Genomic DNA, 56,275 nt, shown 5'->3' with positions numbered 1-56,275 from the left:
AATGTCACCGGCTTCTCCGGCTGGTACAAGAATTTCATTGAACAGGCGATGGTGTCCGGCAATTTCACCGCCGCCAACCCGGCGACCTATCAATATGTCAATCTGGCGCGGGTGGAGATCAAGGGGCTGGAAGCCAAGGGCCAGATGGCGCTCACCGATGAATTCGGCCTGATCGCCGCCGCCTCCTACACCAAGGGGGACGAGAAGGAAGGCGGCGTGAAGACCCCGTTGGACAGCGTGGACCCGTTCAAGCTGGTGGCCGGGCTGACCTGGCAGGATCAAGATGACCGGTTCGGCGGGGAACTGTCAGCGACCTACAGCGCCAGTAAATCCCGAGGCCGGATGAGCGATGCCAGCCTCTACGCGCCGGACAGTTTCGTTATTCTGGACCTGATGGCCCATTGGAATGTCAGCGAAGATGTCACGCTGCGGGCTGGCATCTTCAACCTGTTCGACAAGAAATATTGGTGGTGGAGCGATGTGCGCGGTGTCGCCGCTACGTCCAAGGTGCTGGACAGCTACACCCAGCCGGGCCGCAATGCCAGCGTCTCGCTGACCGTCAAACTGTGAGCGGGGGAGGAAAGATCATGCTGAACCGCCGTACCCTGTTCGCCGCCACGCTCGCCACCAGCACCCTGCTGGCTCTGGCGTCCGGCCCGGCCCTGGCGCAGGACAGCGCCGCCTGTGGCAAGCCGGATTGCACCGCCTTCAACCGCGACCGCGCCGCCATTCTGGCCATGGCCGGCACCTATCGCGTCACCTTCAATTTCCAGGAAACCGCCGCCTTCGTCCCCGGCTATGAGCCGCTGGAGGCCAAGCGGTCCGGTGGGTTCGAGGCGGTGCGGGTGATTGAGGATACCGGCCGCATCATCCGCCTGCAGCACCTGCTGGTGGTCAAGGATGAGGAAGACAAGCCCTATATCGTCAAGCACTGGCGCCAGGACTGGACCTATGAGCCGGAAACCGTGCTGGTCTATGGCGGGCCCGACCAATGGGTGGTGAAGCCGGTCGATGCCGCCAGCCGGAATGGCGCCTGGTCACAAACCGTCTGGCAAACCGACGATTCGCCGCGTTATGGCGGGGTGGGCCGCTGGGCCTATGACCGGGGGGAAACCCGCTGGGTCAGCGATGAGACGGCCCGCCCGCTGGCCCGCCGCGATGCCGTGCGCAAGCCGCCCTATGACCATTATATCGGCATCAACCGCCATGCCCTGACGCCTGCCGGTTGGGTGCATGAGCAAGACAATGCCAAGGTCGGCACCCGCGACGGCAAACCGGCCACCTTCGTGCATGAGGTGGTGCTGAACAGCTACCGCCCCTCCACCGATTTCGATATCGCCGCCGCCGACAGCTATATGGCCAAAACGGCCACCTATTGGGCGGCCGTGCGCAAGAGCTGGGAAGCGGTGATGGCGGCCCAGGGCGGCATTCATCTGGTGCAGGAGGCCGAGAATGGCTCTGCCACCGGAAAGGCTTTGATGGAATTGGCCGACGCCGTGAAGGACGGCAAGACGGCCAGCAGTGACGCCGTGGCACAGGCACGCGCCTTGATTGCCAATGCCACGGCAAAGGGACCGGCCAAGGCCGGCGCGTCGCGGGGGTGACGCGGGACCGGGTGGGGGTGGAACCTGAAGCCCCCAGCCCCACCCGGTCCGTCTATGATCCAAAGCCCAATCCCGGGCCTTGGACAATCTCTTGCCTCTCTCAACCTGGAAAATCTTCACCCCGGTGGCCGCCGCCACCGGGGTGTTCTTTGTTCAGTTCCACTCTTTTTGATAGTCGTGACGTTGGTTGCAAAAAATTTCGCGCCCGATGAATAGAACCCTTGAACTTTGCCCTCCGCTTTTCTATCTTGAAGATAGCGACGCGGCAGGAAAATATCGCCCGCCATAAGCAAATGCATTATCAGCTAAACCCCAAGCAAATCCGGGCTGCTGGTACTTTGAGGTAAATGCACCTCAATCCCAAAATCGGAACCTTAGCTGCGGTTTTCAGCTTTAATAGCCGAAAGCGCCAAAGGAGCTTGGAATGGACAAGAAATTTCTTGTTCAGCTGAAGCGTTGCATTCGGCTGCTTATTAACTACGTCATCCCACTGATCTTCCAGATGCTTAAGCTATACGATATAGCGAAACATCTATGGATGTGAAACCAAGACTGGGATGGTGCGTGATCTACAAACCATCCCAGTCACACTGTTATCCGGAAAGTTAACCTACTTTTCGAAACCTTGCCCTTTCTCCACCATCATTCCTGCGAAGACGGGGAATCCAAAACCCGCACTGCTGTATGGATTCTTGCCTTCGCGGGAAGGACGGTTAAAGGGTTGGAAAAGAAGCGGATGTTCTTGAACGGACTCTCAGTAGACAACCTGTACGCTATGTAACTGATCCCACCCACCGGCGAGAAAAGCAGTGAAGCGGCTTTCAAAAATCTCCCCTTAAACGTGCAGCACCCGCACCGGCTTCAGTTCCGCCCCGTCCAGGCGGACCAGGGCCACCGGGCGGCCGGCTTCGGTGGCCAGGGCGGCCCCTTCGGCCGCCCCTTCCCGCACCGCTTCCAGCCGCTCCAGATCGCCCCGGCGCAGCAGCAGCACGCCCTGGCCATGGCGCAGGCGCTGCGCCTCCGTGGCGGAAAGGTCGATGGCGGGCAGCTGGTCCAAGGCTGTTTCGATGGGCAGCAGCAGATCGTCCGGGTCACGTTCCCCAGCGGCGACGATCTGCTCCAGCTCCTCCAGCGTCACCGCATTTTCCAGGGTGAAACGCCCCACCGACAGGCGGCGCAGCACGGTGATATGGCCGACCGTGCCCAGCGCCACGGCCAGATCGCGCGCCAGGCTGCGCATATAGGTGCCCTTGCCGCAGGCGACCTCAAATTCCACCTCATCGGCAGACGGGCGGCCGATCAACTGATAGCGATCCACCCGCACGGTGCGGGAAGCCAGCTCCACCACCTCCCCTTCGCGCGCCAGATCATAGGCGCGTTCGCCATCCACCTTGATGGCGGAATATTGCGGGGGCACTTGGGCGATCAGCCCGGTGAAGCGGGGCAGTACCGCCTCAATCTCCGCATCCGTGGGGCGGCCGGGGGCGGTGGCGATGACCGTGCCGGCACGGTCATCGGTATCCGTTGCCTCCCCGAATTTCATCACGAATCGGTAGGTCTTGTGCCCGTCCATGGCATATTGAACGGTCTTCGTCGCCTCCCCAAAGGCGATGGGCAGGATGCCGGTGGCGATCGGGTCCAGCGTGCCGCCATGGCCCGCCTTTTCCGCCTTCAGCAGCCAGCGCACCTTGGCCATAGCCTGGGTGGAGGTCATGGTGCCGGGCTTGTCCAGCACCAGCCAGCCATGGCGGGGAACGCCCTTGCGCTTACGCGCCATGGTTCTTCTGCCCGCTCACATCCTGGGCGTCGGAGCCGGCGGCAACATCCTCGTCGCCTTCCTCCTCCAGCAACTCTTCCACTGCCTCATCCATCGGCACGCCCTCGCCATCCAGGTGGCGGACGATATCCTGTGCCACGTGCGGATCATGCAGCAGACGGTCGATCTTGCTGGCATATTCAAAGGAACTGTCGGCCTGGAAGGACAGGCGCGGCACATGCTGCAACCGCACCTCCCCGGCGATCTGGCCGCGCAGGAACAGGGCGGCCCGGTTCAGCGCCGGGATCAGGTCCGGGTGACCACCGCCCAGCGGAATGACAAACGCGGTGGCGTTCTTCAGGTCGGGGCTGATCCGCACCTCGGTGACCGTGACATTTATATCCAGCAGCGCGGGATCGCGGAAATCCGCCCGGCGCAGAATGTCGGCCAGCACATGGCGCAGTTCTTCGCCCACGCGCAGCTGGCGCTGGGTGGGGCCCTTGGCGGCGCTGCCGCCTTCACGTTTCCTGCTCATCTTTCAAAAACCTCTCTTCCCGGCGGGGGGATCGGACCCCGGCGCCGGGTTAAAACACCGTCGAACCGTTCGAGGGTGCGCTGGGTAGCATATAGTCATCAAGCCGTAACCTGCTAGTTTGGCAAGGCCACGGCCGCGAAACGGCACCCTGGCGAACAGGGCGCAAAAAATCTGTTTCTATACCGTTGCACCGGCAGATGAATTTGACTATGGTGCGCGCCGCCCGGTAACGGGCCCTGATGCTGGGGCGTCGCCAAGCGGTAAGGCAGCGGTTTTTGGTACCGCCATTCCCAGGTTCGAATCCTGGCGCCCCAGCCATCCCTCCCTGCCGATATACGGCCAGAAATCCAATCATAAACCATACGGAAGATCGGTTGCGCGCCGTTGCCGATCTGCGATGATCGCATTGCAGATCGAATTTCGTTGTATTGGATAAAGCTAAAATTTTGTATAGTTCACTGCTAACGGCAATTTAACCGTATGATACGCGGATATGCCGGGGCGACAGGGAAGTGCCGGTCATGGTGGCCGGTGCGGGCGGCCTGAAAAGGGCGTAAGGCGGTTTTATGAATCGGCAGCCGAATGCACCGAAACGCGACTGGGTCAGGGTAAAGCCTGGCGAGCGTTCGTCTGCGAACGCGATGCCGGACCGGCCCGAATATGATGACCAGAAGCTGCTGACCCTGCTGCAATCGGCCAAGCGGGAAGTACAAGGCCTGCGCCTGATCCATCTGCACATGTCGCTGCTGAAGGATAAGAGCCAGCTTGACATCATCTCCATCAAACGGGCGATGCAGGAAACGGCCGACCAGTCGGCCTATCTGCAGGTGTTCAGCCTGTCGAATGATGATGTCATTGTGCTGTACAAGGGCATCAAATTCTCCCTGATCTCCGACGTCTGTTCGAAGATCGAAAAGCTGATGCTCTCGCGCACCAGCATGATGAAGCGCAATCCTTATGGGGAGGACAGCCTCTACTCCATCATGGAGTTGTCGCTGAACTTCGTGAATGTGATCCGCTTCATTGAAGGGCTGGCGCGGGAGAATGACCCCGCCACCGCGCAGACGGAAACCAAGCCGCCGATCACGCTGGAGGAACTGGGCAAGATCGAACGCGCCGTCCAGATGTTCGATCTTTCACCTTTCATGCTGAACCAGCCGGTGGTGAATATCCAGGCCACAGACAGCAATCATTACGAATATTTTGAGCTGTATATCGCCATCAAGGCGCTGGAAGAGCGCCTGTCGCCGCAATATGACATCACCGCCAATAAATGGCTGTTCAGCTATTTCACGGCCAATCTGGACAATTCGGTCCTGAAGGCCCTGAATTACGGGGTGGATTTCCTGCGCGGCCGCCGCATCGGCCTCAATCTCAATCTCTCCACCATCATGTCGGCGCCTTTCGTGAAGTTCGACGAAAAGCTGACGGCCGACCTGCGCGGCAATGTCGTGCTGGAAATCAACAAGGCCGATCTGGTGGAGAATATCGACACCTATAAGGAGGTGGTGGATTTCGCCACCGCCAAGGGCTACCAGATCTGTATCGACGGGCTGAATGATTTCTGGGTCACCCATATGGACCTGGAATATATGGCCTGTGACTATGCCAAAATCTTCTGGACCGACGAAATGGAAGCGATGTCGGACCATGAATATGAAGTGTTCGCCGACAAGATCCGGGGGCAAAGCAATTGCCGCTTTATCCTGGCCCGCTGCGGCAGCGTTTCGGGCCTGATGTTTGCGGAAAAGGCCGGCATTGATCTGGTGCAGGGCCGGATTGTCGATAATATCCTGCGCAAAGGCGTGCTGATCCGCGACGCGATCAAGAGCGCCAAAATGATGAATGATTGAGGCGGGGCTGACCGCCGCCATCCATCACCCCATGATAATTGCAGTCATCTGATCCGGGGCCACAGGCTGTGCCTTGGGGTTTCTCCTTGGCACCCAGGAATATTGCCCCCTATCGGGACGGTTCATCCTTAAGGACATAAAGGACTACTGCGAACCCGGTGCTGCTTCTGCTATGGTGCCATTGTTGCCAAGCAGTAGGGACCGGGGAAATCCGGCAATGGTCAGTGTCTGAACGGGAATTGGCGGCCACAGGAAGGGCAACAGGGGGAGCTGGGGAGGAGCCGAGCACCAGTACCCATTTCCTGTTTCAAAGCAAGGTCTTCTCCCTTCCCGGCGGCTATTTCTCCCTGCATGAACATAGCGAGCCGGTGTTCGCTGTGCATCTGGGCGACGTCTGGGGCAAGATCCCATTTCGCACATTGCGCGAATCCTTCTATATCGACGACCGGAGCGAGGATGCGCGCCTGTTGGGCGTGGTCGAGAAGGGGCTGAAATATGTCAAAGAGATCCGGCCCGGCGACAGCATCCCCCGTGAACTGCTGGATGGCACCGCGTCATGGCGGGTGGAAGAACGCCATCTGACCATTGCCCGCGGCCGGTTGACTTTGCAGCTCGTCTCCTGGATCAGCGGCAAGGAGGAGATGGTCAACGATCCTTACGAGCTGGAAAAGATCGTTGAAGACCCCCAGACCAAGGTCCGCGTGCAGGAAGCCTTCAGCAAGCTGGCCAAACAGTTCGGCATTCCTGAGGAGCGCAAGCAGGAAATCGTCGACAAGGTGGATAACCTGGCCCGCGAAATGTCCTATATCGAGGCATTGCGCGAACGTTACGGCCATATCCAGAAAATGATGGTCAAGCTGGCCCAGTCGAAGCGGATTTTCCGCAGCGACCAGCAACTGGCCAATGACATTGCTCGCATGGTCGCCCTGGCCAAACAGCCGCTGGGGCATTTTGACGATCTGTTCAATCAGGTGGACGGCCAGACCGCCGAGGTGATGGCCATGCTCAGCACCTTTGATGCCCAGGTCACCTTCATCCGCCACATGCGCGACGATCTGCACACCCTGCTGATGCTGTGGGATGAGATGATCGACATGTGGAACGGTCATGATCCGGAACGGGATGCCGAAACCGAAAACCGCCTGAAGCGTACCTATCAGTTCCTGGCTAAGAATTTCCTGATCAGCAAGGTCTGGCAGCGCGGCGGCTGACCGCCCCATCGCGGCAATATTTCACACTCATCCCATCGTAGTTCGTGTCATCATACCGCCGGGTATCGATGACGGATGTGCTTTGGCTGGCCGATGGCAGCGGCGGCACGCTCTGGCATCGGGGCGGAAAACTGTCATTCCCACATTTAACATTTTTTATGTGTTTAAATTTTTTATTGACAGCAAAATTTGCTCGGTACAATCTCCATATCACCGGTAGGAAATACCAACCGGCCGCGGCAATTTGATCGGGCAGCTTGCGCCGCGCACCAAACGCTAAAGCGCCACGAATAACCTTCGTGGGCCCGCCACCCGCCGGCATCGCCGGCCAAGGAATCGAAGGAACTGGCCACCATGAAATGGTTCAAGCGCGTCGCCATCGCCACTGCCGCCCTGGCAACGCTGGCGGTCAGCCCTGTCTGGGGCAACAGCCAGCTGCTGAACGTCTCCTATGATCCGACCCGTGAATTCTACAAGGAATTCAACGACGCTTTTGCAAAGCACTGGAAGGATCAGACGGGCGAGGCGGTGGAGATCAAGGCCTCCCATGGCGGGTCGGGCAAGCAGGCGCGCTCGGTCATTGATGGGCTGGATGCCGATGTGGTGACCCTGGCGCTGGCCTATGACATTGATGCACTGGTGGAAAACGGCAATCTGCTGTCCAAGGAATGGCAGGCCAAGCTGCCCTATAATTCCTCCCCCTATACCTCGACCATCGTCTTCCTGGTGCGCAAGGGCAACCCCAAGGGCATCAAGGATTGGGATGATCTGATCAAGCCGGGCATCCAGGTCATCACCCCCAACCCGAAGACGTCGGGCGGGGCGCGCTGGAACTATCTGGCCGCCTGGGGCTACGCCGAGGGCAAGGCCAGCGGCAGCCAGGATGCCGCCAAGGATTTCGTCTCCAAGCTCTATAAGAATGTGCCGGTGCTGGATACCGGGGCGCGCGGCGCCACCACCACCTTCGTGCAGCGCGGTATTGGTGACGTGCTGCTGGCCTGGGAGAATGAGGCCTTCCTGGCCATCAATGAACTGGGGCCGGACAAGCTGGAAATCGTCGTTCCCTCCGTCTCCATCCTGGCGGAACCGCCGGTGGCCGTGGTGGACAAGAATGTCGACCGCAAGGGCACCCGCAAGGTGGCTGAGGCCTATCTGACCTATCTTTACACCCCGGAAGGCCAGGAACTGGCCGCCAAGCATTATTACCGGCCGCGCCTGCCGCAGCTGGCCCAGAAATATGCCGACCGTTTCCCCACGCTGACGCTGTTCGACATCACCAAGTTCGGCGGCTGGCAGCAGGCGCAGAAGACCCATTTCGCCGATGGCGGCGTCTTCGACCAGATTTACAAGCCCGGCCAGTAAGCGGGGCCTTGGCAAGCAACAGCGACCCATCCTGAACAAACCCGTCCCCGGCCAACAACCGGGGGCGGGCGTTTCTGTGTCGCCTTTACAACCGGGGCCGAAAGCCACAAAGTTGGCCCCAACGAACAGGGAAGTGCCAGCGTGACGTTTGAAAGGTTTGGCCAGTGACGGGACGTTCCTTCTTCTCCGTCTTTCCCCGGCGGGACCGGTCGATCATTCCCGGTTTCGGGCTGACGCTGGGCATCACCCTTTTCTATCTCACCATCATCGTGCTGATCCCACTGGCAGCATTGGCCCTGCGGCCGATGGATCTGGGCTTTTCCGGCTTCGTCGCGGCGGTGACGCAGCCGCGCGTGCTGGCGGCGCTGAAGCTCAGCTTCACCACCGCCTTCTTTGCCGCTGCCATCAATGCCGTGTTCGGCCTGGCCGTGGCCTGGATGCTGGTGCGCTATGAATTTCCCGGCAAAAAGGTGGTGGATGCCATTGTCGATCTGCCCTTCGCCCTGCCCACCGCCGTGGCCGGCATCGCGCTGACGGCGCTCTATGCCCCCAATGGCTGGATCGGCCAATATCTGGACCCGCTGGGCATCAAGGTGGCCTTCACGCCGCTGGGCATCGTGGTAGCGCTGACCTTCATCGGCCTGCCCTTCGTGGTGCGCACGGTGCAGCCAGTGTTGGAAGAACTGGATACAGAGTTGGAGGAGGCCGCCGCTTGCCTGGGTGCAACGCGGCTGGAAACCTTCATCCGCGTCATCTTCCCCGTGATCATGCCGGCCTTGATGACCGGCTTTGCCATGGCCCTGGCGCGGGCCGTGGGCGAATATGGCTCGGTCATTTTCATTGCCGGCAATATGCCGATGGTGTCGGAGATCACGCCCCTGCTGATCGTCATCAAGCTGGAACAGTTTGATTATGCCGGGGCGGCGGCCATTGGTGTGGCCATGTTGTTGATTTCCTTCATCATGCTGCTTGTGATCAACCTGCTCCAGCGCTGGAGCCGTCGCTGGGCGGGGATGTAAGATGAGTGGACCTGTGACACAGAATCGGGCGGGCCGTCCCGCCCTGGCCGAACCCTTGTGGGTGAAGGCGCTGGTGATGCTGCTGGCCCTGGGCTTCCTGGGCTTCTTCATCCTGCTGCCGCTGGCCGGTGTATTCACTGAGGCGCTACGCCGTGGCCTTTCCACCTATTGGGAAGCCTTGGTAGAACCCGATGCCTTTGCCGCTATCAAGCTGACCTTGCTGGTGGCTGTCATCGCCGTGCCCGCCAACATGGTGTTCGGCATTGCCGCCGCCTGGGCCATCACCAAGCATAAATTCCCCGGCAAATCGCTGCTGCTGACCCTGATCGATCTGCCCTTCTCCGTCAGCCCGGTGATTTCCGGTCTGGTCTATGTGCTGCTGTTCGGCGCGCATGGGCTGGCCGGCCCCTGGCTGCGCGACCATGGCATTCAGATCGTCTTTGCCGTGCCGGGGCTGGTGCTGGCCACCATGTTCGTCACTTTCCCCTTCGTGGCCCGCGAACTGATCCCGCTGATGCAGGCGCAGGGAAGTGATGAGGAAGAGGCGGCAATCACCCTGGGGGCGTCCGGCTGGCAGACCTTCCGCCGCGTCACCCTGCCCAACATCCGCTGGGGTCTGCTCTATGGCGTGTTGCTGTGCAACGCCCGCGCCATGGGGGAATTCGGGGCCGTCAGCGTGGTTTCCGGCCATATAAGGGGGGAGACCAACACCATGCCCCTGCATGTGGAGATTCTCTATAACGAGTATAATTTCGTGGCCGCCTTCGCCGTGGCCTCGATGCTGGCCATCCTGGCGCTGGTGACCTTGCTCGCCAAGTCGCTGCTGGAATGGCGCCATGGCGCCGAACTGGCCGCCACCACCCGCCGCCATTGACCGGAAACGCATCATCATGAGCATTTCAATCAAGAGCCTGACCAAGCGTTTCGGTGGTTTTGCCGCCGTGGACGGCATCGATCTGGATATTGCCAATGGGGAGCTGATGGCCCTGCTGGGCCCCAGCGGATCGGGCAAGACCACCTTGCTGCGCATGATCGGCGGGCTGGATTTCGCCGATGAGGGCACCCTGCTGATCGAAGGCGAGGAAGCCACGGTGACGGCACCGCACGCGCGGCGCGTCGGCTTTGTCTTCCAGCATTATGCCCTGTTCCGCCACATGACCGTGTTCGAGAATGTGGCCTTCGGCCTGCGGGTGGCCCGGCGCAAGCCCAAACTGGCTGAGGCCGCCATCAAGCAGAAGGTGATGGACCTGCTGGAACTGGTGCAGCTGGCCCCCCTGGCCGGGCGTTATCCCAACCAGCTATCCGGCGGCCAGCGCCAGCGCGTGGCGCTGGCCCGCGCGCTGGCCACCGAACCGCGTGTACTGCTGCTGGATGAGCCGTTCGGCGCGCTGGATGCGAAGGTGCGCAAGGAGCTGCGCCGCTGGCTGCGCGACATTCATAAGGGCATGGGGGTGACGACGGTTTTCGTCACCCATGACCAGGAAGAAGCGCTGGAACTGGCCGACCGCGTCGCCATCCTGAACAAGGGTCGGATTGAGCAGGTCGGCACCCCGGCAGAGGTCTATGACCGTCCGGCATCCGCCTTCGTCTGTGACTTCCTGGGCGGCGGCACGCGGCTGGACTGCCAGGTGGAGGGCGGGGCCGCCCTGATCGGCAATGCCCGCGTGCCGATTGTCAACGCCGCCCCGGCGGGCGGCAAGGCCATCGCCTATATCCGCGCCCACGATATCGAACTGGCCGATGGCGGCCCGGATATCCTGCAGGCCCGGGTCCGGCTGGTACAGCCGGTAGGCCCACAGCTGCGCCTGGACCTGGATTTCAACGGCCAGGTGGTGGAAGCCGTACTGGACCGCGACAGCACCCAGACCGCCCCGGTGCCGGGCCAGCTGGTGGGGCTGCGGCTGCGGCAAGCGAATGTTTATGCAGGATGATTGGCGGGGCGGCGGACAGTTTTCAGCCGCCCCTCATTCCCCATAGCCATCAACAATCACCGGCTCCCCACCCAAGCCCCGCAGCATGGCCGCCACCTGAGCGGCAGTATGGGCCAACAGGTCGGGGTCGGTGGCGCGCAACACCAGGGCGGTGGAAATCTTGCCCCCGCCGAAGCTGGGATAAGAACCGATATCCACCCCTGCCCCCACCTGTTCCTGCAGGGCGCGCAGTGCATCGGCAAAACTGCCTTCGGGGATGGCGCTGATCACCGATTTGGTGCGAACCACCGGCCCACCGACCAGCCGGTCGCGCAGGCCTGTCAGCATGGCCTGCATGATCTTGGGCACGCCGGCCATCACGAAGACATTGCCGATCTGGAAGCCCGGTGCCGTGCTGACCGGGTTGTCGATCAGAATCCCCCCCTCCGGCACATTGGCCATGCGCAACCGCGCCTCATTCAGCAGGCCGGTGCCGGCATAATGCGCCTCCAGCCGGCGCACCGCCTCCGGGTGGCGCAGCAGGGGCACGCCGAAGGCCTTGGCGATGCATTCGGCGGTGATGTCATCATGCGTCGGCCCGATGCCGCCGGTGGTGAAAACATAGGTGTAGCGGGCGCGCAGGGCATTGATGGCCGCCACAATCTCCGCCTCCACATCCGGCACCACCCGCGCTTCCCGAAACCGGATGCCCAGATCGCCCAGATATCTGGCGATGAAAGACAGGTTGGCATCCTGGGTGCGGCCGGACAGGATTTCATTGCCGATGATCAGCAGGGCGGCTGTGGGGGCATTATCCGTCATGATCGGTCCGGGATCGGTGGTCATTCTTATGATTATAGGCTGTTCCCGGACTTATCCCAGCACCAGATCGTCACGGTGGATGATCTCATCCCGCCCGCGATAGCCCAGCACGGTCTCAATCTCTGCGCTGCGCCTTCCGGCAATGGCGCGCGCATCGTCGGCGCCATAGGCGCAGAGCCCGCGCCCCACGGTACGGCCATCGGGCCCCTGCACCAGCACCAGATCGCCGCGTTCGAAATCCCCCGTCACCCCGCGCACCCCAGCGGGCAGCAGCGAACCGCCCTTCAGCAGCGCGCCAACGGCCCCGTCATCAACGGTCAAGGTGCCCAGCGGCTTCAGCGATCCGGCGATCCAGCGCTTGCGGGCGGTGCGCGGCTCCGCCCCCGGCACGAACCACGTGGCCAGCGCCCCGCCCTGCGCCACCGGCTTCAACAGGGCGGCCAGCGGGTTCGTCCGCTTGCCCATCGCAATGGCCATGCGGCAACCGGCGGACAGCGCGATTCGCCCAGCAACAATCTTGGTTACCATGCCGCCGCTGCTGTAGCCCGGCGGCGGTTCGCCGGCCATGCCGATGATTTCCGGCGTGATCTCCCGCACCAGGGGGATATGTTTGGCGTCAGGATCCTTGCGCGGATCGGCCGTGTAGAGCCCGTCAATATCCGACAAAAGCACCAGCGTGTCGGCGCTGATCATCTGCGCCACGCGGGCGGCCAGCCGGTCATTGTCGCCGAAGCGGATTTCCGCCGTGGCCACCGTGTCATTCTCGTTGATCACCGGCACGGCCCCCAGCTTCAGCAGGGTTTCAATGGTGGCGCGGCCATTCAGGTGGCGGCGGCGATCCTCTGTATCATCCAGGGTCAGCAGCACCTGAGCCACGGTAATGCCGTGGCGGGCCAGCGTTTCTTGATAGGCATGGGCCAGCCTGATCTGCCCCGTGGCAGCGGCCGCCTGCTTTTCCTCCAGCCGCAGCGCGCGGCCCACCAGCCCCAGATGTTCGCGCCCGCAGGCAACAGCACCGGAGGTGACGATCACCACCTCCACCCCCTGTGCCCGCAGGGAAGCCACATCATCGGCCACCGAATCGAGCCATTCATGGCGGATACGGTGGGTGGCGGCATCGACCATCAGGGCCGACCCGATCTTGATGATCAGCCGCCGTGCCGAACCCAAATCCTGCGCAACCGCACCCACATCACTCATGGCATCCATCCTGGCAAAATACCCCTGCCTTATGCTTTTCGGAAAGCTGGATGGTCAATGCACGAAGCAATATTGCCGCCATGCCGCGATGGCGGGACGAATGGCAGAACGGGCTGGCTTCATTCAGTCGGCCATCGCACAACGGGGTTCATACCAAGTTGCGATGAGCGCGACGCAGCCGGATTTAGTATTATCCCAGCAGCGCCGCCAGCACGGCGTTAAGCCGTTCCCGCCCGTCGGTGGTGGCGCGCAGCACGGCGCCGGCCCCCTGCCCCAGCTGTTCCAGCATCCCGATCCGCTGCAGGCGGGGCAAGGCGTCGGGGGCCAGCCAATCCGCCAAAGGCTTGCCGGTTTCCACCTCCACGCGGGCCAGCGGCACGCCTTCGGACAGGCGCAGGCCCATCATCAGCATTTCCGTCAACCGGTCCTGTGCGGCCACCGGTTCGAACGGTTTGGCACCGGTGCCGGTGGCAAGCGTGCGTTCCAGCCACACCTCCGGCGCGCGGTGAGTGCGGGTGGCCCGCTTCTCCCCGTCCAGCGTCAACCGGCCATGGGCACCGGGCCCGATGCCGACATAATCGCCATAGCGCCAATAGGTCAGGTTATGGCGGCTTTCCTGCCCCGGACGCGCATGGTTGGAAACCTCATAGGCCGGCAGGCCGGCCGCATTCAGCACCTCCTGCGTCATGGTGTAGAGGTCGCCCTGCACCTCTTCCGCCGGCAGCACCAGATCGCCGCGGGCGTGCAACGTGTGGAACTGCGTCCCCTCCTCAATGGTCAGCTGATAGAGCGAGAGATGGCCGACCGCATGGTCCAGCGCCCGGTGCAGTTCCTCCCGCCACGCCGCCACTGTCTGGCCGGGGCGGGCATAGATCAGATCAAAGCTGTAGCGCGGGAACAGGTCACGCGCCAGGGCGATGGCCGCCAGCGCATCCTCGGCCGAATGCCGCCGGCCCAGCGCCTTCAGGTCCGCCTCGTTCAAGGCCTGAATACCCAGGCTGACACGGTTGACCCCAGCGGCGCGGAAGCCCCGGAACTTCGCCGCCTCCACACTGGTCGGGTTTGCCTCCAGCGTCACCTCGGTCCCGGCCGGCAGGCCCCAGCGCTCATCCGCCCGGCGCAGGATGGCGGCCACCGTTTCCGGCCGCATCAGCGATGGCGTACCCCCGCCAAAGAAAACGGAGGTCAGCCGCCGCCCCGGCGTCAGGTCGGCGAAATAGTCCAGTTCCCGCACCAGCCCTTCGGCCCAGCTTTCATGATCCACGCTTTCGCGCACATGGGAATTGAAGTCGCAATAGGGGCATTTGCTGGCACAGAAGGGCCAATGCACATAAAGCGCGAAACCCGGATCAGGGAAGGCCCCCGCCGCGTCCACACCCTGAAGCTGCCCCGTCTGCGCCACCATCACATCATTCCCCGTCCCAAGCGAAGCGCTGGATATGGCGGAGCGTCCCCGCCCTGGCAAGCCATGGGCAGACATGGCAGGGCGGTGAACCGCCCCACCACCAGACCAAAACGGTTACAGCGGCCCGGTCATCAGGAAAGCATTCAGCTTATTGCCGTCCAGATCGCGGAAATAGGCGGCATAGAAATTGTCACCACGCGGGCCCGGCGGGCCTTCACAGGTGCCGCCATGGGCAATGGCGATATCATACAGGCGGTGGACCTGCTCCTTGTCCTTCGCCTCAAACGCCACCATCACGCCATTGCCCACTGTGGCGGCATTGCCGTCATAAGGCTTCATCAGGGCCACACCGGCAGCGCCATCGGGCTTGCCCCAGGCAATGCAGGTGGGAAACTCCATCATCCGGCCCACGCCCAGTTCCGCTGCGATGGCATCATAGAAAGGCGCGCCCCGCGCCAGATCATTGGTGCCCAGCGTTACATAGCCGATCATCTGTTCCCCCCATGTTCCGCATCAGTATCGATGCGATGCAGAACAATACAGGAACAAACTCTCGCTAGCGAGTCATTTCGCGCCGAAACACAAAATCTTCAACTTCTGGAAGGCATCGGCGCGGTGGCTGATGGCCTGCTTCTCTGCCGGATCCATTTCCCCGCAGGTGATGGAATAGCCATCGGGGATGAAGATGGGGTCGTAACCGAAGCCGCGTCCCCCCCGTGGCGGGAAGGTCAGGGTGCCGTCCAGCCGGCCCTCCACCGCCTCCACATGCCCATCGGGCCAGGCCAGGGCCAGGGCGCAGATGAAGGCGGCGCGGTCGCCCTTGCGGTCGGTGACGGCCTCCAACTCCCTTTGCACCCTTTCCATGGCCAGGGTGAAATCCTTGCTCGGCCCAGCCCAGCGGGCAGAATAGATGCCCGGCGCCCCGTCCAGCCCCGCCACCGACACCCCGCTGTCATCGGCCAGGGCCGGCAGGCCCGACGCCATGGCGGCCGCCCGCGCCTTCAAGGCCGCATTGCCGATATAGGTGCTCTCGGTCTCCTCCGGCTCCGCCAGCCCCAGTTCCCCGGCGGACGGAAACTTCGCCACATAATCTTTCAGCAAGGCAGCGATCTCCGGCACCTTGCCCTTGTTATGGGTGGCGATGACCAGCGTATCGCCGGTGAACTGACGGGGGGCGGACATGGGGGAAGCTCCAAGACTGATGACACAGTTATTTATGTGACGATCATATCAAAACGAGAAAAGATTCATTTTTAAGCGAAACCAGAAATCACCCATCACAGGATGATGAGATTTTAGTATCATCCAAATCAAAAATACGCACCTCCATTTTTTCATAATTTTTTTCAGGAAGATTAAAATTTATTTTTGTACAATCATGAAAAATAGTATGAATCCCAAATGCTTCACGATGCTGATTTTTTAAAACATTCCAATTTGACGCAGATACATAAACTTTTTTATTTTTACTAATCCAAGACCTCTTGGCATTAAGTGTTCCATCATTACGCATTCTGTCGTGAGTTGGGTTTACAATGACATCTAATTCTTCAAACCAATTATCGACCATTTCCGTCTGTGCTATAACATTAGCGCGACCTTTCAGTGCGTTAATTTCTCCACATATCAAAGCACCAAAGCGTCGCCCACGAAACTCCACAACTCTCTGCTTGAGATTTTTTTCAAAATCATTTTCGCCTTTAAAAGTTGATTCGGCATCCTTCATAGTTGCAAAATACTGTGATCCCAACTCTCTCCAACCATAGTCACGGACCCAAGCAAATAGGCAATGATTAAAATCAGACTTTTGATTATAAAAATCTTTAACCTCAACAAAAATAATCCCATTCCAATTTAAATATTGAAGCGCATCCCCTAATTTTTTCAGATGCTTCTGGTTTTTTATCGAACACCCAGCCGCAACAACAACGTCCGGCGCATGGCACATTAATACATCTATTATATTATCAACATCTAAAAAACCGTCCCCTGTCTTCGTCGATTTACCATTATATTCCGAAGACAGGGTAACGATACGCATTTACAATACTCTTTATTTGAGCATGAATTTATAATTCACTTATCCAGTGAGCCACTCGGTGCCTGCCCTCACATCCCCAGCACGGCCCGCTGCATCGCCGTCAGTTCGGCAATGCCCTTGCGGGCCAGCGACAGCAGCGTCAGGAACTCGGCCTCCTGGAACGGCTTGTCCTCTGCCGTGCCCTGGATTTCCACGATGCCGCCACGGCCGGTCAGCACGAAATTGGCGTCGGCCCCGGCATTGCTGTCTTCCGGGTAATCCAGGTCCAGCACCGGCACGCCGTTATAGATGCCGCAGGAAATGGCGGCTACCTGATCGATCAGCGGGATTTCCTTCAGCACGCCGATGCGCTGCAGGTGCTGAAAGGCCATATGCAGGGCGACATAGGCGCCGGTGATCGATGCCGTGCGGGTGCCGCCATCGGCCTGGATCACATCGCAATCCACCTTCACCTGTATCTCGCCCATCGCCTTCACATCGGTGACGGCGCGCAAGGAACGGCCGATCAGGCGCTGGATTTCCTGGGTGCGGCCCGACTGCTTGCCCTTGGCGGCCTCACGGTCGGTGCGGGTATGGGTGGACCGGGGCAACATGCCATATTCCGCCGTCACCCAGCCTTCCCCCTTGCCGCGCAGGAAGGGCGGCACCTTCTCTTCCACGCTGGCCGTGCACAGCACATGGGTGTCGCCGAACTTCACGAAACACGACCCTTCGGCGTGGCGGGAGAAGTGGGTTTCCAGGCTGACGGTGCGGAGCTGGTCGGCAAGGCGGCCGGAGGGGCGGGTCATGGGGATGGTCCATTTCAGGTCTGATTGAATCTCTGTATCCTCATACCAACGCCAGCCTATCGAAGTCCACTTGCCTGCCGGGCATGACCGTCCGTTGATTTGCGCCGCGCCTGCGCCTAAGCTCCTTCTTTGTACATGTGGCAGATAAACTGCGAAGGGCATGATCAGCGAACTGAACCAGCGCTCGCGTGAGGTGTTCCGCGAAATCGTGGAAGCCTATGTCCAGACGGGGGAACCAGTGGGTTCCCGCACCCTGTCGCGCCGGCTGACCACCTCGCTGTCGCCGGCCACCATCCGCAATGTCATGGCGGACCTGGAGGATCTGGGCCTGCTGATGGCCCCGCATACCTCGGCGGGCCGGGTACCCACTGATGCGGGCCTGCGCCTGTTCGTCAATGGCATCCTGGAAATCGGCGCCCTGTCGGAGAAGGAGCGCACCGATATTGAGGCGCGCTGTGTGGCCGGCGGACGGTCCATGCCGGAAATGCTGGAGGAGGCGACGAACCTGCTGTCAGGCCTTTCCTCCTGCGCCGGGCTGGTGCTGGCGCCCAAGACCGACCGGCCGCTGAAACATATCGAATTCATCAACCTGTCACCCGGCCGCGCGCTGGTGGTGCTGGTGACCGAAGATGGGCTGGTGGAAAACCGGGTGGTGGAGGTGGCCGTGGGCCTGCCGCCCTCGGCCCTGCAGATGGCCAGCAATTACCTGAATGCCCGCGTGGTCGGCCGCACCCTGGCAGAGGCGCGCACCTTCATTCAAAAAGAAATGGAAGATCAGAAAAGCCAGCTGGACGCGCTGACGGCCAAGGTGGTGGAAACCGGACTGGCCACCTGGGCCGGCACGCGCGACAGCCAGGGTTACCTGATCGTGCGCGGCCAGGCCCGGCTGCTGGAGGATGTGACGGCCCTGTCGGACCTGGAGCGCATCCGCAACCTGTTCGAGGCGTTGGAAACCCGCGAACAGATGATGCGGATGCTGGACGCCACCGGCAAGGCCGAAGGGGTGCAGATTTTCATCGGGGCGGAGAGCGAGCTGTTCAGCCATGCCGGCTGTTCCATGATCGTCAGCCCCTATATGAACACCAAGGAACAGATTGTCGGGGCCATCGGCGTGATTGGCCCCGCCCGCATCAATTATGCCCGCATCATTCCCATGGTGGATTATACCGCCAAGGTGATCGGGCGGCTGATGGGATAGGGGATGCCCGCAAAGCCCCCCTTGCAATCGACCCGTGTGAAACACCATCTCCAACCCGCCTATCATCTCGACAGGCGGGTCAATCCCCCCTAAACCTCTGTCACCGGCAGCCTGCCGGATGACGTTTCGTAAAAAGCCCGAGGCTTGGAACCGCGATGAGTGAGACGACCAACACCAACGAAACCGAAACCGCCACCGGTGCCGAACAGGCCGAGGCGGTCGCACCCGCCGCCGATGCCGGCCGCGTTGCCGCGTTGGAGGCGGAGGTCGCCCAACTGAAGGACCAGCTGCTGCGCTCCCTGGCGGAGGCGGAGAATATCCGCCGCCGGGCCGAGCGGGAGCGCGAGGACACCGCCAAATACGCCGTGGCCAAGTTCGCCAAGGATCTGCTGGCCGTGGCCGACAATCTGCGCCGCGCCGTGGAAGCCGTGTCGCCGGAAACCCGCGCCGAAAATGCCGGCGTCAGCAACCTGCTGACCGGGGTGGAAGCGACGGAGCGCCAGCTGGAGGCCGCCTTCGACCGCGCCGGCATCGCCCGCATGGAAGCCCTGGGCCAGCCGGCCGACCCGAATTTCCATCAGATCATGATGGAGATGGAAGGCACCGACAAGGCGCCCGGCACGGTGGTGCAGGTGCTGCAGGCGGGCTACACCATCCATGGCCGCCTGCTGCGCGAAGCCATTGTCGGCGTGGCCAAGGGCGGCGATGCCGGCCATGTGAAGACCAGCGCGTAAAGCTTTTTAACGCGGCTGCATGGTGATCAGGGGGTGCTCGTAAAAGCGGGCGCCCCTTTTTGCATTCCGCTTGACCACGATCGGAAAGATGCCCACCATAAACAAATACAACTTTCCGAATCGGGAGGGTGGAATGGGGACCATGTCGGCAAGCGTTGCAGAAAAAGATCCGGGCATGATCAGCCTGTTTGGCTTCAGCTTCCTGCTGGCCCCGATCAGCCTCTTTGCCGGGGGTATCGGTCTGGCGCTGGGGGCCGGGCTGGGGTTGGGGCGCTCCTGGTGGATGCTGTCGGCCAATCTCACGGTGTTGTTTCTGGCTCTGCCGCTATGGTTCTACCTGCTGCACCTGTACATGCGCCCACGCGCCAGCGACTGAAACTCGGTAGAACAGCCGGTAAAAAGGGCGCTTCCCGGCCAGGAAGCGCCTCTTTGCTGTACGGATAAGACTCACCGGGCCGGGCTTTGCACCAGCATCCCGACAATGCGCCGCACCAGTGGCAACACCAGCAGCAGGGTGGGAAAGGCGATCAGCCAGGACAGGCCCCAGGCCTGCAGCCAGTGGCCGGCCACCCCCTCGGTCAGGCCGATATTGCGTAGGGTGGCGACGGCCGAGACCACACAGGTCATCAGGATGGACAGGATCAGCGGCATGACAAACGCGGCCGCCGATGCCGGCAGCTTGCGGAAACCGGCGCGCCGGGCCTGACGACCGGGTGACGCGAAACGGGCATTGAGATCAGACATGGAAGGCACCATGAAAAGGGCCCCAGAAGCGGGTCCAACGGCATAACACACCGTCAGCCGCCATTCCGGGGCTGTTGGTGCGTTGATTGACGTTGAACGCTTACGGCGATCATCCAGTGACGCGCCCGTTTTTATAGGCACAGACGTGCCGATGCGGCAAGCGCAAAGAAAAAGGGCGCTCCCCTGCCGGGAAGCGCCCTTTCTCCACTTACCGTTCTCTGACGGGATCAGTGCACATCCGCCCAGACGCGGCGCTTGGCGGCATACATGATGCCGGCAAACACCACCAGGAAGGTGATGGCCATGATGCCGACGCGGCGGCGTTCTTCCAGCTTGGGCTCAGCCGCCCAGGCCAGGAAGGTCACCACGTCATGCGCCATCTGCGGCACGGTGGCCTTGGTGCCATCGGCATAGGTCACGCCGTTTTCGAACAGCGGCATGGGCATGGCGATGGCATGGCCGGGGAAGTACTTGTTGTAATTCGCCCCCGGCGGCAGATGGGAATCGGCCGGAGCCTCTTCATAGCCGGTCAGGATGGCGTAGACATAATCCTCGAAATGCGACCGGGCCTTGACCATCAGCGACAGGTCGGGCGGGGCCTTGCCGCCATTGGCGGCAGCGGCGGCCTGCACGTTCGGAAACGGGCTCTTGAACTTGTCAGCGGGCACGCCCGGCCGGGTGAACATCTCACCCTGGTCGTTCGGGCCGTCGGTCACTTCCACCGAGGCTGCGATCGCCTTCACCTCTTCTTCCGTAAACCCAACATCCGTCAGGTTACGGTAATGCAGAAGGTGCATGGAATGGCAGGCGGCGCAGACTTCCTTATAGACCTGGAAGCCGCGCTGCACGGCGGCATAGTCATAGCCCTTGAAGAAGGACAGAAAGCTGTTGACGCCACCATGGGCCCATTCCTGGGCCGGCGGAACAACCGCGTCACCAGCGGCCTGTGCACCAGCGGTGAGACCGGCAACAGAGAGGACGCCTGCGGCGATCAGATTACGAAGACGACGCATCAGGCCTTCTCCATCACTTGGGCGGTAGCGCCGGTGGCGACCGAACCGCCGCCCAGAACGGGCTTGGCGATGGAGGCCGGCAGCGGCAGCGGCTTCTCGATCCGGCCGATGATCGGCAGGGCCAGGAAGAACACGAAATACATCACGGTGGCGATCTGGCCCAGCAGCACATAGGGCTGTTCAGCCGGCTTGCCGCCGACATAGCCCAGCACCAGGAAGGCCGGCACCAGCCACAGCAGCACCCACCACTTGAAGATCGGGCGGAAGCGCGACGACCGAACCGGGGAGGTATCCAGCCAGGGCAGGACGAACAGGATGGCGATGGAACCGAACATGCCGATCACACCACCCAGCTTGGCCGGGATCAGCACCACATCCGTAAAGGGCAGGGTGATGGAGAAGGTGATGGAACGCAGGATCGCGTAGAAGGGCAGGAAATACCATTCAGGCACGATATGGGCCGGGGTCACCAGCGGATCGGCCGGAATGTAATTGTCCGGGTGGCCCAGATAGTTGGGCGCAAAGAAGACGAAAGCCGCGAAGAAGATCAGGAACAGCACAACGCCGAACAGATCCTTCGTGGTGTAATAGGGGTGGAACGGCAGCGTATCCTGCGGGCCCTTCGGCTCCACACCCAGCGGGTTGTTGGAACCGGTAATGTGCAAGGCGGCGACGTGCAGGAACACGACGGCGATCAGCACAAACGGCAGCAGGAAGTGCAGCGCGAAGAAGCGGTTCAGGGTCGGGTTATCGACCGAGAAGCCACCCCACAGCAGGGTCACGATATGCTCACCCACCACCGGAATGGCCGAGAACAGGTTGGTGATCACCGTGGCGCCCCAGAAGGACATCTGGCCCCAGGGCAGCACATAGCCCATGAAGGCGGTGCCCATCATCAGCAGCAGGATGATGACGCCGAAGATCCAGATCAGTTCACGCGGGGCCTTGTAGGAGCCGTAATAAACGCCGCGGAAAATATGGATATAGACGGCGATGAAGAACATCGAGGCGCCGTTGGCGTGGATGTAACGGATCATCCAGCCCCAGTTCACATCGCGCATGATGCGTTCCACGCTGTCAAAAGCCAGCGCGGTGTTGTTGGTATAGTGCATCGCCAGCACCACACCCGACACGATCATGGTTGCCAGCACCACCATGGCGATGGCGCCGAAATTCCACAGGGAATTGAAATTACGCGGAGTCGGGAACGACCCGTACTCCTTGTTCATCATGGTAATAATCGGCAGGCGCTGGTCGATCCAGTTCACCACCGGGTTACTGAAATTGGACTTCGGGGCGTGGGCCATCTGGCACTCCCTCTACCTGGCTGGATCTGTTCTTAGCCGATCTTGACGCGGGTATCGCTGATGAAAGCGTATTCCGGCACGTGCAGGTTCAGCGGCGCGGGGCCCTTGCGGATACGGCCTGCCGTATCATAGTGCGAGCCGTGGCAGGGGCAGAACCACCCGCCATAATCACCGCGCGGCTCGCCCGAGGAGGTGCCGAGCGGAATGCAGCCCAGATGGGTGCAGACACCCACCAGAACCAGCCAGTTTTCCTTGCCCGCCTTCACGCGGTCCTGGTCGGTCTGCGGGTCGATCAGCTCGCTCATCGGCACCTTGCGGGCCGATTCGATCTCTTCCGGGGTGCGGTTACGGATGAAAACCGGCTTACCGCGCCACATGGCCTTGATGGCCTGACCGGCAGCGATGGGGGCCAGATCGACCTCGATCGAGGCCAGCGCCAGCGTATCGGCGGCCGGGTTCAGGCTGTGGATGAAGGGCCACAAGGCAGAAGCGGCACCAACGCCACCCATGGCGGCGGCAGCCAGATAAATGAAATCACGGCGGGTCTGGCCGTCGCCCGCTTGCATGGTGTCCGCCATACCTCTCGTCTCCTCGGCGATATGGATGCGCGCCCCGCCGGGCGCTTTGCGTCCTGAAAACTGAAAACTGGTGTCCCGTTCCGGGAACCGGAACGGTACCGGGTATTGTCCAGCGGCCACCCCATCCCCACCTGTTGCCCCGTCTCCACCGGAACCGCCCTCGGGGGAGGGCGCGGGGATGCGGGTTGTAAGCCACAGGCAAAGCGAACGGAGCGGCCGGAGTACCCCCCGGTCGCGGATGATCGATATACATGTCACAGGGCGGGTTGGGAAGCGGGCGCTGCCGGACAATCTGTCGCGCGTGGACGTAATTCCCGGCAGAAACGGTCATTGACGGGGGCAACGCCCCCTTGCCATGCGCCCACCGCATAATATCACGCCGATATGGGGAATGGGGTGGCTTGCATCCGGGGCCGAATGCGAATATCTAAATTTCACAGTTGATGCGACGTTCTTTTACACCCAAAGAGCCGCATCATTCACAGGGGCGGCGGATGACCACCTTCCCCTCCCTTTCCGGCGGGCAGGTTTTTGTGACGGAACAGAACCCCATCCAGGCGGAACGTGCGGCCCTTGCCGGCAAGCGTATCCTGCTGATCGTGGCGGGCGGCATCGCCGCCTTCAAGACGCCCGATCTGGTGCGCCGGCTGCGGGAGCGGGGGGCGGCGGTGCGCGTGGTGCTGACCGATGGCGGCGCGCAGTTCGTCACCCCGCTGACATTGCAAGCTGTGTCAGAGGATAAGGTTTACCGCGACCTCTGGTCGCTGACCGACGAATCGGAGATGGGGCATATCCAGCTCTCCCGCGCGGCCGACATTATTCTGGTGGCCCCGGCCACCGCCAATATTCTGGCCCGCATGGCGCATGGGCTGGCCGATGATCTGGCCACCACCGTGCTGCTGGCCACCGACAAGCCGGTGCTGGTGGCCCCTGCGATGAATGTGCGCATGTATGAACATGCCGCCACCCAGGCCAATCTGGCCCTGCTGGCGGCGCGCGGCGTCGGCATCATCGGCCCGGATGAAGGGGCCATGGCCTGCGGGGAGTTCGGTCCCGGCCGGATGAGCGAGCCGCTTTCCATCGTGGCGCATCTGGCCCAATGGTTCCGCGACCAGCAGGGGCCGAAGCCGCTGGCCGGTCGCCATGCCATCGTCACCAGCGGCCCGACGCATGAGCCGATTGACCCCGTGCGCTACATTGCCAACCGGTCCAGCGGCAAGCAGGGCCATGCCCTGGCCGCCGCCCTGGCGGCCCTGGGCGCCCGCGTCACCCTGGTCAGCGGGCCGGTGCGCCTGCCTGACCCGGCGGGTGTAAATGTGGTGGCGGTGGAAACGGCACGGCAGATGCTGGATGCCTGTCAGGCCGCCCTGCCCGCCGATATCTTCGTCGCCGCCGCCGCCGTGGCCGACTGGCATATCGCCGGGGCGGGGGAGAAGAAGCTGAAGAAGCAGGAAGGCGGGGCGCCGCCCGCCCTGATTCTGGCGGAAAACCCGGACATCCTGGCCACCCTGTCCGCCGCCGGGCCACAGCGCCCGGCATTGGTGGTTGGTTTCGCAGCCGAAACGAATAACGTACTTTCCTATGCCCAGGCCAAGCTGGCCCGCAAGGGCTGTGACTGGATTGTCGCCAATGATGTCTCCCCCGGTACCGGCACCTTTGGCGGCGACCGCAACAGCGTCCATCTGATCCGCCGGGAACAGCCGGCGGAGGATTGGCCCGACCTGCCCAAGACCGAAGTGGCGGCCCGGTTGGCCGCCCGCATCGCTGATCATTTCGAAAACGGAAAGAAATAATATGTCCAGCATCTCCATCGCCGTCCGCCGCCTGCCCCATGGCGCTGATCTGGCCCTGCCCGCCTATGCCACCGAACATTCCGCCGGCATGGATCTGCTGGCCGCCGTGGCCGAACCGGTGGTGCTGGGGCCGGGCGAACGCAAGCTGATCCCCACCGGCATCGCCATCGCCCTGCCGGAAGGTTTTGAGGCCCAGGTGCGCCCCCGCTCCGGTCTGGCGCTGAAGAATGGCATCACCCTGCTGAACAGCCCCGGCACCATCGATGCCGATTACCGGGGCGAGGTGGGGGTGATCCTGGCCAACCTGTCCAACCAGAGCTTCACCGTGGAACGCGGGATGCGCATCGCCCAGATGGTGATCGCCCGCTATGCCCGCGCCGCCTGGAACGAGGTGGACAATCTGGATGAAACCGCACGCGGGGCCGGCGGCTTTGGCTCAACCGGTACCAAGGGATAAGGACAAAGGCGGATGCTGCGCATTTCCAAGAAGCTGATGTTCGCCATCGAGACGGTGCTGGACATTGCCTACAATGCCGGGTCGGCACCCGTGCAATCGGCGGAGATCACCCAGCGCCAGGGCATCCCCAAGCGCTATCTGGAGCAGGTGTTGCAGGCGCTGGTGCGCGCCGGCGTGCTGGCGGGGGTGCGCGGCCCCAAGGGCGGCTACCGGCTGGCCAAGGAACGCCGCCGCATCAGCGTGGCGGAAATCGTCCGCGTCGTCCGCGCCCTGGAACAGGGCACCGACCCGATTGAAGAGGAAGTCGGCGCCGATCTGGGCCGGCTGGTCGTCCGCCCGCTCTGGGGTGAATTGCAGGACGAAGTGATGGCGCGGCTGGAACAGACCAGCATCGAGGATCTGTGTGTGCGGGCACACCAGGCCAACATTCCGTCTGAGGCCGCTTCCAAGCTGGATTTCAGCATCTGAAGCGATTATATACAGAATCGAACCGGTATTTCACATAAATACCACACGGGAGATGTAAAATGTCCACCAGTGGCGAATTCCGCGGCCGCATCTATGACAGCATCCTGGACACCGTCGGCGCCACGCCGCTGGTGCGCCTGAACCGCCTAAGCGCCAAGCATGGCGTGGTGGCCGATGTCGTCGCCAAGTGCGAGTTCTTCAACCCGCTGTCCAGCGTGAAGGACCGTATCGGCAAGGCCATGATCGAGGCGGCGGAGGCCGAGGGCAAGATTTCGCCCGACCGCACCGTGCTGGTGGAACCCACCTCTGGCAATACCGGCATCGCGCTGGCCTTCGTGGCCGCGGCCAAGGGCTATCGCCTGATCCTGACCATGCCGGAAAGCATGTCGATCGAGCGGCGCAAGATGCTGAAGCTGCTGGGTGCCGAACTGGTGCTGACCCCCGCCCCGCAGGGCATGAAGGGCGCCATCGCCAAGGCCGAGGAACTGGTGGCCAGCACGCCCGGTGCCTATATCCTGCAACAGTTCAAGAACCCGGCCAACCCGGCCATCCACCGCGCCACCACGGCCGAGGAAATCTGGAACGACACGGCCGGCAAGGCCGACGTTCTGGTGGCTGGCGTGGGCACCGGCGGCACGCTGACCGGCGTGGCCGAGGTGCTGAAGGCCCGCAAGCCCGGCTTCCAGGTGGTGGCGGTGGAGCCGGAGGACAGCCCGGTCCTATCCGGCGGCCTGCCCGGCCCGCACAAGATCCAGGGGATCGGTGCCGGCTTCGTGCCCGACATCCTGGACAAAAACCTGATCGACGAGGTACTGCGGATCTCCAACGTCCGCGCGTTTGAGCTGGCGCGCGACGCCGCCCGCACCGAGGGCATCACCGTCGGCATCTCGTCCGGTGCCGCCCTGGCGGCGGCGTTCGAGGTGGGGGCGCGTGCGGAGATGAAGGGTAAGCTGATCGTCGTCGTGCTGCCCAGCTTCGCCGAACGCTACCTCTCCACCGCCCTGTTCGAGGGGCTGGAATAATACCAATCTCCCTTGATCGTGACCGATCCAGGGAGATTTTTTGTTCCCTCAGACGCCGGGCGCTGCCATCCGGCAGCTTGGCTTACGCGCCACGTGGCGCGGGCCGGCAGTCGCCGGCCTCCAATCCGCCAAGGGTCAAACCCTCGGCGGATTGGTATAAGCAGCACCCGCGTTCAGGCGGATTGCAGCAACCCCGGTGTCAAACAGCACCGGGGTTTTTCATGCGCAAAAACTTAGGTATATGACTAACTGTTTATTGCCACTCCCGTATCTGCATGATACTTAGGCAAATGACTAACCAACAGACGAACCCAACCGCCCTGGACCGCATGTTCCACGCCCTGGCCGATCCGTCGCGCCGGGCGGTGGTGGAACGACTGGTGCAGGGCCCGGCAACGGTGGGCGAACTGGCCAAGCCGCTGGACATGGCCATGCCCACCGTTCTGCAGCATCTGCGCGTGCTGGAAAGCAGCGGCCTGATCCGCACGGAGAAGGCTGGCCGCGTGCGCACCTGCCGGCTGGAACCCCAGGCCCTGGCCAGCGCCCAGGGCTGGATCGACCGGCTGCGGGCGGAGTGGGAGGCGCGGCTGGATCGTCTGGATGCCTATCTTCAAACCTTGCAGGAGAGCGACCATGGCCCCCAGTGACACCCCTGAAAGCGAAGCAGAACGGACGCTGGAGGTGGCGCGCGTGCTGTCGGCACCGCGTGCCCTGGTCTGGCGGGTGCTGACCGACCGGCGCCATGTTTCTTTCTTCTGGGGGCCGGACGGGTTCAGCACCACCACCACGGAAATGGATGTGCGGCCCGGCGGCGACTGGCGCTTCACCATGCATGGGCCGGACGGCACCGATTATATCAACCATGTCCGCTATGAGGTGGTGCAGGAACCTTCATTCCTGGCCTGGGACCATTACGGTGCCGACCCAGATGTGCTGCATCACCAGGGCCGAATCGAACTGACAGAGGAAGCGCCGGACAAGACCCGCGTCACCCTGCGCATCATCTGCGAGAGCAAGGCACGGCTGGCGGAGGTGAAGAAATTCGGGGCGGAGGCCGGCGGCCACCAAACACTGGCGCGACTGGACCAGCGGATCAGCGACGCCGCCACCGATATGGGGCTGAGCCGGATCGTCAAGGCCCCGCGCGCCCTGGTCTGGCGCGCCTGGACCGATCCGGCCCTGTTGCGGCAATGGTGGTGCCCCCGCCCCTGGCGGGTGACGGATTGCCGGCTGGACCCGCAGGCCGGTGGGGAGCTTTACACCCTGATGCAGGGGCCGGACGGAGAGGAGGCGGCGGTCAATGGCTGTTTCCTGGAGGTATGCGATCAGGAAAAGCTGGTCTGGACAGAGTTGATGACCGCCGGCTTCCGCCCTGTGCCGACCCCGCCCTTCGGCTTTGTCGCTGTACTGACGCTGGAGGATTGGGGCAGCCGCACCCGTTACAGCATACGCGCCATGCACACCAGCCCGCAAAGCCGACAGCAGCATGAGGAGATGGGGTTCTACAACGGCTGGGCCACGGCGTTGGAGCAGTTGGTTGATCTGGTGGAGGCCGGACAGGAGGCCTGATTTTCCATCCCGGATAAGGGATTGCATTTCCCAATGGAGAAGCCAGTATGGGTGTTTAACTGTTTAATTTCTCCATTGGGATTCCCCTCCATGCGGTATTATCTGGCCCTGCCCCTGCTGTTCCTCGCCAGTCTTATGGCGATCCATCCCGCCCGCGCGGCGGAAGAGGAAGAAGAGGAAAAGCCGCAAAAGCGGATCATCTGCGACCGCAAAGGCAATTATCCCACGGCCTTGGTCGACGATTCCCGCGAAGGCTGGGTTGATCTCCGTTTCACCATGAAGGCCGATGGCAGTTTTACCGATGTCGAGGTCATTTCCGCCTTCGGCGAACCCTACTTCGCCGAAACTGCCCAGAAGGCGATGAGCACGTGCCGCTATGAACACCCGGAACTGATTGCCCCGGCAGGGCAAGAGGCACGCAACCTGCGCACCCGCTATTATTTCCGCCTGGAGCCACCGAGCAAAGGCAGTACGGAAACTGTTTACGTCCGGCTGAAAGAGGCGCAGAGACTGTTGAAAGACGGTCAGGTCGATGCCGCCGAGGCCGCCCTGCTGAGGGTGGAGAAGAATAGCCGTAACCTGTATGAATTCAGCCATTTGATGATCATGCGGGCAGCCGTGGCGGTGGCCCGCGGCAACAGCAGTCTGGCCTTGTCCTATCTTGACGGGATCAGCGAGAATAAACGTTTTATTGAAAAAAGGGAGTTCAGCCAGCTATTGCGGATGCGCCTGTCCCTGGAACTGCAGGAAGGCCATTATGTCGATGCCCAGCGCACGGCAGATGAGATGGCAGAAAAATCACCCCGTGATGGGGATGAGAAGCTGCTGGCGGGACTGGCTAACCTGAAAAAGCTGGTGACATCCGGGAGCCCATTTAGCGTCAGCGGGCAGATACCGGTCAATTGCCATCCCGCCTTCTGCGAACCCGATAAGCCGGAATGGTCCTATGCACCCTATAATCGCACAGTTTCCCTGGCCGATATTCAGGGGCAACTGGATACGGTTTTTCTCCGTTGTAACAAGAAGACAATGACGGCCAAGGCCGAAGCCGGCATTACCTGGACCATCCCCAAAAGCTGGGGACAATGCGAAGTGCATGTGTTGGGAAAGCCGGGGACGAAATTCACGCTGATTGATGAGACGCTTTGAACCTGGGCAATCGGGGCAACCAACAATTATCGCAGCCAAGGATCCGTAATGCGCACGCCCCTTCTGTTCAATGCATTATTGGTGCTGTTCCTGCTGTCATCCCCAACCGTACAGGCACAGACAGCGCCAACCCGCAATCACGACCGGATTGATCTGGGCAAACTGAACTGCAAAGCGGGGCTTTTTCCGAAGGAAGAAGAGAAGACAGGCGGAGAGGGCTGGGTCAATCTGCGCCTCACTGTGCAACCGGATGGCAGCCTGACAGACCTTGAAAATATCAGCAATGCCGGTCGTGACAGTTTCATAGCGGGTACTTTGCGTAACTTCGCCAAATGCCGATTCAGCCAGCCATGGCAGGAAAACGGCCAGCCCGTTGCCTTAACCAACATCTACATGCGTATCAGTTATGCTCAATCCCCCAATCGCGCCGGCGAAGGCGTGAAAGAAAAGACGCAGACCATCCAGCAATTGTTGTCGCAGGGAAGGCTTGACGAAGCCGCCACCAGCCTTGATGAGGCCGAGAAGGCCGTCAATCGTTTGACGGAGTTGAACGATATTATCCTGCTCCGCTCCATCCTGATGAGCAAGCGCGGACTGAACGATATCGCCCTGCTCTATCTCCAGGAGATTCCCGCCGGGGAACCGCAATCCTCAGATGATGCGAATATAGCCAAGGTGTTACGCATAAGGCTGGGCCTGGAACTGAAATTGGGATTGCTGGCCAGCGCAGAGGTGACGGGCCGAAAACTGAAACAGGCCAAGCCCCAACCCGAAGATGCCGCCCTATGGAGCAACCTGGAAAAGCTGCGCCAGCTTGGCGCCTCTGGCCAGCCGTTGGCCGTTGCGGGCCGGGTGCCGGCGGAATGCCGCCCCATGATCTGCGACCCCGCAAAACCATCCTGGGAATATGTCCCGGTTCATCGCACCGTTTCCCTGGCCGATGCCAAGGGCAGGCTGGATCAGGTGATTCTGCGCTGCACGCGCAAAACCGTCACCATTCCTGCCGCGACCGGCCAGACCTGGACGATCCCGGCCAAGCTGGGCCAATGCGCGGTGGAGGTGACGGGCGAACCGGGGGCGACATTCACCCTGATCGACGAAACCCTTTGAGCATGTCCAGAAATGGCAAATGCTAATTGTCGGAACCAAGGAACTGCAATGCGTACGCCCTTTCTTTTCAAGGCGATATTGGCAATACTCCTATTTTCACCTGTGGCAGCCGATGCCCAAATAGCCCCGACTGCAAGCCATGAACATATAGATCTCGGCAAAAAGGTCTGTAAAGACTCCCAATTTCCACAAAAGGAGCGTGGAAAGACCGGTGAAGGCTGGGTTAGTTTTCGGACAAAATTACAAGAGGATGGAAAATTAACTGATTTTAAAGTCATAGCAAATGCAGGAAATAAAGTTTTTGTAGAAACTGCGTTAAAAAATTTTTCAAAATGCGCCTTCATTCCTCCCGTCGATGAAAATGGAAAAAAGATTTTTATAGAAAACATTTATTTTAATTATGTATTTTTGCAACCAGACTTACAAAAAAATAAAGAAGTAAATGGGAAGCTGGAGGCAATTCGTCAGTTAGTAAAAGAAGGAAAAATTGAAGAGGCTAATTCCAGTCTAGAAGCTGTTGAGCAGGATGCCAATCGATTCGTCGATCTGATAGATATCGCTCTTCTGCATGCAACCTTGATGAAAAGCAAGGGCAGGGACGACATTGCATTGCGGTATCTCCAGATGGTTCCAGTTCTAGACGAGCCGATTGAAAGCGATCCGAATGCAGCCAAGGTCTTGTCCCGACGGTTGGACCTGGAGTTGAAAATGGGTTTGCTTGCCAGTGCAGAGGTCACAAGCAGCAGACTCGCGAAGGCAAAACCTCTACCGGAGAATGCCACATTACTGGCAGAGCTGGAAAAATTGCGCCAGCTTGGCGCCTCTGGCCAGCCGTTGGCCATTGCAGGCCGGGTGCCGGCGGAATGCCGCCCCATGATCTGTGACCCTGCGATACCATCCTGGGAATACGTGCCCGTTCATCGCACCATTTCCCTGGCCGATGCCAAGGGGCGGCTGGATCAGGTGATTCTGCGCTGCACGCGCAGAACCGTCACCATACCCGCCACAACTGGCAATACCTGGACCCTTCCGGCCAAGCTGGGCCAATGCGCGGTGGAGGTAACGGGCGAACCGGGGGCAACATTCACCCTGATCGACGAAACGCTGCCCGGCTGAGGCAAAGCCGCCCGATGAGCCCCGATGCTTTCCGCCAGCTGGCACTGTCCAACCCCATCAACGCCGTCCTGCTGCAACGGCTGCCGGCGCTGGGGTTGGCGGATGTCTGGTTGGTGGCGGGCTGCCTTTATCAGGCGGTGTGGAACCAGCGGGCGGGCCTGCCCGCGGATTGGGGCGTGAAGGATTACGACATCTTTTATGTCGATCCGGACACAAGTTGGGAGGCAGAAGATCAGGCCATCCGCCGGGCCGTCACGCTGTTCGCCGATCTGGGGGTGATGGTGGAACTGCGCAATCAGGCGCGTGTGCATCTTTGGTATCCACAGCGGTTCGGCCGCTCCATCGCCCCCATCCCCAGCGGGCGGGCGGGGATTGACGGGTTTCTGGTGGAATGCACCTGCGTCGGCCTGTCACCCGATGGCGGGTTTTATGCGCCCTATGGGCTGGATGATCTGGCCGCCGGCATCCTGCGCCCCAACCCGCGCACGCCCGACCCGGTGCAATATGCGCTGAAGACCGCCAGCTATCGCGCCCGCTGGCCCTTTCTGCGCGAAGGGGGTAGCGCGTCAGAGGCATTGGAACCGCCGCCACCGGCGCCCCGTTCCTAGTCACGTCCAGCCGGCCAGCGGGCCGGCCACAACGATGACAGGAAAAGATCATGGCTCACCGTTCCAAGAAGGCCGTTCTGGCTGCCGGCGCCCTGCTGCTGGCCATGTCCGCGCTGACCGCCTGCAACACGGTGGAAGGGGCCGGCAAGGATATCAAATCCGGCGGCAAGGCGATTGAAAACACGGCGCAGGACGCCAAGAACTAAACCATCCCGGCTTCCCCTGACTATACAAGGCGGCACCTTGCAGTGCCGCCTTGTTGGCGTCATGGTAGGGGCATGAGCGACGACAGCCCCGCCCCCACCAAAGGCCCCCGCATCCGCACCATCCCGCCCGGTGAAGACCGGGAACGGCTGGTCTGTCCGGAATGCAACTATATCGCCTATGAAAACCCAAAGATCGTCGTCGGCGCCGTGGTAACGGATGCTGCCGGGCGCATCCTGCTGTGCCGCCGCGCCATTGAACCGCGCCGGGGCTATTGGACCCTGCCCGCCGGCTATATGGAGCTGGGGGAGACGACCGAGCAGGGGGCAGCACGGGAAGCGTTTGAGGAAGCGGGCGCCCGCATCGCCATTGATGCGTTGCTGGCCGTCTACAACATCCCGCGCATTTCCCAGGTGCAGCTGATCTATCGCGCCACCCTGGCCGACCCCGCCATTGCCGCCGGGCCGGAAAGCCTGGAGGTGGCGATGTTCGATTGGGCTGATATCCCCTGGCACGATCTGGCCTTTCCGTCGGTGCCCTGGGCGCTGGAACAATATCGCGCCCGCATCGGCCAGCTGGCTTTTCCGCCCGCGACCAACCCGCCACCCCCGGTGGAAGGCTTGTAATCGGCCACCCGTCCGGCGCAGAATTGGGCCAACGCCCTTTCACCCGCCAGACAGGACCAAGGCCCCATCATGCGCAAATCCCCCGCCGCCCCGCGTGGAACCCTGCACCGGCTGATGCTGGACAGCCGTGTGCTGCGCGGCAACCGCCAGGGCGACCCGACAGAGCGGGAGGTGCATGTCTATGTGCCGGCGGGCCATGATGGGCACGATCTGCCGCTGCTGTTCGATATTGTCGGCTATACGGCGGGCGGCCCCGCCCATACCAACTGGAAAAATTTCGGGGAGAATCTGCCCGAACGGCTGGACCGGCTGATCGACAGCGGCGCCCTGCCCCCGGTGGTGGTGGCCTTCCCCGACTGTTTCACCAGGCTAGGCGGCAACCAATATATCAATTCCAGTGCCCTTGGCCCCTGGATGGATTTCCTGTGTGATGAGGCCGTGCCCTTTGTGGAGGAACGGTTCGGCTGCGGCGGCACCGGCCGGCGCGGCATTTTCGGCAAAAGCAGCGGCGGTTACGGCGCGCTGGCCCATGCGCTGCTGCGGCCGGATATCTGGGCGGCGGCGGCCAGCCATTCCGGCGATGTCGGGTTTGAACTCTGCTATCTGCCGGATATGCCCGGCGTGCTGCGCGCCCTGTCACGGCATGGCGGCAGCATCGAACGCTTCATGAATGCGTTTGAGACGGCCCGCAAGACCGACGGCAAGGATACCCATGTGCTGATGATCCTGTGCATGGCGGCAACCTATGACCCCGACCCCAGCCAATATCTGGGCATCCGCCTGCCGGTGACGGATGATACGTGCGAACTGATCCCGGAACGCTGGGCCAACTGGCTGGCCTGGGACCCGGTACAGATGGTGGAACGCCATGGCGACGCCCTGCGCGGGCTGAAGGCGCTCTATATCGATTGCGGCGACCGCGACCAGTATAATCTGGTCTATGGGGCCCGCCGCCTGCACCGCCGGCTGGATCAGTTGGGCATCGCCCACCGGTATGAGGAATTTCCCGACGACCATTCCTCGGTCGATTACCGCATGGATGACAGCCTGCCCTATCTGGTGCGGGCCCTGCTGGCATGAGCGGGGGGGACGATATCACCCTGGCCGATCCCGGCGATGCCGCCGATATGGCCAAGGGGCGGCTGCGGCTGGATAAATGGCTGTGGTACGCCCGTTTCCTGAAAACCCGCAGTCAGGCCGCCAAGCTGGCATCATCCGGTTCTGTGCGCCTGGGCGGGGCACCGGTGGCCAAGGCCAGCCATATGGTGAAGGTGGGCGATGTGCTGACCTTCCCGCTGGGGCCTTACGTGCGGGTGATCAAGATCAAGGCCCTTGCCGCCCGGCGCGGCCCGGCCCCGGAGGCGCAGGCACTGTACGACGATCTGGACCCGCCCAGCCCGGAAGGGAAGATGGCGAGGGGGTGATGGTACGTCCGGTAAACATCAACCGCGTGAAGGCCATTATCGCCAAGCGCGTCCCCTTCGTCCGCGTCTACAGCTATCAGGATGAGGCAGTCCTGGAACGGCTGAAGACGCAGGGCTTCATCAATGGCAACCATCCCCATGGCTTTATGACAGGCCCATACCGCTGGATGCGCAACCAGATGGCCGAGCGGTTGCCAGACTTCTCTGGCGATCTGCCCATCTGGGCATGGCTGCGGCGGTGGGACCGCTATAAAATCAAGAGGAATACAGAAAAACTGGTGCGGATAACCGCAACCGTGCCGGTGCAGCGGGTATTGCTCAGCAATTTCGATAGTTGGCATATCGTGCTGAACCTTGGCTACATCGCCGAGACTGAAGCAGAGGATGATGCTTTCGACGCAGCACAGCACGCACCGGCAGATAAAATCCGTCTCTGCCAGGAAAGCTGGAAGCGGGTCTTTGATCCTGACCTGCGCTATTGCGACAGCCGCTCCTGGCAAGTCTGCGTGGATCGCATTTATGCCCATGAAGTGGTCGACCTGCGCCAGCACGATCCCCTGCCCCATCGCTATAGGCCGGTAACGGAGGATTGTGAGCCCTGGGACGGTGATTGGTGCGCCGGCTGGTTCCCACCCCCGCCTTAACCGGGTAGCGCCACTACCCCTTATGCAGCACCCATGAATCTGTGTTGCAGACAATCGGGCCTGTCTGGCCGTGCGGGGTGCTTGTTTGGGTCGCGTCCTGTCGCTATGCTCCGGCCCAACGTAACAAAGTGACTGGAATGGCGGCATTGCCTTTCCGGTTCGATCTTCCCCCGAGATCCCCCAGGTGAGTGATATGGCCCGCACGCTTTATGACAAGATCTTCGAAAGCCACACCGTCCATCGTCAGGAAGACGGGACCAGCGTGCTGTATATCGACCTGCATCTGGTGCATGAAGTGACCAGCCCGCAGGCCTTCGAAGGTCTGCGCCTGTCCGGTCGCAAGGTGCGCCAGCCGGGTAAGACCCTGGCCGTGGCCGACCATAATGTGCCGACCAGCAAGGACCGCCTGGCCGGCGTGAAGAACGAACAGAGCCGTATCCAGCTGGAGCAGTTGGGCATCAACACCAAGGAATTCGGCGTCGAATATTTCGATATGGCCGATATCCGCCAGGGCATCGTGCATGTGGTCGGCCCCGAACAGGGCGTGACCCAGCCGGGCATGACCATCGTTTGCGGTGACAGCCACACCGCCACCCATGGCGCCTTCGGCGCGCTGGCCTTTGGTATCGGCACGTCGGATGTGGAGCATGTGCTGGCCACCCAGACGCTGCTGATCAAGAAGTCCAAGAACATGCTGGTGAAGGTGGATGGTGCCCTGCCGCTGGGTGTCAGCGCCAAGGATCTGACGCTGGCCATCATCGGCAAGCTGGGTACCGCTGGCGGCACCGGCTATGTGATCGAATATGCCGGTCAGGCGTTCCGCGACCTGTCGATGGAAGGCCGCATGACCGTCTGTAACATGGCTATCGAGGCGGGCGCCCGCGCCGGCCTGATCGCCCCGGATGAGAAGACGTTTGAGTATCTGCGCGGTCGCCCCCGCGCGCCGCAGGGTGCCGATTTCGACCGCGCCGTGGCGTACTGGAAGACCCTGCCCAGCGATGAGGGCGCGGTGTACGACAAGGTGGTGGAACTGAACGCCGCCGACATCGTGCCGCAGGTGACCTGGGGCACCAGCCCGGAAGACGTGTCGGCCATCACCGCCTCGGTGCCGAACCCGGCTGACTTCAAAGACCCGCACAAGCAGAAGGCCGTGGAACGCGCCCTGGCCTATATGGGCCTGACCGCCGGCACGCCGCTGACCGAAGTGCCGGTGCAGAAGGTATTCATCGGTTCCTGCACCAACAGCCGCATCGAAGACCTGCGCGCCGCCGCTGAGGTGGCCCAGGTTGGCCTGTCCAAGGGTATGAAGGTGGCCGATGGCGTCTATGCCATGGTGGTGCCGGGCTCTGGTCTGGTGAAGGAACAGGCGGAAAAGGAAGGGCTGGACAAGGTGTTCGTGGCCGCCGGTTTCGACTGGCGTGAACCCGGCTGTTCCATGTGCCTGGCCATGAATGACGACAAGCTGAAGCCGGGTGAACGTTGCGCCAGCACGTCCAACCGCAATTTCGAAAGCCGCCAGGGCCCCGGTGGCCGCACCCATCTGGTCAGCCCCTCCATGGCCGCCGCCGCGGCCCTGACCGGCAAACTGACCGACGTGCGCACGCTGGCTTGATTACCGGATTGGTGTGAGTGAGGCTTATGAAACGGGCGTCCCGGTCGGGGCGCCCGTTTTCGTTTGGGGGTGGCTGGTGGTGCCTGCTTCAACTACACTGCTTGTTACCCGATGAGCTTCTACCCACCTCCACCAGTGTCCGTGCGTGGGAGAAAGGTGCGCCATGGCCGTGATCGATTTCAGTCACTTGTCCCCGGAACAACGGCTTCAGTTGATCGGCGAATTGTGTGACAGCCTGGAGCCGGAGAATGTGCCCTTGTCTGCCGCCTGGAAGGTGGAGCTTACCCAGCGCAGCCGCGATCTGAGAGCGGGAAAGGGACAGTCTATTCCCCTGGCTCAAGCCATGGATGAACTGCATCGCCGTAATCGCTGATGTATGCAATTTTCATCCGGTCAGAGGCACTGACCGATATGAAAGAAGCCCGTGACTGGTACGACAGCCAGTCGATCGGGCTGGGCGATCGTTTCTACGAGGCATTGACACTGGCCTTCGCCCGGATCGCTGAAACCCCGTATATCTTCCCTACCGTTCAAGGTGACATCCATCGCGCCTTGATACGGCGTTACCCCTACGCCTTGTTCTTTGAGATTGACGGGCAGAACATCTACATACTGGCCTGTGCCCATACGCGGCGTGATCCCCGCCACCGCCCCCACTGAAGCCAGCCATTCGCCCGCACCCCCTGTACAAGCGGCGCGCTCTCCCCCATACCCAGGGGCAGCAACAGCGATCCATTGTGTGACGGTTCAGGGTTCCCCGATGTCTTCCACCTATCCCGGCTTCTCTTTCGATATCACCCACCGCGACCCGGCGGGTTCCAAGGCGCGCATTGGCACGCTGTCCACCCCGCATGGCGCCATCCAGACGCCGAATTTCATCTTCTGCGGCACCAAGGCGGCCATCAAGGGCATGACCACGCAGCAGATGCGGGAAGAGAAGACGGATATCATCCTGGCCAATACCTATCATCTGATGATCCAGCCGGGCGCCGATCTGGTGGCCAAGCTGGGCGGCCTGCACAAGATGATGAATTGGGATGGCCCGATGCTGACCGACAGCGGCGGCTATCAGATTTTCGCCATGGGCCATGGCAGTGTCGCCGATGAGGTGAAAGGCCGCCGCAGCACCACGCGCGAAAAGACCCTGCTGAAAATCACCGAGGAAGGGGCCACCTTCCGCAGCTACACCAATGGTGAAAAGCTGTTCCTGACACCGGAAAAATCCATCGATATCCAGCGCAAGCTGGGGCCGGATTTCGTGGTGCAGTTGGACGAATGCACACCGTTCCACGTGGATCGGCGCTACACCGCCCGATCGATGCAGATGTCGCACCGCTGGGGCGACCGTTCGCTGGCGGCCTTCCGCGAATTTGGCGGCATTTCCGCCAACGGCATGCCCCAGGCCATGTATGGCATTGTCCAGGGCGGGGTCTATCCCGACCTGCGCAAGGAGAGTGCTGAATATACCGCCAGCCGCGATTTCTTCGCCACCGCCGTGGGCGGCTGCCTGGGGGCGACGCGCGAACAGATGCATGAGGTGGTGGGCATGGCGATGAGCCATGTGCATCCCGACCGGCCGGTGCATCTGCTGGGCATTGGCGGCATTGTCGATATTTTCGAAGGGGTTGCCTGGGGCATCGATACGTTCGATTGCGTCAGCCCCACCCGCATCGCCCGCCATGGCTGGGCCCTGGCCCCGGGCGTGAAGGGGGAGCGGCTGAACATGCGCAATGCCCGCTTCAAGGATGATGACCAGCCCATCGATGCCGCCTGTAGCTGCTTTGCCTGCCGCACGGCCAGCCGTGGCTATATCCACCACCTGTTGAAGGCGGAGGAGATGCTGGGCCTGCAATTGCTGACCATGCACAATGTCCACACCATGAACCGGCTGATGCGCGACATCCGCGCCGCCATCGCCACCGGCACCCTGGCAGAGGCGCGGCGGCGCTGGGTCTGGCAGCCCGGTGATACCGAATGACGCAACCGGGCGATATGACCCTTTGCATGGTCTGAATAGGTCGCATTCGAATTAAATTGGGGTTAACTTCGTGACAAGGGAGGGGTGGCGCTTTGCCAGCCCCTTCCCCCCTTTGTCACAGAGTCCCTTGTTCCATGCCGATTTCCCAGACCCAGGGCAGTGGCAGCCTTGCCACCGTCATCGACGAACATCTTCGTTGGCTGACGCAATGGCACCGCGCCGCCTTTTTTGGGGCGGATGCCGGCCTGTTAGGGCCGGATTCGGTACCCATGCCGCAGGCCTTCATCCACTGGATGCGTCAGGCCAAGGCGCAGGCGCTGGCCTTGCAGCCGGCGGTGGAACGGCTGATCGCCCTGCATGAACAGCTGCACCGGCTGGCAAGGCTGATGCTGACCCGCATCCATGCCGGCGAAATCCTCTCCCTGGCAGGGTACGAGGCGGTGCTGGACCGGTTCGATGAATTCATCCAGCAATGCCGCCGCTTCGAACGCGCCTTCAGCGTCGCCGGCAGCGGCATCGACCCGCTGACCGGCCTGCGCAACCGCACCGGCATGATGGAAGAGCTGATGCGGGAGGCCAGCCGGTTCCACCGTTCCGGCCGGCCCTTCTGTGTCGCCCTGTGCGACCTGGACCGGTTCAAGCTGGTGAATGACACCTATGGCCATGATGCCGGTGACCGGGTGCTGGTGGCCGCCGCCGCCTCCATCAACAGCGGCATCCGCGACATGGATGAGGCGTTCCGCATGGGGGGCGAGGAAATCCTGATCCTGTTGAAGGATGCCGGCCTGCCGGAAGCCTTGGGCGTGCTGGAACGGCTGCGCCAGGATCTGGCCGCCTTGCCGGTGCAGCTGGCCGATGGCCGGGTGCTGCATGTCACCGCCAGTTTCGGCGCGGCAGAAGCGGATATGGGCATTGAGCCCGACCGGCTGATCGAACGGGCCGATCAGGCGCTCTATGCCGCCAAACATGGCGGCCGCAACCGCGTGGAATGCTGGACCCCGCCGGCCGCCGCCGCCCTGTCGGCCTGAATTTCAGGTTTCCCCCTTATTGGCGGTCGGCTCCGCCACCTCCCGCAGGATCAGGTCATACAGCGCCTGCGCCGACAGGTTCAGCCGGCCGCCGCTGCGGGTGATCAGGCCCAGGGTGCGGCTCAACCCCGGCTCCACCATCGGCACACCGACCAGCATCGGATAGGCGCCATTGGCCAGCGACAGCGAGGGCAGCACCGCCACCCCCAGCCCGGCCGCCACCAGCCCCAGGGCACCCGCCACATGGTTGGCCTCATAATGGATGGTCGGGCGCTGCGGCAGGCCGGCCAGCACATTTTCAATCAGGATGCGGTTGCCGCTGTTCAGCGACACCCCGATCAGCCGTTCGGCCCCCAGCCGGTCCCAGCGCACGGAGGTGGCGGCGGCCAGCGGATGATCCCGATGCACGGCCAGCACATAGGGTTCGCTGCGGATGGGGTTGAACTCCACCTCCGCATTCTGGGCGCCCAGAAAGCCGATACCGATATCGGCCTGCCCATCCTGCACCGCCGCCAGCACCATGCCGGCGCTTTCATCGATGATGCGGATGCGCACCGCCGGATGGGTGCGGGCGAATAGATGCAGCAGTTGCGGCAGCACATGGTTGGCCACAGAGGGCACACAGGCCACCGTCACCAGCTGTTTGGCCCGACTGGACCGTTCCACCATGCTGGTGCGGGCCAGGTCCAGCTCCTCCAGAATGGCGGTGGCATGGGCCAGGAACTGCCGGCCGGCATCGCTTAATTCCACCTTGCGGGTGGTGCGTTCCAACAACCGCATCTCCAGCGCCGCCTCCAGCTTCTCAATCCGCCGGCTGAGCGCGGGTTGGGAGAGGAACAGCCGTTCCGCCGCCGCGCGGAAATTCAGCGTCTGCGCCACGGTGACGAAGGCCTGCAATTCCCCGAACTCAAAATCCAGCCGCATGGCGCCCCCTATTGATGCATGAAAACTATCAATCAAAAATATAAATGCAATTTTGATTTTTATTCCGTCGCCCCACAATGGGCAAAACACCAAACCGGAGGAGACGGAGATGATACCCAGTGCCCCCCGTCAGGCGGGCGGTGCCCTGTCGCGCCTGCTCGCCACGCTGCTGTTGCTGTCCCCCCTGCCCGCCAGTGCGGCGGAACTGCATGTCGCCAGTTCTGGCGGGTTCGCCGCCGCCTATAAGGCGCTGGCCCCTGAATTTGAAAAGCGCACCGGCCATAGGCTGATATCGGCCTGGGGCCCCTCCATGGGCGACACGCCGGAGGCGATCCCCAACCGCCTGCACCGGGATGAGGATATTGACGTCGTCATCATGGTCGGCGACAGCCTGGAAGGGCTGGTCCGCGAGGGGGAGGTGATGGATGACGGCCATCATGTGCTGGCCCTGTCCAAAATCGGCATGGCCGTGAAGGAAGGCGCCCCGCAGCCGGATATTTCCAGCATCGCCGCCCTGAAACAGACGCTGCTGAAGGCGAAATCCATCGCCTATTCCGACAGCGCCAGCGGGGTTTTCCTGTCCACTGTGCTGTTCCCCCGCCTGGGCATCGCCGATGCCATGCAGGGCAAAGCCCGGATGATCCCGGCGGAACCGGTGGGCCGGGTCGTTGCCCGCGGAGAGGCCGAAATCGGCTTTCAGCAGATCAGCGAATTGCTGCCGGTCCCCGGCATCGATCTGGTCGGCGCCCTGCCGGACGCGGCGCAGAAGGTCACGCCCTTTTCCGTCGGCATCGTGGCCGCGTCGAAGGAGAAGCAGGCAGCCGACGAACTGGTCGCCTTCCTGTCTTCCGCCGACGCCGCCCCGCTGATCAGCCAATCCGGGCTGGAGCCCGCCCCGACAGCCCGTCATTCAGGATCATGATCATGCAGGGTTCCATCGCCAAACCGCCTTCAAAGCTGGCCACGGTGTTGCGCGTCACCAGCGGCAACTTCTTGGAAATGTTCGATTTCTTCCTGTACGGCTTTTATGCCAGCTATATTGCCAAGGCATTTTTCCCCAGCGGGAACGAGTATGCCTCGCTGATGCTGACCTTTGCCACCTTTGGCGCTGGCTTCCTGATGCGGCCGGTGGGGGCGGTGATTCTGGGCAGCTATATTGACCGGATCGGCCGCAGCAAGGGGCTGGTGCTGACCCTGGCCATCATGGCGCTGGGCACGGTGCTGATCGCCTTTGTGCCCGGCTATGACAGTATCGGTATCCTGGCCCCGTTCCTGGTGCTGATCGGCCGGCTGCTGCAGGGCTTCTCCGCCGGGGTGGAGCTGGGCGGCGTCTCCGTCTATCTGTCGGAAATGGCCACGCCGGGGCGCAAGGGCTTCTATGTCAGCTGGCAATCGGCCAGCCAGCAGGCGGCCATCATGGCGGCCGCCCTGATTGGTTATGGGCTCAACCAGGTGCTGGCCCCCGAACAGATCCATGATTGGGGCTGGCGCGTTCCTTTCTTCATCGGCTGCCTGATCGTGCCGGTGATCTTTGTCATCCGCCGGTCCTTGCAGGAAACGGACGAGTTCCTGGCCCGCAAGCATCATCCGACCTTCAAGGAGATCATCCTCTCCATCGCCATGAACTGGCGGCTGGTGCTGGCCGGCATGATGGTGGTGGTGATGACCACGGTGTCCTTCTATCTGATCACCGTCTATACCCCCACCTATGGCAAGAATGTGCTGAAGCTGGATGGGGCAGACAGTTTGCTGCTGACCTTCTGCATCGGCCTGTCCAATTTCTTCTGGCTGCCGGTGATGGGAGCCTTGTCGGACAAGGTGGGCCGGCAGCCGTTACTGCTGGGCTTCACCATCCTGACCATGGCAACCGCCTATCCGGTGCTGAACTGGATGGTGAATGATATCAGCTTCCAGAACATGCTGATCGCCGAACTGTGGCTGTCCTTCCTTTATGCCAGCTACAACGCCGCCGCCGTTGTGGCCCTGACAGAGGTAATGCCGCCGCAGGTCCGCACCGTCGGCTTTTCGCTGGCCTACAGCCTGGCCACGGCCCTGTTCGGCGGTTTCACCCCGCTGATCTCCACCTGGCTGATCGAGGTGACGGGCGACAAGGCGGCACCCGGCCTGTGGATGGGGGCGGCGGCCTTCTGCGGCATGGTGGCAGTGCTGATGCTGTACCGGCGCGGCGGCGTGGCCGTGCGGGCCTGGGCGAAAGCCTGACAGCACCATATGGAAAAGCCCCGCCTGGACCGTTGCGCACGGTCCAGGCGGGGCTTTTTTCATGTTGGGGCGCCGCAGAGAGCGCCCCAACCTGTCACTCAGTTCACGCGGTTATCCAGCAGGCCGCGATTCTTCAGCAGCGCATCCACCTTGGGTGCGCGACCCCGGAAGCCGATATAGGCCTCCATCGGGTCACGGGAACCGCCGGCGGAATAGACATTCTCCAGCAGCTTCTTGGACAGGGTCGGGTCAAAAATGTCGCCGGCTTCCTTGAAGGCGTTGAAGCCGTCAGCATCCAGCACTTCCGCCCACATATAGCTGTAATAGCCCGACGAATAGCCGTCACCGGAGAAGATGTGGCTGAAATGCGGGCTGCGGTGCCGCATGACGATTTCCTTCGGCATCCCCAGCTTGGTCAGCGTCTCCCGCTCGAACGTGTCCGGGTTCAGGTCCTTGGCGTCCGTCAGGCTGTGATAGGCCAGATCGACCAGGGCAGACGAGGTGTAGGACACCGTGGCGAAGCCCTGGTTGAAGGTCTGGGACGCAATGATCTTGTCCAGCAGTTCCTTCGGGATCGGCTTGCCCGTCTTATAATGCACGGCGAATTTCTGCAGAATCTGCGGTTCCGCCACCCAATGTTCCAGCACCTGGCTGGGGAATTCCACGAAATCACGCAGCACGCCGGTGCCGGAGACCTGCGGATAGGTCACGTTCGACAACATGCCATGCAGGCCATGGCCGAATTCGTGGAACAGGGTGGTGGCATCGTCAAAGGACAGCAGGGTCGGCTGGCCCTCGGCCCCCTTGGCGAAGTTGTTGTTGTTCAGCACGATGGGACGAATATCGCCGGTCAGCTTCTCCTGCGAGCGCAGGGACGACATCCAGGCGCCGGACCGCTTGGACGGGCGGGCGAAATTGTCGCTGTAGAAGACGGCCAGATGCTTGCCATCCTTGTCCTTGGCCTCATAGACCTTGACGTCGGGATGGTAGGTCGGCACGCCCTTCAGCTCCGTGAAGGTGACGCCGAACAGGCGGTTGGCGGTGTAGAACATCGCCTCCACCATCTTGTCCAACTGGAAGTACGGCTTGATCTCTTCTTCGTTCAGGTCGTACTTGGCCTTGCGGACCTTCTCCGCATAATAATACCAGTCCCACGGCTCGATCTGGATATTCTGGCCTTCCTTGGCGGCCAGCTTCTGCATCTCGTCGCGTTCCTCGGCGGCGCGCACCTTGGCCGGTTCCCACACCTGCATCAGCAGGTCGCTCACGGCCTGGGGATTCTTGGCCATGGTGTCGGCCAGCTTATATTCCGCAAAGGTCTTGTAGCCCAGCAGGTTGGCGCGCTCGATGCGCAGCTGCACGATCTCCGTGATGACGGCGTTGTTGTCATGCTCATCGCCATTGTCGCCACGGGCGATCCAGGCCTTCCAGGCCTGCTCACGCAGAGCCCGGTTGTCGGAGAAGGTCAGGAACGGCTCAATCGACGAACGCGACAGGGTGATGACGTACTTGCCGGCTTCGCCCCGGTCCTTGGCCGCCTGCGACGCGGCGGCCACCACGAAATCAGGCAGGCCGGCCAGCTGGTCTTTGCTGGTCAGCACCAGCTTGTAACCCTTTTCATCCGCCAGCACATTCTGGCTGAACTTGGTGGACAGCACGGCCAGCCGTTCCAGGATGGCGGCCATCCGCTCCCGCTGCGCGCCCTGCAGCTCGGCACCGGCGCGCACGAAGCCCAGATAATAGCGCTCCAGCACGCGGGACTGTTCCGGCGTCAGCTTCAACTGGTCGCGCTGCTTGTACAGCGTGCTGATCCGCTGGAACAGGGTGGCATTCAGGTTGATGGCATTGCCATGGGCCGCCAGCAGCGGCGCCATGTCACGCTGGATCTTGTCCAGCTCGTCATTGGTGTTGGACGAGGTCAGGTTGGAGAAGACGGCCGACACGCGGTCCAGCAACTGGCCGCTCTTTTCCATCGCGTCGATGGTGTTGGCGAAGGTGGGGGCCGCCTTGGTATCGGTGATGGCCTTGATCTCGACCAGCTGGTCGGCCATGCCCTTTTCAAAGGCTGGGCGGAAATGGGCCGGCTTGATGGCATCGAACGGCGGAACGCCGAAGGGGGTTTTCCATTCCTGGAAGAAGGGATTCTCGCTCATCTTCGCCTTGTCAGCCTGTGCCATCTGGGTCGGTGTATCCGCCGCCAGCGCCGCAGGGACCATGGCGCCGGACAGGGAGAGGATCAGGGCCGAAGCCCCCGCCATCAAGTAGCTTTTCAACGTGCCGTTCCTTTTTGCCAGGGCTTTTGCCCCTTGGATTGCCGAATTTCCATGGGTCGGCCATGCCGCTTTCCATGGCAAGGCCTGAAACCAAATCGTTACAATAGAGCCACGGTCACGACCGCGCCAACCCGGTTCATCGCTGAAGGGAGTTCCACGCGCCATGGGAAATAGCCACGCCGCCCCGCATCTCGACAAGCTGGATATGAAGGAACACCGGTTCGTCGACAAGGCCGCCTATCTGAAGGAGCTGGAATCCCTGCAGGAACAGGTGATGCATGTCCAGCAGGCCTATTGGCATTCCAAGCGGCGCGCCATTCTGGTGTTTGAAGGCTGGGACGCTGCCGGCAAGGGGGGGGCCATCCGCCGGCTGACCGAAACACTGGACCCGCGCGGCGCCCATGTCTGGCCCATTGCCGCCCCGCTGCCGCAGGAACAGGGCCGGCATTATCTGTGGCGCTTCTGGCAGCGCCTGCCGGAACCCGGCACCTTCGCCATTTTCGACCGTTCCTGGTACGGCCGGGTGCTGGTGGAACGGGTGGAAGGCTTTGCCAAACCGTCGGAATGGCAGCGCGCCTATGATGAGATCAACGAGTTTGAGCGGTTGTTGATCGATGATGGCGTGCGGATCGTGAAGCTGTTCCTGCATATCAGCGAGGATGAACAGCGCCGCCGCTTCCGTGAACGGCTGCACAATCCCTATAAGCGCTGGAAGCTGACGTCCGAAGATCTGCGCAACCGCGCCCGCCGCCCGCAATATGAGCTGGCGACCAACCAGATGTTCGACCGCACCCATACCAAGCACGCGCCCTGGCACCTGATCCCGGCCGATGCCAAATGGTATGCACGGGTGGAGGTATTGCGCCAGGTGGTGGCGCGGCTGTCGGAAGGGGTGGATATCTCCCCGCCCACCCTGGACGACGCGTTCCTGCGCGAGGCGGAGACCCTGCTGGGGTAAGGGGCTTACGGGCGGGGGCACTTTATCTTTTGGGAAATTCCATCGTAACCGGCCCTTCATAGTCCAACGGTACGATTGACAAGCGCCCACCCCGCCCGCTTAAGCTGTAGCCATCATGTCTGTGACCCTCGACGCCATCCATTATTACCCGGTCAAGAGCCTGTCCGCCCAAAAGCTGGACAGCGTTTCCTTGTCACCGGGGGAATGCCTGCCGCAGGATCGGCGTTTCGCCATCCTGCACCGGGCCAGCAATTTCGACGCCACGGCCCCGGCCTGGAAGCCAAAGACCAACTTCCTGGCCCTGGTCCGGGATGAGAAACTGGCGACCCTGGTGGCAACCTATGATCCGGCCATCTGCCAGCTGGTGCTGAACCGGGCGGGCAAGCCGGTGGCGCGCGGGCGGATTGATACGCCGACCGGCCGGATGCTGATCGATCAGTTTCTGTCCGCCTACATGGATGGCAGTGCCGCCCCCGGCCCCTATAAGCTGGTGGAGTCGGCAGCGCATAATTTCACCGACATTCCGGAAAAGGCCGTCTCGCTGATCAATCTGGCCAGCGTGAAGGATATTGGCCGCGTCACCCAGGCCCCGGTCGATCCGCTGCGCTTTCGCGGCAATCTGCATTTGGCGGGCCTGCCGGCCTGGGCGGAGATGCAGTGGGTGGGCAAGCGCATCGCCGTCGGCGATACGGTGCTGGAGGTGTTCAAGACCATCACCCGCTGCGCGGCGGTGGAGGTCAATCCCAGCACCGGTGAACGCGACATGCCGCTGATCAAGGCGCTGAAGACCGGCTTCAACCACGTCATCTGCGGTGTCTATGCCATGGTGGTGGAAGGCGGCACCGTGACGGCGGGTGACCCGGTACGCGTTCTGGATTGAGCGTCTGTTTCCTGGGGTGCTTTACCCACGACCCAGCGTTCAGCAACGTCACTAACGCTTCACCACCGTCATTCCCGCGAAGGCGGGAATGACGGTTAAGCGCATAAAATGGCAGGGGAAATTCCTAAAAACACCCCAGAAGCAAAAAGGGGGACGGCGAACCGTCCCCCGATAGGCCTTACTTCTTTTCCGCCGGAGCGGCGGGGGCCGCCGGGGCGGCCGGCATCGGGCCGCCATCGATGTTGAAGGTTTCCACCTTCGCACCCTTGCGCAGGCCCTGGATCACCTCTTCGGCGATATCCTGCGCCACGGCGGAGCGCAGCTGCGGGGCGGCCTGGTCAAAGGTCGGCAGGGTCTGCTTGCGCTTATCCTCAACCTTGATGACGTGATAGCCGAACTCGGTCTTCACCGGGGTCTGGCTCAGGTCGCCGGGCTTCATGGCGAAGGCGGCCTCGGCGAATTCCTTCACCATCTGGTCCTTCACGAAGTAACCCAGATCGCCACCATTGGTCTTGGTGCCATCCGTGCCCTTCTCACCGGCCAGCTTGGCGAAATCGGCGCCACCCTTCAGCTGCTTGATGATGGCGTCGGCCTCTTCCTTGGTCTTCACCAAGATATGGCGGGCGCGCACTTCATCCTGCGGCGGGTTGGCCTTGACCCACTTGTCATAGGCAACCTTCAGCTTGTCCTGGGTCATGCGCTTGTCGATCTCGGCGCGCAGCCAGGCCTGCTGAACGAACTGCTGTTCAGCCTCCTTCAGGCGCTTCTTCACCTCGGCGCTGTCCTGCAGCTTGGCCTTGTAACCGGCCTCCGACACCAGTTCGGACTGGACCAGCTGTTCCAGCAGCTGCGGATAGATCATCTGCACCGGGTAATTCTGCGCTTCCGGCCCCAGCTGCTGCAGCGAGGCCAGCACGTCGGAGCGCTTGATCTCCTTGCCATTCACGCGGGCGACCACCGGATCGTCGGCCAGCGACGGGGCGGCCTTCTTGTCGGCGGGGGCCTTGGCGTCCTGCGCCAGGGCGGTCATGGAAACAGAACCCAGCGCGGCCGTCGTCATGGCGACAACCAGGGCGGCACGCATCGTCTTGACCAGCATCTTAGGAATTTCCCTCACATCAAAGGCTGGGCCGGCCAGTAGGTCCGCCAGCTTTCCACGAAATCTATTCACCCAGCCCGACCGGCTATCCCCGAAAAGGGCCCCGCCAGGACTGTCCGCATAAAGCATGAGTGCCCATGCCCCGGCAAGACCATGCCATCACGGGGCCGGAAAATGGCGTTAAAAGACTGTCATCTTCCACCCAAAATCAACAGCGGGCGGCTGGATTGAGTGAAGCCACGTTGACCGGAAGGCGAAGCGGTCTTATCTGTCACCGGTGCCGGCCCCTGTCTTGACGGGGACGGTGCCCTTGTCCCGGCGGCCGGTGACGGCCGATCCGGGTTTGGTGTGTTCCGTATTCTTCACCTTCCTGCCTTTATGCTTCGCGGAGTTCTCCATGTTCGGTGCCATTGCCCGCAAATTGTTCGGCAACGCCAATGAGCGGGTGGTCAAGGGCTTGCGCAAAAAGGTCGAAACGATCAATGCGCTGGAGCCGAAGCTGCAAGCGCTGTCCGACGCTGAATTGCAGATGCGCACCGACTGGCTGCGCGACCGGCTGGAGAAGGGCGAGTCGCTGGATGACATCCTGGCCGACGCCTTTGCCACCGTGCGCGAGGCCTCCAAGCGCGTCATGGGGATGCGGCATTTTGACGTGCAGCTGATCGGCGGCATGGTGCTGCATTCCGGCAAGATCGCCGAAATGCGCACCGGTGAAGGCAAGACGCTGGTGGCAACCCTGGCCGTGTACCTGAACGCGCTCCAGGGCAAGGGCGTGCATGTCGTCACCGTGAACGATTATCTGGCCCGCCGCGACGCCCTGCATATGGGCAAGCTCTATGGCTTCCTGGGCCTGACCACCGGCGTCATTGTGCATGGGCTGGATGATCATGAACGCCGCGATGCTTACGCGGCAGACATTACCTACGGCACCAACAACGAATTCGGCTTCGACTATCTGCGCGACAATATGAAGTATCGGCGCGAGGACATGGTCCAGCGCCCCTTCAATTACGCCATCGTCGACGAGGTGGACAGCATCCTGGTGGATGAGGCGCGCACGCCGCTGATCATCTCCGGCCCCTCCACCGATAGTTCGGAGCTGTATATCGCCGTCAACAAGGTGATCGGGCGCCTGGACGAGAGCGATTATGAGAAGGACGAGAAGGCCAAGGCCGTCTCCATGACTGAAAGCGGCACGGAAAAGGTGTCGCAGATCCTGACGGAGATGGAGCTGCTGAAGAGCGGCGACCTCTACGACATTCATAATATTTCGCTGGTCCATCACGTGAACCAGGCGCTGAAGGCGCACAAGCTGTTCACGGCCAATGTCGATTACATCGTGAAGGACGACAAGGTCGTCATCATTGATGAATTCACTGGCCGCATGATGGAAGGCCGCCGCTATTCCGAAGGGCTGCATCAGGCGCTGGAAGCCAAGGAAGGCGTCTCGATCCAGCGGGAAAACCAGACGCTGGCCAGCATCACCTTCCAGAATTACTTCCGCATTTACCCCAAGCTGTCTGGCATGACCGGTACGGCCATGACGGAAGCGGCAGAATTCCAGGAAATCTATGGGCTGGAAGTGGTGGATATCCCCACCAACCTGCCAGTCCGCCGCGTCGATGCCGATGACGAGGTCTATCGCACGGCGGCGGAGAAATACGAGGCCATCGTGAAGCTGGTGGCCGAGTGCCAGCAGCGCCAGCAGCCCATTCTGGTCGGTACCGTTTCGATTGAGAAATCAGAAACGCTGTCCACCCTGCTGAAGCAGAAGGGCGTGCCGCATAATGTGCTGAACGCCCGTTACCACGAACAGGAAGCCTATATCGTTTCGCAGGCGGGTCGTCCCGGTGCCGTAACGATCGCCACCAACATGGCCGGTCGCGGCACCGACATTCAGTTGGGCGGCAACCTGGAAATGCGCATTGAGTATGAGCTGGCCGAGCTGCCGGAAGGGCCGGAGCGCGATGCGCGCATCCAGACCATCAAGGAAGAGGTGGCCGCCGCCAAGCAGGTGGTGCTGGCAGCCGGCGGGCTTTATGTGGTGGGCACCGAACGCCATGAAAGCCGCCGCATCGACAACCAGCTGCGTGGTCGTTCGGGCCGCCAGGGCGACCCCGGTGCGTCGAAATTCTTCCTGTCGCTGGATGATGACCTGATGCGCATCTTCGGCAGCAACCGTCTGGACGGGATGCTGCAGAAGCTGGGTCTGGAGAAGGGGGAGGCGATCATCCACCCCTGGATCAACAAGGCCCTGGAAAAGGCGCAGCAGCGCGTCGAAGCGCATAATTTCGACATCCGCAAGAACCTGCTGAAATACGACAATGTGATGAATGACCAGCGCAAGGTCATTTATGAACAGCGCCGGGAGATCATGGACGCCACCGACGTGGCCGAAATGATCAAGGAAATGCGGCATGAGGTGATTACCGACATGGTGCGCCGCGCCATCCCGGAAAATGCCTATGCCGAACAGTGGGACATGAACCTGCTGCACGAGGAATGCCTGCGCATCCTGGGGGCCGACCTGCCGGTGCGGGAATGGGCCAAGGAAGAAGGCATCGCGGATGAGCAGATCACTGAGCGGCTGCTGGAATTCGCCGAGGCCAAGATGGCGGAAAAGGAAGCGGCCTATGGTCCGGACCTGATCCGCAATATCGAGAAGAGCCTACTGCTGCAGATCCTGGATCAGGTCTGGAAGGACCATCTGCTGTCGCTGGATCATCTGCGCCAGGGCATCAACCTGCGCGCCTATGCCCAGCGCGACCCGCTGAACGAATATAAGCGCGAGGCGTTCGAGCTGTTCTCTGGCCTGCTGGATAATCTGCGGGAGCAGGTGACCCAGATGCTGATGCTGATCCAGGTGCGGGTGAGCGAGCCCGACCTGACGCCGCCGCCCTTCATCGGGGAGGAAAGCCGTTTCGACCCGGCCATGGCCGCCCCCGCCATGCCGCCGGCAGACGCCCCCCTGCCCGACGGCATGGTGCGCCGCAGCCCGCAGATTGCCGGTGGCGGCTTTGGCGCTGGCCTGTTGCCGGTGGCGGAGGAGACCGATCTGGTTGGCGACGATACCTGGATCAACACCCCGCGCAACGCGCCTTGCCCCTGCGGCAGCGGCAAGAAGTACAAGCACTGCCACGGTGCGGCGGTGTGATGAACAGGCCGGGGGCAACCCCGGCCTTTTTCATGGGAACGCGGATGGGAACAAGTCCTGTAAACATGCTGGACGCGGCAGCCGGATTGGGGCCGGGTTGGGCATCCAGAATATTGGCCGATATGCCGGCAGCCCGGATCAAGCTGTTTCAGGTTGATCCGGCGGGACTGGCGGAAGAGGTGCACCCAACCTATCCCGAGGCACTGTTGATGCTGGCGGGCGCCATCCGGCTGCGCCTGGGTGAACAGGTGCTGCCGCTTCGGGCCGGTGATTTCCAACTGATCCCGGCCGGTGTGCCCCATGCGATAGAGCCGGGGGGAAGCGGGGCGTTTCTGCTGGTGGACCCGGAATAGGGCGGTGCCCTACCCACACGCCTCCACCCATTTCCGGATTTGCTCCATCGCCGGATGCCCACAGCCGAATCGCGCCTCCTCCGCCTGCAGGATGGCGTGGAAGGCGCGCAGTTTATGGGCGTTGATGCGGGCTTCCGTCAGGCTCAGCCCGCCGGCATCCACCAGCAGGTCGATGCAGCGTTCCGCGGCGTGCAGCCGGCCCAGCACATAATCCAGCGCCCGGTCCTGCCGGCTGAAAAAGCCGCCAAAGGCATTCATCCGGGCGCTGCGCAGTTCCACCGGGGCCCCACCCCGGCGCAGCAGCCGGGCATCGGGCGGGCCGATCCGGTCCACCTTGATGGCGTGGAATTCATCCAGCTCCACCCAGCCGCTGGTGGAAAAGGTCAGCACATCCCAGAAGGCGAAGCCCAGATAGGCCTCAAACACCCGCGCGCGGGCACTGGGCCCCAGATAGTTCAGCCCCATCAGGGCGAAAATCTCATCCACCTCCACCGACTGGGCCTCCAGGTTCCAGACGGCGGCCAGCCGTTCCAGCGCCTGATCCAGCGCTGCCGGCCCCGGCGGGCGATTGCCATCGCCGCGCAGCAGGTGGTTCAGCGCCGACCGTTCCCCGGCATTCAGCATGTCCAGACCGATAGCATGGGGCAGCCGTTCCAGGGCGCTGTAGAGCCCGGCCTTCATCTCATCCAGATCGCTGTGGCGCGTATCGGTGAACTCCCCCTCCCCCACCACGGCATAGAGGCCGTTCAACTCGCGGATCAGGAAGCGCAGGCGGCGGTCGCGGAAGGCGACATCGAAATCGCGCAGGAAGCGCACCCAGGGTGGGGCGCTGTCGGCCGGGCCGGTTTCCACCTCCGGCGGGGTGTCGATCCGGTCGGGCAGCACGCCGCGCGCCTTGGCCCATTCATGCAGGGCCGCCTGCATGGTGGCCCTACCCACCGCATCACCCCGACCCAGACAGGGGGCCAGCACCCGCGCCAGCCCTTCCAGCGCCCCTTCAATCTTCAGCCGCAGATAGGCTTCATAGGCAAAACCGGCCTGCGACGCGGCGGCGCGGCTGGCCGCATCGCGCCAATGCCGCACCTGTTCGATGCTGGGCGCATCGGGCAACGGGCCGCCCACCACGCGGGCCACCTGTTCCGCCACGCGCGGGCGGGCGGCATCCAACAGGCCGCGCAGCCGTTCCACCCGCGCATTGCGCCCGGCAATGGCCAGCAACTCATCCCGCACCGGTTCATTGCGGGGAATATCCGACAAGGCCCCCCGGATGGTGCGGAAGAATCCCGGCGGTTCCGGCTTGGCCGCGCCATTGGGAACTGCCGGCTTGGGGTCGATATAGACCATGCGCCGGTCAACCTCCCGATAGGCGGGGCGACCGGCGATGGCGGCCAGGGCGGCGGCAAAGGGTTTGTTGTTCAGCACCGACCCGTCGATGAAGCTGGCCTGTTCCGGGTCGGCACCATGGCGGCGATATTCGGCGAAATTCCGCTCAAAAAACCGGGCGCGACCTTCCCAGGTCTCCGCCCTTTCATGCAGCAGATGGTCCATCTGCCGGATCTGCGCCGGGGGGAAGGCACCGGGATAGCTGGCGGACGCGCGGGCGGCGAACACCAGCCCCGGCACATCGCCATCGGTGAAGTCGCTTTCGACATCGCCAGCCCCGCCGCGCCGGTAACGGAAGCTGAACCGATGGCGATGCTCCCGCTCGGCGATTTCCGGCGGGTCATGGGCGGGGATGCGGGTGGTATAGCCATGGAAATCGGTGGCGGTGATATAGAGCGAAAGCGGCAGGCCGCGCGGCATCAGGCTGGCATCGGGCCTGGCCCCGCTCTTGCCCATGGCGCGGGCGGCATCCAGCAGGAATTCCATCAGCCGCTTGCCGTCGAACGGCGGGGAGAACCAGCGCGAGCGCACGAAGAAGGACAGCTTGTCCCGCGTTTCCTCGTCCGGCGCCATGTTGGTGAAACGGCGGAACCAGAGCCAGAGCAAGGGCCGCATGAACCATTTGCTCCAGCGCCCGGCCTTGTGATCGGGCGTCAACAGAGCGGTGACATCGGCATTTTCCAGCCACAGCCGGGTCAACGGTTCCAGGTCCAGATCATGGGCGATGGCGCGGGCCAGCAGCACGGCATTGATGCCCCCCGCACTGGCCCCCGCCGCCACATCCACCAGCACCCGCAGCGACAGGTCCGGCAGCAGATCGGCCAGCAGGCCGCGATACACCACCTCTGTATCCTGCGGGGCCTGCACGGGGCCGTGCGGCGGGGCGTGCAGCCCATGGCTGGCCCGCACCAGCTTCCACAGCTCCTTGGTTACGCCATGCATGTAAACGGCCAGACTGACCCCGCCATAGCAGACGAGCGCGATGCGCAGCTCCTTCTCCTTCAACGGCTTACCCTCCTGGCGGTTTATCTCCGCCAGTGTGGGGCCGTGGAGGGGGCGGGGTCAACGCGCGCCGTCACAGGGGGACGAGGTCGTGCATTCGGCGATTATTTCACGCGGCGTTGCCACCAGCGTGGATGGCGGCGGGCATGGAAGCAGGCAAACACCTCCACGAATCACCTTGGATGCGGAAGAAGAGGCCATAGGGAAAGCGATGAAACCCCGCCCGGCGGACTGCGCCGCGCACGGTCGGGAAAAGGCGAGGGTGCTCCGACAGGCGCAGGGCAAGGGCGCGAAACTCCCCCATAAACCGTTTGCCCAAATCCGGGTGCTGATCGTCGTACCAGTCGAGGGCCTCGGCAAGCTCGGCTTTGGCAGCGGGCGTCAGCTCAACCCGCATTGCGATAGCGGGCCGTCAATTCTTCATAAACCGCAAAAGCGTCCTGGCCCTGTTTGATATCCTGATCCAGCGTAGCAAGGCGGCGGTCGATCTCGGCGGCCTGCGCTTCGGTCAGGGGAATATCCTCCGGATCAATGCTGGCCAGAAGTTCGTCAGCCAAAGCGATTTTTTCAGCCGCCGTCAAGTGGCTGAAGTCAAATGTTGGCATCGGTGCCACTCCTGCTCTCATCGCGCTGCGGGGTCAGCGCGGTCCGCTTCTCATGGATCAGCTTATGGTGCGCCGAACAAGCCGTTTCAAGCTATCACGCCCCCGGCGACGCGCAATAATCCGCCAGCATATAGGCCGCCTTCACCTCGTATTTCGCCCCCGGTTTCAGGATGAATTCGCTGGCACCATAGCGTTCAAACCCGCCGCCCTGTTTGGGCTTCCAGTCGAAGGTGTAGCCAAGCCGGGTCCAGGGGGCGCCGCCTTCCTTCAGGTTCTGGCGCATATTGCCGGAAAACCAGTCCCAATAGGATTGGCGCTCCCCGCAGGCCGTATCCCCCGCCGTGCAGGTGGGGCGGGAGACGGTGCTGGCATCATCCAGGGTGCAGGTGCTGACGGTCACATCGGTGAGCGGGCAGGGGCGGGCCAGTTGGGCCGGGTCGATCCACATTTCCACCACCTGGGCATAGGGCACGGCGGGGTTCAGGCCCAGCCATTGCACCACCCGTTCCGTCTTGGCCGTCGCGTCGCCCGCCGCCGCCTGACAGAAGCCGCGCAGCTGCGGCACCGCCGTCACCCAGATCTGGCCCCAGCCGCTGGGGCCACCGGTGGGCTTGCCCTCGTAATATTTCTGGTACGAACTGGTGGACATGGTGGAGGCGACCAGCACCTGCCGCCCGGCAGGACCATCACGCCAGACCAAATCAGGGTTATCCGCGGCAATGCGCAGCAGGCCCGGACCGATCACCGCCGGTCCCGTCACCGCCACCGCGTGCAGGGAGGCGGCATAGAGATCAGCGGGGGATGCCGCTGCCGCGGCGTCGCTGGCCGTGGCCGATGCCTTCACCCCCGATGCCGGTTGCCCGGCACAACCGGCCAGCAGTACAGCCAGACAAGCGACGATCAGTGACCCACGCATGCCCCCCCCCGTTGAACGATGACGCGGGATGGGATTATCGACCTTTACCCCGGATTTGTCACCGGTTGCCGGCATTTTTCCGGATTTATTTTTGATAACAAGTAATTACCCTTATTTTGGAGCGGTTAAGAATTTACAGGGTGTTTTTCGGGATGCGGTTTGCGGATCATGGTCGGCGGGTGGTCATGGGGGCGTTTGACGGGGGAGAAATCACCTCGGATGCGGGCGGGCTGCTGTTGCGTGAGGTGGCCGGTCGGCTGAATTTGTTTGAGCGGATGGCGGCCTGCTTTGAGGACCGACGCAACCGTAAGCAGGTGACGCATGCGCTGCCCGATCTGCTGGCGCAGCGGGTCATCGCCATGGCGCTGGGGTACGAGGACCTCAACGATCACGACCGGATGCGCCACGATCCGCTGTTGAAGGTGACGGCGGCAGCCAGGCCGCGGATAGCGGGTGGCGCGCCGTTGCCGGCGCTGGCCGGGAGTTCGACGCTGGGCCGGCTGGAGCGGCGTTTCGAGGAGGCCAACCGGCGTTATCACAAGTTCACCGCGCAGCCGTCACGCCTGCAGGATCTGTATGTCGAACTGTTCACCGGCAGTTATGCGACAGCGCCGGAGCGG

58 protein-coding genes and 1 tRNA gene (1 of these 59 cut by a window edge) are annotated in these 56,275 nt (G+C 62.2%); 39 read left to right on the top strand and 20 right to left on the bottom strand.

Annotation, left to right across the window (positions count from 1 at the left end; translation table 11 throughout):
• Together CHB97_RS13660 and CHB97_RS13655 are read left to right on the top strand one after the other, a co-directional pair.
• Positions 1-570 carry the 3' portion of a TonB-dependent hemoglobin/transferrin/lactoferrin family receptor gene (locus tag CHB97_RS13660; RefSeq protein WP_200819944.1) on the top strand. 1,611 nt of this gene lie to the left of the window's left edge, so only the last 570 of its 2,181 coding nucleotides appear in the window; the start codon falls outside the window, past its left edge; its stop codon occupies positions 568-570.
• 17 nt (positions 571-587) lie between these two features.
• A complete protein-coding gene (locus tag CHB97_RS13655) occupies positions 588-1,604 on the top strand; it encodes a DUF6607 family protein (RefSeq protein ID WP_089288540.1) in 1,017 nt (338 codons plus the stop codon).
• An 835-nt stretch (positions 1,605-2,439) separates the two neighbouring features.
• Here CHB97_RS13655 and truB read toward each other — a convergent pair.
• Positions 2,440-3,381 (bottom strand): tRNA pseudouridine(55) synthase TruB, encoded by a 942-nt coding sequence (gene truB / locus CHB97_RS13650; protein ID WP_089288539.1) that lies wholly within the window; start codon positions 3,379-3,381, stop codon positions 2,440-2,442.
• A complete protein-coding gene (gene rbfA / locus CHB97_RS13645) occupies positions 3,371-3,895 on the bottom strand; it encodes a 30S ribosome-binding factor RbfA (protein ID WP_089288538.1) in 525 nt (174 codons plus the stop codon). Before rbfA ends, truB begins: the two co-directional genes overlap by 11 nt.
• 243 nt (positions 3,896-4,138) lie before the next feature.
• On the opposite strand from rbfA, the gene CHB97_RS13640 reads away from it, so the two are divergent.
• The 7 genes from CHB97_RS13640 (at position 4,139) to CHB97_RS13610 (ending at position 11,271) form a co-directional block, all read left to right on the top strand.
• Positions 4,139-4,213 (top strand) — tRNA-Gln (locus CHB97_RS13640).
• A 323-nt stretch (positions 4,214-4,536) separates the two neighbouring features.
• Positions 4,537-5,748, top strand: coding sequence for an EAL domain-containing protein (locus CHB97_RS13635; protein WP_244559528.1), 1,212 nt, complete (start codon positions 4,537-4,539; stop codon positions 5,746-5,748).
• 224 nt (positions 5,749-5,972) lie between these two features.
• Positions 5,973-6,959, top strand: coding sequence for a hypothetical protein (locus tag CHB97_RS13630; RefSeq protein ID WP_143270894.1), 987 nt, complete (start codon positions 5,973-5,975; stop codon positions 6,957-6,959).
• A 354-nt stretch (positions 6,960-7,313) separates the two neighbouring features.
• On the top strand, positions 7,314-8,321 hold the full coding sequence (locus tag CHB97_RS13625; RefSeq protein WP_089288535.1) for a sulfate ABC transporter substrate-binding protein: 1,008 nt from the start codon (positions 7,314-7,316) through the stop codon (positions 8,319-8,321).
• Between the two features lie 164 nt (positions 8,322-8,485).
• Positions 8,486-9,340 carry a sulfate ABC transporter permease subunit CysT gene (gene cysT, locus CHB97_RS13620; protein WP_089288534.1) on the top strand — a complete coding sequence of 285 codons (855 nt, stop codon included), beginning with the start codon at positions 8,486-8,488 and terminating at the stop codon, positions 9,338-9,340.
• A gap of 1 nt (position 9,341) precedes the next feature.
• Positions 9,342-10,214, top strand: coding sequence for a sulfate ABC transporter permease subunit CysW (gene cysW / locus CHB97_RS13615; protein ID WP_089288533.1), 873 nt, complete (start codon positions 9,342-9,344; stop codon positions 10,212-10,214).
• Positions 10,215-10,230: 16 nt separating this feature from the next.
• Complete coding sequence (locus tag CHB97_RS13610; RefSeq protein WP_089288662.1) at positions 10,231-11,271, top strand: sulfate/molybdate ABC transporter ATP-binding protein; 1,041 nt, start codon at positions 10,231-10,233, stop codon at positions 11,269-11,271.
• A 33-nt stretch (positions 11,272-11,304) separates the two neighbouring features.
• On the opposite strand, the gene CHB97_RS13605 is transcribed toward CHB97_RS13610, so the two are convergent.
• From CHB97_RS13605 to rph, 7 genes are all read right to left on the bottom strand, one after another.
• A complete protein-coding gene (locus CHB97_RS13605; protein WP_244559527.1) occupies positions 11,305-12,096 on the bottom strand; it encodes a molybdopterin-binding protein in 792 nt (263 codons plus the stop codon).
• A 27-nt stretch (positions 12,097-12,123) separates the two neighbouring features.
• On the bottom strand, positions 12,124-13,272 hold the full coding sequence (proB, locus tag CHB97_RS13600) for a glutamate 5-kinase (RefSeq protein ID WP_089288532.1): 1,149 nt from the start codon (positions 13,270-13,272) through the stop codon (positions 12,124-12,126).
• A gap of 190 nt (positions 13,273-13,462) precedes the next feature.
• On the bottom strand, positions 13,463-14,677 hold the full coding sequence (gene hemW / locus CHB97_RS13595) for a radical SAM family heme chaperone HemW (RefSeq protein ID WP_089288531.1): 1,215 nt from the start codon (positions 14,675-14,677) through the stop codon (positions 13,463-13,465).
• Positions 14,678-14,791: 114 nt separating this feature from the next.
• Positions 14,792-15,169, bottom strand: a complete 378-nt coding sequence (locus CHB97_RS13590; RefSeq protein ID WP_089288530.1) for a VOC family protein — start codon at positions 15,167-15,169, stop codon at positions 14,792-14,794.
• A gap of 72 nt (positions 15,170-15,241) precedes the next feature.
• A complete protein-coding gene (rdgB, locus tag CHB97_RS13585) occupies positions 15,242-15,859 on the bottom strand; it encodes an RdgB/HAM1 family non-canonical purine NTP pyrophosphatase (protein ID WP_089288529.1) in 618 nt (205 codons plus the stop codon).
• A gap of 88 nt (positions 15,860-15,947) precedes the next feature.
• Complete coding sequence (locus CHB97_RS25960; protein ID WP_143270892.1) at positions 15,948-16,718, bottom strand: hypothetical protein; 771 nt, start codon at positions 16,716-16,718, stop codon at positions 15,948-15,950.
• A gap of 68 nt (positions 16,719-16,786) precedes the next feature.
• A complete protein-coding gene (rph, locus tag CHB97_RS13580) occupies positions 16,787-17,506 on the bottom strand; it encodes a ribonuclease PH (protein WP_089288528.1) in 720 nt (239 codons plus the stop codon).
• Positions 17,507-17,666: 160 nt separating this feature from the next.
• Between rph and hrcA the strand changes: the two genes are divergently transcribed.
• From hrcA to CHB97_RS13565, 3 genes are all read left to right on the top strand, one after another.
• Positions 17,667-18,704, top strand: a complete 1,038-nt coding sequence (hrcA, locus tag CHB97_RS13575) for a heat-inducible transcriptional repressor HrcA (RefSeq protein WP_089288527.1) — start codon at positions 17,667-17,669, stop codon at positions 18,702-18,704.
• Positions 18,705-18,859: 155 nt separating this feature from the next.
• Complete coding sequence (gene grpE / locus CHB97_RS13570; protein WP_089288526.1) at positions 18,860-19,438, top strand: nucleotide exchange factor GrpE; 579 nt, start codon at positions 18,860-18,862, stop codon at positions 19,436-19,438.
• A 142-nt stretch (positions 19,439-19,580) separates the two neighbouring features.
• The gene (locus CHB97_RS13565; protein WP_089367446.1) at positions 19,581-19,814 is read left to right on the top strand and encodes a hypothetical protein; all 234 of its coding nucleotides are present in this window, start codon (positions 19,581-19,583) and stop codon (positions 19,812-19,814) included.
• Positions 19,815-19,885: 71 nt separating this feature from the next.
• Here CHB97_RS13565 and CHB97_RS13560 read toward each other — a convergent pair whose 3' ends face one another.
• The 4 genes from CHB97_RS13560 to petA all read right to left on the bottom strand — a co-directional run bounded on the left by CHB97_RS13560 (position 19,886) and on the right by petA (position 23,080).
• Positions 19,886-20,182, bottom strand: a complete 297-nt coding sequence (locus CHB97_RS13560) for a DUF2798 domain-containing protein (protein ID WP_089288524.1) — start codon at positions 20,180-20,182, stop codon at positions 19,886-19,888.
• Positions 20,183-20,409: 227 nt separating this feature from the next.
• Positions 20,410-21,195, bottom strand: a complete 786-nt coding sequence (locus CHB97_RS13555; RefSeq protein ID WP_089288523.1) for a cytochrome c1 — start codon at positions 21,193-21,195, stop codon at positions 20,410-20,412.
• Positions 21,195-22,502, bottom strand: a complete 1,308-nt coding sequence (locus CHB97_RS13550) for a cytochrome b/b6 (protein ID WP_089288522.1) — start codon at positions 22,500-22,502, stop codon at positions 21,195-21,197. Before CHB97_RS13550 ends, CHB97_RS13555 begins: the two co-directional genes overlap by 1 nt.
• A gap of 32 nt (positions 22,503-22,534) precedes the next feature.
• A complete protein-coding gene (gene petA / locus CHB97_RS13545) occupies positions 22,535-23,080 on the bottom strand; it encodes a ubiquinol-cytochrome c reductase iron-sulfur subunit (RefSeq protein WP_089288521.1) in 546 nt (181 codons plus the stop codon).
• Positions 23,081-23,574: 494 nt separating this feature from the next.
• On the opposite strand from petA, the gene coaBC reads away from it, so the two are divergent.
• The 20 genes from coaBC to CHB97_RS13445 all read left to right on the top strand — a co-directional run bounded on the left by coaBC (position 23,575) and on the right by CHB97_RS13445 (position 39,888).
• Positions 23,575-24,873, top strand: a complete 1,299-nt coding sequence (gene coaBC, locus CHB97_RS13540) for a bifunctional phosphopantothenoylcysteine decarboxylase/phosphopantothenate--cysteine ligase CoaBC (protein ID WP_089288520.1) — start codon at positions 23,575-23,577, stop codon at positions 24,871-24,873.
• A gap of 1 nt (position 24,874) precedes the next feature.
• The gene (gene dut, locus CHB97_RS13535) at positions 24,875-25,330 is read left to right on the top strand and encodes a dUTP diphosphatase (RefSeq protein WP_089288519.1); all 456 of its coding nucleotides are present in this window, start codon (positions 24,875-24,877) and stop codon (positions 25,328-25,330) included.
• A gap of 12 nt (positions 25,331-25,342) precedes the next feature.
• A complete protein-coding gene (locus CHB97_RS13530) occupies positions 25,343-25,798 on the top strand; it encodes an Rrf2 family transcriptional regulator (protein ID WP_089288518.1) in 456 nt (151 codons plus the stop codon).
• A gap of 59 nt (positions 25,799-25,857) precedes the next feature.
• Positions 25,858-26,820 carry a cysteine synthase A gene (cysK, locus tag CHB97_RS13525; RefSeq protein WP_089288517.1) on the top strand — a complete coding sequence of 321 codons (963 nt, stop codon included), beginning with the start codon at positions 25,858-25,860 and terminating at the stop codon, positions 26,818-26,820.
• Positions 26,821-27,110: 290 nt separating this feature from the next.
• Positions 27,111-27,467, top strand: a complete 357-nt coding sequence (locus CHB97_RS13520; protein ID WP_089288516.1) for a helix-turn-helix transcriptional regulator — start codon at positions 27,111-27,113, stop codon at positions 27,465-27,467.
• Positions 27,454-28,389, top strand: a complete 936-nt coding sequence (locus tag CHB97_RS13515) for an SRPBCC domain-containing protein (protein ID WP_160105865.1) — start codon at positions 27,454-27,456, stop codon at positions 28,387-28,389. The genes CHB97_RS13520 and CHB97_RS13515 overlap by 14 nt, the downstream gene beginning before the upstream one ends.
• Positions 28,390-28,479: 90 nt before the next feature.
• Positions 28,480-29,538 (top strand): energy transducer TonB, encoded by a 1,059-nt coding sequence (locus CHB97_RS13510; RefSeq protein ID WP_160105863.1) that lies wholly within the window; start codon positions 28,480-28,482, stop codon positions 29,536-29,538.
• A gap of 48 nt (positions 29,539-29,586) precedes the next feature.
• On the top strand, positions 29,587-30,648 hold the full coding sequence (locus CHB97_RS13505) for an energy transducer TonB (RefSeq protein WP_089288513.1): 1,062 nt from the start codon (positions 29,587-29,589) through the stop codon (positions 30,646-30,648).
• A gap of 48 nt (positions 30,649-30,696) precedes the next feature.
• Entirely contained in the window at positions 30,697-31,764 is a 1,068-nt protein-coding gene (locus CHB97_RS13500; protein ID WP_160105861.1) for an energy transducer TonB, read from the top strand.
• Positions 31,765-31,778: 14 nt separating this feature from the next.
• Positions 31,779-32,372, top strand: coding sequence for a nucleotidyltransferase family protein (locus CHB97_RS13495; protein WP_089288511.1), 594 nt, complete (start codon positions 31,779-31,781; stop codon positions 32,370-32,372).
• 50 nt (positions 32,373-32,422) lie between these two features.
• Positions 32,423-32,578, top strand: a complete 156-nt coding sequence (locus CHB97_RS13490) for an entericidin A/B family lipoprotein (protein WP_089288510.1) — start codon at positions 32,423-32,425, stop codon at positions 32,576-32,578.
• 72 nt (positions 32,579-32,650) lie between these two features.
• Positions 32,651-33,202, top strand: coding sequence for an NUDIX hydrolase (locus CHB97_RS13485; RefSeq protein ID WP_089288509.1), 552 nt, complete (start codon positions 32,651-32,653; stop codon positions 33,200-33,202).
• Positions 33,203-33,271: 69 nt separating this feature from the next.
• Positions 33,272-34,282, top strand: coding sequence for an alpha/beta hydrolase family protein (locus CHB97_RS13480; protein WP_089288508.1), 1,011 nt, complete (start codon positions 33,272-33,274; stop codon positions 34,280-34,282).
• A complete protein-coding gene (locus CHB97_RS13475) occupies positions 34,279-34,626 on the top strand; it encodes an RNA-binding S4 domain-containing protein (RefSeq protein WP_089288507.1) in 348 nt (115 codons plus the stop codon). The genes CHB97_RS13480 and CHB97_RS13475 overlap by 4 nt, the downstream gene beginning before the upstream one ends.
• 26 nt (positions 34,627-34,652) lie before the next feature.
• On the top strand, positions 34,653-35,270 hold the full coding sequence (locus CHB97_RS13470; protein WP_160105858.1) for a DUF3841 domain-containing protein: 618 nt from the start codon (positions 34,653-34,655) through the stop codon (positions 35,268-35,270).
• 193 nt (positions 35,271-35,463) lie between these two features.
• Complete coding sequence (leuC, locus tag CHB97_RS13465) at positions 35,464-36,882, top strand: 3-isopropylmalate dehydratase large subunit (protein ID WP_089288505.1); 1,419 nt, start codon at positions 35,464-35,466, stop codon at positions 36,880-36,882.
• A 163-nt stretch (positions 36,883-37,045) separates the two neighbouring features.
• Complete coding sequence (locus tag CHB97_RS13460; RefSeq protein WP_089288504.1) at positions 37,046-37,255, top strand: addiction module protein; 210 nt, start codon at positions 37,046-37,048, stop codon at positions 37,253-37,255.
• Complete coding sequence (locus CHB97_RS13455; protein ID WP_089288503.1) at positions 37,255-37,542, top strand: type II toxin-antitoxin system RelE/ParE family toxin; 288 nt, start codon at positions 37,255-37,257, stop codon at positions 37,540-37,542. The genes CHB97_RS13460 and CHB97_RS13455 overlap by 1 nt, the downstream gene beginning before the upstream one ends.
• Before the next feature lie 100 nt (positions 37,543-37,642).
• Entirely contained in the window at positions 37,643-38,860 is a 1,218-nt protein-coding gene (gene tgt / locus CHB97_RS13450; protein WP_089288502.1) for a tRNA guanosine(34) transglycosylase Tgt, read from the top strand.
• A 134-nt stretch (positions 38,861-38,994) separates the two neighbouring features.
• Complete coding sequence (locus CHB97_RS13445; RefSeq protein ID WP_089288501.1) at positions 38,995-39,888, top strand: diguanylate cyclase; 894 nt, start codon at positions 38,995-38,997, stop codon at positions 39,886-39,888.
• A gap of 3 nt (positions 39,889-39,891) precedes the next feature.
• On the opposite strand, the gene CHB97_RS13440 is transcribed toward CHB97_RS13445, so the two are convergent.
• A complete protein-coding gene (locus CHB97_RS13440; RefSeq protein WP_089288500.1) occupies positions 39,892-40,812 on the bottom strand; it encodes a LysR family transcriptional regulator in 921 nt (306 codons plus the stop codon).
• A gap of 109 nt (positions 40,813-40,921) precedes the next feature.
• On the opposite strand from CHB97_RS13440, the gene CHB97_RS13435 reads away from it, so the two are divergent.
• Both CHB97_RS13435 and CHB97_RS13430 read left to right on the top strand, forming a co-directional pair.
• Positions 40,922-41,734, top strand: a complete 813-nt coding sequence (locus CHB97_RS13435; RefSeq protein ID WP_089288660.1) for a substrate-binding domain-containing protein — start codon at positions 40,922-40,924, stop codon at positions 41,732-41,734.
• A gap of 2 nt (positions 41,735-41,736) precedes the next feature.
• On the top strand, positions 41,737-43,032 hold the full coding sequence (locus CHB97_RS13430; protein WP_200819942.1) for an MFS transporter: 1,296 nt from the start codon (positions 41,737-41,739) through the stop codon (positions 43,030-43,032).
• 98 nt (positions 43,033-43,130) lie between these two features.
• On the opposite strand, the gene CHB97_RS13425 is transcribed toward CHB97_RS13430, so the two are convergent.
• Positions 43,131-45,305, bottom strand: coding sequence for a M3 family metallopeptidase (locus CHB97_RS13425; protein WP_244559526.1), 2,175 nt, complete (start codon positions 45,303-45,305; stop codon positions 43,131-43,133).
• Between the two features lie 163 nt (positions 45,306-45,468).
• Between CHB97_RS13425 and CHB97_RS13420 the strand changes: the two genes are divergently transcribed.
• Together CHB97_RS13420 and CHB97_RS13415 are read left to right on the top strand one after the other, a co-directional pair.
• Positions 45,469-46,263, top strand: a complete 795-nt coding sequence (locus tag CHB97_RS13420; RefSeq protein ID WP_089288498.1) for a polyphosphate kinase 2 family protein — start codon at positions 45,469-45,471, stop codon at positions 46,261-46,263.
• Between the two features lie 115 nt (positions 46,264-46,378).
• Complete coding sequence (locus CHB97_RS13415; protein ID WP_089288497.1) at positions 46,379-47,143, top strand: MOSC domain-containing protein; 765 nt, start codon at positions 46,379-46,381, stop codon at positions 47,141-47,143.
• Positions 47,144-47,321: 178 nt separating this feature from the next.
• Here the strand turns inward: CHB97_RS13415 and CHB97_RS13410 are convergent, their stop codons facing one another.
• On the bottom strand, positions 47,322-48,242 hold the full coding sequence (locus CHB97_RS13410) for a peptidylprolyl isomerase (protein ID WP_089288496.1): 921 nt from the start codon (positions 48,240-48,242) through the stop codon (positions 47,322-47,324).
• A 397-nt stretch (positions 48,243-48,639) separates the two neighbouring features.
• Here CHB97_RS13410 and secA point away from each other — a divergent pair, with 397 nt between their 5' ends.
• The gene (secA, locus tag CHB97_RS13405) at positions 48,640-51,396 is read left to right on the top strand and encodes a preprotein translocase subunit SecA (protein ID WP_089288658.1); all 2,757 of its coding nucleotides are present in this window, start codon (positions 48,640-48,642) and stop codon (positions 51,394-51,396) included.
• A gap of 44 nt (positions 51,397-51,440) precedes the next feature.
• On the top strand, positions 51,441-51,749 hold the full coding sequence (locus tag CHB97_RS13400) for a cupin domain-containing protein (RefSeq protein ID WP_160105856.1): 309 nt from the start codon (positions 51,441-51,443) through the stop codon (positions 51,747-51,749).
• 9 nt (positions 51,750-51,758) lie between these two features.
• Here the strand turns inward: CHB97_RS13400 and CHB97_RS13395 are convergent, their stop codons facing one another.
• The 4 genes from CHB97_RS13395 to CHB97_RS13380 all read right to left on the bottom strand — a co-directional run bounded on the left by CHB97_RS13395 (position 51,759) and on the right by CHB97_RS13380 (position 55,655).
• Positions 51,759-54,137 carry a patatin-like protein gene (locus CHB97_RS13395; protein WP_089288494.1) on the bottom strand — a complete coding sequence of 793 codons (2,379 nt, stop codon included), beginning with the start codon at positions 54,135-54,137 and terminating at the stop codon, positions 51,759-51,761.
• A gap of 106 nt (positions 54,138-54,243) precedes the next feature.
• The gene (locus CHB97_RS13390; protein ID WP_089288493.1) at positions 54,244-54,531 is read right to left on the bottom strand and encodes a type II toxin-antitoxin system RelE/ParE family toxin; all 288 of its coding nucleotides are present in this window, start codon (positions 54,529-54,531) and stop codon (positions 54,244-54,246) included.
• Entirely contained in the window at positions 54,521-54,739 is a 219-nt protein-coding gene (locus tag CHB97_RS13385) for an addiction module protein (RefSeq protein ID WP_143270914.1), read from the bottom strand. Before CHB97_RS13385 ends, CHB97_RS13390 begins: the two co-directional genes overlap by 11 nt.
• A gap of 94 nt (positions 54,740-54,833) precedes the next feature.
• Positions 54,834-55,655, bottom strand: coding sequence for a hypothetical protein (locus CHB97_RS13380; protein WP_089288491.1), 822 nt, complete (start codon positions 55,653-55,655; stop codon positions 54,834-54,836).
• A 152-nt stretch (positions 55,656-55,807) separates the two neighbouring features.
• Between CHB97_RS13380 and CHB97_RS13375 the strand changes: the two genes are divergently transcribed.
• The coding region (locus tag CHB97_RS13375; protein WP_200819940.1) for a transposase at positions 55,808-56,275 on the top strand (468 nt) is incomplete at its 3' end.

The organism is Azospirillum sp. RU38E, assembly GCF_900188385.1.
Classification (GTDB): Bacteria; Pseudomonadota; Alphaproteobacteria; order Azospirillales; family Azospirillaceae; genus Niveispirillum.
Note: the sequence above shows the minus strand (reverse complement) of the source record. Positions and strands in the feature narration are given on the sequence as shown.

Bases quoted from the DNA above. Each gene is read 5' to 3' on its own strand.
- CHB97_RS13530 (WP_089288518.1), top strand. From the start codon at position 25,343: ATGCTGCGCATTTCCAAGAAGCTGATGTTCGCCATCGAGACGGTGCTG.
- CHB97_RS13400 (WP_160105856.1), top strand. From the start codon at position 51,441: ATGGGAACAAGTCCTGTAAACATGCTGGACGCGGCAGCCGGATTGGGG.
- CHB97_RS13560 (WP_089288524.1), bottom strand. From the start codon at position 20,182: ATGTCTGATCTCAATGCCCGTTTCGCGTCACCCGGTCGTCAGGCCCGG.
- CHB97_RS13445 (WP_089288501.1), top strand. From the start codon at position 38,995: ATGCCGATTTCCCAGACCCAGGGCAGTGGCAGCCTTGCCACCGTCATC.
- coaBC (WP_089288520.1), top strand. From the start codon at position 23,575: ATGACCACCTTCCCCTCCCTTTCCGGCGGGCAGGTTTTTGTGACGGAA.
- CHB97_RS13455 (WP_089288503.1), top strand. From the start codon at position 37,255: ATGTATGCAATTTTCATCCGGTCAGAGGCACTGACCGATATGAAAGAA.
- CHB97_RS13605 (WP_244559527.1), bottom strand. From the start codon at position 12,096: ATGACCACCGATCCCGGACCGATCATGACGGATAATGCCCCCACAGCC.
- dut (WP_089288519.1), top strand. From the start codon at position 24,875: ATGTCCAGCATCTCCATCGCCGTCCGCCGCCTGCCCCATGGCGCTGAT.
- petA (WP_089288521.1), bottom strand. From the start codon at position 23,080: ATGGCGGACACCATGCAAGCGGGCGACGGCCAGACCCGCCGTGATTTC.
- hrcA (WP_089288527.1), top strand. From the start codon at position 17,667: ATGATCAGCGAACTGAACCAGCGCTCGCGTGAGGTGTTCCGCGAAATC.
- rbfA (WP_089288538.1), bottom strand. From the start codon at position 3,895: ATGAGCAGGAAACGTGAAGGCGGCAGCGCCGCCAAGGGCCCCACCCAG.
- hemW (WP_089288531.1), bottom strand. From the start codon at position 14,677: ATGGTGGCGCAGACGGGGCAGCTTCAGGGTGTGGACGCGGCGGGGGCC.
- cysK (WP_089288517.1), top strand. From the start codon at position 25,858: ATGTCCACCAGTGGCGAATTCCGCGGCCGCATCTATGACAGCATCCTG.
- CHB97_RS13415 (WP_089288497.1), top strand. From the start codon at position 46,379: ATGTCTGTGACCCTCGACGCCATCCATTATTACCCGGTCAAGAGCCTG.
- rph (WP_089288528.1), bottom strand. From the start codon at position 17,506: ATGACCCGCCCCTCCGGCCGCCTTGCCGACCAGCTCCGCACCGTCAGC.
- CHB97_RS13655 (WP_089288540.1), top strand. From the start codon at position 588: ATGCTGAACCGCCGTACCCTGTTCGCCGCCACGCTCGCCACCAGCACC.
- CHB97_RS13625 (WP_089288535.1), top strand. From the start codon at position 7,314: ATGAAATGGTTCAAGCGCGTCGCCATCGCCACTGCCGCCCTGGCAACG.
- CHB97_RS13635 (WP_244559528.1), top strand. From the start codon at position 4,537: ATGCCGGACCGGCCCGAATATGATGACCAGAAGCTGCTGACCCTGCTG.
- CHB97_RS13565 (WP_089367446.1), top strand. From the start codon at position 19,581: ATGTCGGCAAGCGTTGCAGAAAAAGATCCGGGCATGATCAGCCTGTTT.
- CHB97_RS13440 (WP_089288500.1), bottom strand. From the start codon at position 40,812: ATGCGGCTGGATTTTGAGTTCGGGGAATTGCAGGCCTTCGTCACCGTG.
- proB (WP_089288532.1), bottom strand. From the start codon at position 13,272: ATGAGTGATGTGGGTGCGGTTGCGCAGGATTTGGGTTCGGCACGGCGG.
- grpE (WP_089288526.1), top strand. From the start codon at position 18,860: ATGAGTGAGACGACCAACACCAACGAAACCGAAACCGCCACCGGTGCC.
- CHB97_RS13380 (WP_089288491.1), bottom strand. From the start codon at position 55,655: ATGCGTGGGTCACTGATCGTCGCTTGTCTGGCTGTACTGCTGGCCGGT.
- secA (WP_089288658.1), top strand. From the start codon at position 48,640: ATGTTCGGTGCCATTGCCCGCAAATTGTTCGGCAACGCCAATGAGCGG.
- CHB97_RS13480 (WP_089288508.1), top strand. From the start codon at position 33,272: ATGCGCAAATCCCCCGCCGCCCCGCGTGGAACCCTGCACCGGCTGATG.
- CHB97_RS13550 (WP_089288522.1), bottom strand. From the start codon at position 22,502: ATGGCCCACGCCCCGAAGTCCAATTTCAGTAACCCGGTGGTGAACTGG.
- CHB97_RS13390 (WP_089288493.1), bottom strand. From the start codon at position 54,531: ATGCGGGTTGAGCTGACGCCCGCTGCCAAAGCCGAGCTTGCCGAGGCC.
- CHB97_RS13590 (WP_089288530.1), bottom strand. From the start codon at position 15,169: ATGATCGGCTATGTAACGCTGGGCACCAATGATCTGGCGCGGGGCGCG.
- CHB97_RS13555 (WP_089288523.1), bottom strand. From the start codon at position 21,195: ATGCGTCGTCTTCGTAATCTGATCGCCGCAGGCGTCCTCTCTGTTGCC.
- CHB97_RS13435 (WP_089288660.1), top strand. From the start codon at position 40,922: ATGATACCCAGTGCCCCCCGTCAGGCGGGCGGTGCCCTGTCGCGCCTG.
- CHB97_RS13475 (WP_089288507.1), top strand. From the start codon at position 34,279: ATGAGCGGGGGGGACGATATCACCCTGGCCGATCCCGGCGATGCCGCC.
- CHB97_RS13495 (WP_089288511.1), top strand. From the start codon at position 31,779: ATGAGCCCCGATGCTTTCCGCCAGCTGGCACTGTCCAACCCCATCAAC.
- CHB97_RS25960 (WP_143270892.1), bottom strand. From the start codon at position 16,718: ATGCGTATCGTTACCCTGTCTTCGGAATATAATGGTAAATCGACGAAG.
- CHB97_RS13485 (WP_089288509.1), top strand. From the start codon at position 32,651: ATGAGCGACGACAGCCCCGCCCCCACCAAAGGCCCCCGCATCCGCACC.
- truB (WP_089288539.1), bottom strand. From the start codon at position 3,381: ATGGCGCGTAAGCGCAAGGGCGTTCCCCGCCATGGCTGGCTGGTGCTG.
- CHB97_RS13610 (WP_089288662.1), top strand. From the start codon at position 10,231: ATGAGCATTTCAATCAAGAGCCTGACCAAGCGTTTCGGTGGTTTTGCC.
- CHB97_RS13420 (WP_089288498.1), top strand. From the start codon at position 45,469: ATGGGAAATAGCCACGCCGCCCCGCATCTCGACAAGCTGGATATGAAG.
- CHB97_RS13430 (WP_200819942.1), top strand. From the start codon at position 41,737: ATGCAGGGTTCCATCGCCAAACCGCCTTCAAAGCTGGCCACGGTGTTG.
- CHB97_RS13410 (WP_089288496.1), bottom strand. From the start codon at position 48,242: ATGCTGGTCAAGACGATGCGTGCCGCCCTGGTTGTCGCCATGACGACG.
- cysW (WP_089288533.1), top strand. From the start codon at position 9,342: ATGAGTGGACCTGTGACACAGAATCGGGCGGGCCGTCCCGCCCTGGCC.
- CHB97_RS13515 (WP_160105865.1), top strand. From the start codon at position 27,454: ATGGCCCCCAGTGACACCCCTGAAAGCGAAGCAGAACGGACGCTGGAG.
- leuC (WP_089288505.1), top strand. From the start codon at position 35,464: ATGGCCCGCACGCTTTATGACAAGATCTTCGAAAGCCACACCGTCCAT.
- CHB97_RS13520 (WP_089288516.1), top strand. From the start codon at position 27,111: ATGACTAACCAACAGACGAACCCAACCGCCCTGGACCGCATGTTCCAC.
- CHB97_RS13385 (WP_143270914.1), bottom strand. From the start codon at position 54,739: ATGCCAACATTTGACTTCAGCCACTTGACGGCGGCTGAAAAAATCGCT.
- CHB97_RS13510 (WP_160105863.1), top strand. From the start codon at position 28,480: ATGCGGTATTATCTGGCCCTGCCCCTGCTGTTCCTCGCCAGTCTTATG.
- CHB97_RS13500 (WP_160105861.1), top strand. From the start codon at position 30,697: ATGCGTACGCCCTTTCTTTTCAAGGCGATATTGGCAATACTCCTATTT.
- CHB97_RS13460 (WP_089288504.1), top strand. From the start codon at position 37,046: ATGGCCGTGATCGATTTCAGTCACTTGTCCCCGGAACAACGGCTTCAG.
- CHB97_RS13490 (WP_089288510.1), top strand. From the start codon at position 32,423: ATGGCTCACCGTTCCAAGAAGGCCGTTCTGGCTGCCGGCGCCCTGCTG.
- rdgB (WP_089288529.1), bottom strand. From the start codon at position 15,859: ATGTCCGCCCCCCGTCAGTTCACCGGCGATACGCTGGTCATCGCCACC.
- CHB97_RS13505 (WP_089288513.1), top strand. From the start codon at position 29,587: ATGCGCACGCCCCTTCTGTTCAATGCATTATTGGTGCTGTTCCTGCTG.
- tgt (WP_089288502.1), top strand. From the start codon at position 37,643: ATGTCTTCCACCTATCCCGGCTTCTCTTTCGATATCACCCACCGCGAC.